At 70.6% G+C, this 51,739-nt stretch carries 81 protein-coding genes and 1 tRNA gene (1 of these 82 running past the window's edge); 73 read left to right on the plus strand and 9 right to left on the minus strand.

The window, feature by feature from the left end:
• The first annotated feature begins 766 nt into the window (after positions 1–766).
• From A6A29_RS33700 to A6A29_RS33805, 23 genes are all read left to right on the plus strand, one after another.
• On the plus strand, positions 767–1,552 hold the full coding sequence (locus A6A29_RS33700; RefSeq protein WP_073726102.1) for a hypothetical protein: 786 nt from the start codon (positions 767–769) through the stop codon (positions 1,550–1,552).
• The gene (locus tag A6A29_RS33705) at positions 1,549–1,995 is read left to right on the plus strand and encodes a hypothetical protein (RefSeq protein ID WP_073726104.1); all 447 of its coding nucleotides are present in this window, start codon (positions 1,549–1,551) and stop codon (positions 1,993–1,995) included. The genes A6A29_RS33700 and A6A29_RS33705 overlap by 4 nt, the downstream gene beginning before the upstream one ends.
• 1 nt (position 1,996) lies before the next feature.
• Positions 1,997–2,209, plus strand: coding sequence for a hypothetical protein (locus tag A6A29_RS33710; protein WP_073726106.1), 213 nt, complete (start codon positions 1,997–1,999; stop codon positions 2,207–2,209).
• Positions 2,206–2,625 (plus strand): hypothetical protein, encoded by a 420-nt coding sequence (locus A6A29_RS33715; protein ID WP_073726108.1) that lies wholly within the window; start codon positions 2,206–2,208, stop codon positions 2,623–2,625. The genes A6A29_RS33710 and A6A29_RS33715 overlap by 4 nt, the downstream gene beginning before the upstream one ends.
• 61 nt (positions 2,626–2,686) lie before the next feature.
• Positions 2,687–2,956, plus strand: coding sequence for a hypothetical protein (locus A6A29_RS46020; RefSeq protein WP_073726110.1), 270 nt, complete (start codon positions 2,687–2,689; stop codon positions 2,954–2,956).
• Positions 2,953–3,438: a hypothetical protein gene (locus tag A6A29_RS33725; protein ID WP_073726112.1), complete on the plus strand. Its 486-nt coding sequence runs from the start codon at positions 2,953–2,955 to the stop codon at positions 3,436–3,438. Before A6A29_RS46020 ends, A6A29_RS33725 begins: the two co-directional genes overlap by 4 nt.
• Positions 3,435–4,280 (plus strand): DNA adenine methylase, encoded by an 846-nt coding sequence (locus A6A29_RS33730; RefSeq protein ID WP_073726114.1) that lies wholly within the window; start codon positions 3,435–3,437, stop codon positions 4,278–4,280. The genes A6A29_RS33725 and A6A29_RS33730 overlap by 4 nt, the downstream gene beginning before the upstream one ends.
• Positions 4,281–4,395: 115 nt before the next feature.
• Positions 4,396–4,731 carry a hypothetical protein gene (locus A6A29_RS33735; protein WP_073726116.1) on the plus strand — a complete coding sequence of 112 codons (336 nt, stop codon included), beginning with the start codon at positions 4,396–4,398 and terminating at the stop codon, positions 4,729–4,731.
• Positions 4,731–5,210, plus strand: a complete 480-nt coding sequence (locus A6A29_RS33740; protein ID WP_073726118.1) for a DUF6011 domain-containing protein — start codon at positions 4,731–4,733, stop codon at positions 5,208–5,210. Before A6A29_RS33735 ends, A6A29_RS33740 begins: the two co-directional genes overlap by 1 nt.
• Positions 5,211–5,214: 4 nt before the next feature.
• Positions 5,215–5,385, plus strand: a complete 171-nt coding sequence (locus tag A6A29_RS45540; RefSeq protein WP_158074495.1) for a hypothetical protein — start codon at positions 5,215–5,217, stop codon at positions 5,383–5,385.
• On the plus strand, positions 5,382–5,759 hold the full coding sequence (locus A6A29_RS33745; RefSeq protein WP_073726120.1) for a hypothetical protein: 378 nt from the start codon (positions 5,382–5,384) through the stop codon (positions 5,757–5,759). The genes A6A29_RS45540 and A6A29_RS33745 overlap by 4 nt, the downstream gene beginning before the upstream one ends.
• Positions 5,756–5,968, plus strand: coding sequence for a hypothetical protein (locus A6A29_RS33750; RefSeq protein ID WP_073726123.1), 213 nt, complete (start codon positions 5,756–5,758; stop codon positions 5,966–5,968). The genes A6A29_RS33745 and A6A29_RS33750 overlap by 4 nt, the downstream gene beginning before the upstream one ends.
• Complete coding sequence (locus tag A6A29_RS33755; RefSeq protein WP_073726125.1) at positions 5,965–6,195, plus strand: hypothetical protein; 231 nt, start codon at positions 5,965–5,967, stop codon at positions 6,193–6,195. Before A6A29_RS33750 ends, A6A29_RS33755 begins: the two co-directional genes overlap by 4 nt.
• Positions 6,192–6,410, plus strand: coding sequence for a hypothetical protein (locus tag A6A29_RS33760; protein WP_073726127.1), 219 nt, complete (start codon positions 6,192–6,194; stop codon positions 6,408–6,410). Before A6A29_RS33755 ends, A6A29_RS33760 begins: the two co-directional genes overlap by 4 nt.
• Before the next feature lie 86 nt (positions 6,411–6,496).
• Positions 6,497–6,949 (plus strand): hypothetical protein, encoded by a 453-nt coding sequence (locus tag A6A29_RS45545; RefSeq protein WP_073726129.1) that lies wholly within the window; start codon positions 6,497–6,499, stop codon positions 6,947–6,949.
• Complete coding sequence (locus A6A29_RS45550; RefSeq protein WP_073726131.1) at positions 6,946–7,182, plus strand: hypothetical protein; 237 nt, start codon at positions 6,946–6,948, stop codon at positions 7,180–7,182. The genes A6A29_RS45545 and A6A29_RS45550 overlap by 4 nt, the downstream gene beginning before the upstream one ends.
• Positions 7,179–7,514 (plus strand): hypothetical protein, encoded by a 336-nt coding sequence (locus tag A6A29_RS33775; RefSeq protein WP_073726133.1) that lies wholly within the window; start codon positions 7,179–7,181, stop codon positions 7,512–7,514. Before A6A29_RS45550 ends, A6A29_RS33775 begins: the two co-directional genes overlap by 4 nt.
• 14 nt (positions 7,515–7,528) lie before the next feature.
• Positions 7,529–7,933 (plus strand): hypothetical protein, encoded by a 405-nt coding sequence (locus tag A6A29_RS33780; RefSeq protein WP_073726135.1) that lies wholly within the window; start codon positions 7,529–7,531, stop codon positions 7,931–7,933.
• Positions 7,934–8,014: 81 nt separating this feature from the next.
• A complete protein-coding gene (locus tag A6A29_RS33785) occupies positions 8,015–8,320 on the plus strand; it encodes a hypothetical protein (protein ID WP_073726137.1) in 306 nt (101 codons plus the stop codon).
• Positions 8,317–8,838: a hypothetical protein gene (locus A6A29_RS33790; protein WP_073726139.1), complete on the plus strand. Its 522-nt coding sequence runs from the start codon at positions 8,317–8,319 to the stop codon at positions 8,836–8,838. Before A6A29_RS33785 ends, A6A29_RS33790 begins: the two co-directional genes overlap by 4 nt.
• Positions 8,835–9,677 carry a hypothetical protein gene (locus tag A6A29_RS33795; protein ID WP_241838754.1) on the plus strand — a complete coding sequence of 281 codons (843 nt, stop codon included), beginning with the start codon at positions 8,835–8,837 and terminating at the stop codon, positions 9,675–9,677. The genes A6A29_RS33790 and A6A29_RS33795 overlap by 4 nt, the downstream gene beginning before the upstream one ends.
• Positions 9,674–10,051 (plus strand): hypothetical protein, encoded by a 378-nt coding sequence (locus A6A29_RS33800; RefSeq protein ID WP_073726141.1) that lies wholly within the window; start codon positions 9,674–9,676, stop codon positions 10,049–10,051. Before A6A29_RS33795 ends, A6A29_RS33800 begins: the two co-directional genes overlap by 4 nt.
• A complete protein-coding gene (locus A6A29_RS33805; protein WP_073726143.1) occupies positions 10,041–10,640 on the plus strand; it encodes a hypothetical protein in 600 nt (199 codons plus the stop codon). The genes A6A29_RS33800 and A6A29_RS33805 overlap by 11 nt, the downstream gene beginning before the upstream one ends.
• A gap of 87 nt (positions 10,641–10,727) precedes the next feature.
• Here the strand turns inward: A6A29_RS33805 and A6A29_RS33810 are convergent, their stop codons facing one another.
• From A6A29_RS33810 to A6A29_RS33820, 3 genes are all read right to left on the minus strand, one after another.
• A complete protein-coding gene (locus tag A6A29_RS33810) occupies positions 10,728–10,961 on the minus strand; it encodes a hypothetical protein (protein WP_073726146.1) in 234 nt (77 codons plus the stop codon).
• A gap of 142 nt (positions 10,962–11,103) precedes the next feature.
• On the minus strand, positions 11,104–11,325 hold the full coding sequence (locus tag A6A29_RS33815; protein ID WP_073726148.1) for a hypothetical protein: 222 nt from the start codon (positions 11,323–11,325) through the stop codon (positions 11,104–11,106).
• A gap of 188 nt (positions 11,326–11,513) precedes the next feature.
• Complete coding sequence (locus tag A6A29_RS33820; protein WP_073726150.1) at positions 11,514–11,861, minus strand: hypothetical protein; 348 nt, start codon at positions 11,859–11,861, stop codon at positions 11,514–11,516.
• 196 nt (positions 11,862–12,057) lie between these two features.
• Between A6A29_RS33820 and A6A29_RS33825 the strand changes: the two genes are divergently transcribed.
• From A6A29_RS33825 to A6A29_RS47705, 11 genes are all read left to right on the plus strand, one after another.
• Positions 12,058–12,594, plus strand: coding sequence for a hypothetical protein (locus A6A29_RS33825; protein ID WP_073726152.1), 537 nt, complete (start codon positions 12,058–12,060; stop codon positions 12,592–12,594).
• Entirely contained in the window at positions 12,594–12,716 is a 123-nt protein-coding gene (locus tag A6A29_RS47700) for a hypothetical protein (RefSeq protein ID WP_274535851.1), read from the plus strand. Before A6A29_RS33825 ends, A6A29_RS47700 begins: the two co-directional genes overlap by 1 nt.
• Positions 12,716–12,898 (plus strand): hypothetical protein, encoded by a 183-nt coding sequence (locus tag A6A29_RS33830; protein ID WP_073726154.1) that lies wholly within the window; start codon positions 12,716–12,718, stop codon positions 12,896–12,898. Before A6A29_RS47700 ends, A6A29_RS33830 begins: the two co-directional genes overlap by 1 nt.
• Before the next feature lie 79 nt (positions 12,899–12,977).
• Positions 12,978–14,090, plus strand: coding sequence for a hypothetical protein (locus A6A29_RS33835; protein ID WP_073726156.1), 1,113 nt, complete (start codon positions 12,978–12,980; stop codon positions 14,088–14,090).
• Positions 14,087–14,356 carry a hypothetical protein gene (locus tag A6A29_RS33840; RefSeq protein WP_073726158.1) on the plus strand — a complete coding sequence of 90 codons (270 nt, stop codon included), beginning with the start codon at positions 14,087–14,089 and terminating at the stop codon, positions 14,354–14,356. The genes A6A29_RS33835 and A6A29_RS33840 overlap by 4 nt, the downstream gene beginning before the upstream one ends.
• Entirely contained in the window at positions 14,353–15,021 is a 669-nt protein-coding gene (locus A6A29_RS33845; RefSeq protein ID WP_073726160.1) for a nuclease-related domain-containing protein, read from the plus strand. The genes A6A29_RS33840 and A6A29_RS33845 overlap by 4 nt, the downstream gene beginning before the upstream one ends.
• The gene (locus A6A29_RS33850) at positions 15,021–15,950 is read left to right on the plus strand and encodes a hypothetical protein (RefSeq protein ID WP_073726162.1); all 930 of its coding nucleotides are present in this window, start codon (positions 15,021–15,023) and stop codon (positions 15,948–15,950) included. Before A6A29_RS33845 ends, A6A29_RS33850 begins: the two co-directional genes overlap by 1 nt.
• On the plus strand, positions 15,947–16,450 hold the full coding sequence (locus A6A29_RS33855) for a hypothetical protein (protein ID WP_073726164.1): 504 nt from the start codon (positions 15,947–15,949) through the stop codon (positions 16,448–16,450). Before A6A29_RS33850 ends, A6A29_RS33855 begins: the two co-directional genes overlap by 4 nt.
• Positions 16,447–17,676 (plus strand): hypothetical protein, encoded by a 1,230-nt coding sequence (locus A6A29_RS33860; protein ID WP_073726166.1) that lies wholly within the window; start codon positions 16,447–16,449, stop codon positions 17,674–17,676. The genes A6A29_RS33855 and A6A29_RS33860 overlap by 4 nt, the downstream gene beginning before the upstream one ends.
• Positions 17,677–17,797: 121 nt before the next feature.
• Positions 17,798–18,037, plus strand: a complete 240-nt coding sequence (locus A6A29_RS33865; protein WP_073726168.1) for a hypothetical protein — start codon at positions 17,798–17,800, stop codon at positions 18,035–18,037.
• 94 nt (positions 18,038–18,131) lie between these two features.
• Positions 18,132–18,266 carry a hypothetical protein gene (locus tag A6A29_RS47705; RefSeq protein WP_274535852.1) on the plus strand — a complete coding sequence of 45 codons (135 nt, stop codon included), beginning with the start codon at positions 18,132–18,134 and terminating at the stop codon, positions 18,264–18,266.
• Between the two features lie 32 nt (positions 18,267–18,298).
• Here A6A29_RS47705 and A6A29_RS33870 read toward each other — a convergent pair whose 3' ends face one another.
• Positions 18,299–18,601, minus strand: a complete 303-nt coding sequence (locus tag A6A29_RS33870) for a hypothetical protein (protein WP_073726170.1) — start codon at positions 18,599–18,601, stop codon at positions 18,299–18,301.
• 161 nt (positions 18,602–18,762) lie between these two features.
• On the opposite strand from A6A29_RS33870, the gene A6A29_RS33875 reads away from it, so the two are divergent.
• The 7 genes from A6A29_RS33875 (at position 18,763) to A6A29_RS33905 (ending at position 23,452) form a co-directional block, all read left to right on the plus strand.
• Entirely contained in the window at positions 18,763–19,383 is a 621-nt protein-coding gene (locus A6A29_RS33875) for a hypothetical protein (RefSeq protein WP_073726172.1), read from the plus strand.
• Between the two features lie 61 nt (positions 19,384–19,444).
• Positions 19,445–20,011, plus strand: a complete 567-nt coding sequence (locus tag A6A29_RS33880; protein WP_073726174.1) for a hypothetical protein — start codon at positions 19,445–19,447, stop codon at positions 20,009–20,011.
• Positions 20,012–20,038: 27 nt separating this feature from the next.
• On the plus strand, positions 20,039–20,581 hold the full coding sequence (locus tag A6A29_RS33885; protein WP_073726176.1) for a hypothetical protein: 543 nt from the start codon (positions 20,039–20,041) through the stop codon (positions 20,579–20,581).
• Positions 20,582–20,839: 258 nt separating this feature from the next.
• Positions 20,840–21,199 (plus strand): hypothetical protein, encoded by a 360-nt coding sequence (locus A6A29_RS33890; protein WP_073726178.1) that lies wholly within the window; start codon positions 20,840–20,842, stop codon positions 21,197–21,199.
• A 21-nt stretch (positions 21,200–21,220) separates the two neighbouring features.
• A complete protein-coding gene (locus A6A29_RS33895) occupies positions 21,221–21,889 on the plus strand; it encodes a hypothetical protein (protein WP_073726180.1) in 669 nt (222 codons plus the stop codon).
• Positions 21,886–22,830 (plus strand): hypothetical protein, encoded by a 945-nt coding sequence (locus tag A6A29_RS33900; protein ID WP_079183140.1) that lies wholly within the window; start codon positions 21,886–21,888, stop codon positions 22,828–22,830. The genes A6A29_RS33895 and A6A29_RS33900 overlap by 4 nt, the downstream gene beginning before the upstream one ends.
• Before the next feature lie 121 nt (positions 22,831–22,951).
• Positions 22,952–23,452: a hypothetical protein gene (locus tag A6A29_RS33905; RefSeq protein WP_073726182.1), complete on the plus strand. Its 501-nt coding sequence runs from the start codon at positions 22,952–22,954 to the stop codon at positions 23,450–23,452.
• 103 nt (positions 23,453–23,555) lie between these two features.
• Here the strand turns inward: A6A29_RS33905 and A6A29_RS33910 are convergent, their stop codons facing one another.
• A complete protein-coding gene (locus A6A29_RS33910; RefSeq protein WP_073726184.1) occupies positions 23,556–24,092 on the minus strand; it encodes a hypothetical protein in 537 nt (178 codons plus the stop codon).
• A 179-nt stretch (positions 24,093–24,271) separates the two neighbouring features.
• Between A6A29_RS33910 and A6A29_RS33915 the strand changes: the two genes are divergently transcribed.
• From A6A29_RS33915 to A6A29_RS34000, 18 genes are all read left to right on the plus strand, one after another.
• Positions 24,272–24,901: a hypothetical protein gene (locus A6A29_RS33915; RefSeq protein WP_073726186.1), complete on the plus strand. Its 630-nt coding sequence runs from the start codon at positions 24,272–24,274 to the stop codon at positions 24,899–24,901.
• A gap of 165 nt (positions 24,902–25,066) precedes the next feature.
• On the plus strand, positions 25,067–25,738 hold the full coding sequence (locus A6A29_RS33920; protein ID WP_073726188.1) for a hypothetical protein: 672 nt from the start codon (positions 25,067–25,069) through the stop codon (positions 25,736–25,738).
• A gap of 167 nt (positions 25,739–25,905) precedes the next feature.
• Complete coding sequence (locus A6A29_RS45555; protein WP_158074496.1) at positions 25,906–26,070, plus strand: hypothetical protein; 165 nt, start codon at positions 25,906–25,908, stop codon at positions 26,068–26,070.
• 66 nt (positions 26,071–26,136) lie between these two features.
• A complete protein-coding gene (locus tag A6A29_RS47205; protein WP_079183141.1) occupies positions 26,137–29,169 on the plus strand; it encodes a ParB/RepB/Spo0J family partition protein in 3,033 nt (1,010 codons plus the stop codon).
• Positions 29,170–29,341: 172 nt separating this feature from the next.
• Complete coding sequence (locus A6A29_RS33935; RefSeq protein ID WP_073726190.1) at positions 29,342–30,166, plus strand: methyltransferase; 825 nt, start codon at positions 29,342–29,344, stop codon at positions 30,164–30,166.
• Between the two features lie 117 nt (positions 30,167–30,283).
• Positions 30,284–30,538, plus strand: coding sequence for a hypothetical protein (locus tag A6A29_RS33940; protein WP_073726192.1), 255 nt, complete (start codon positions 30,284–30,286; stop codon positions 30,536–30,538).
• A 65-nt stretch (positions 30,539–30,603) separates the two neighbouring features.
• A complete protein-coding gene (locus tag A6A29_RS33945) occupies positions 30,604–31,035 on the plus strand; it encodes a hypothetical protein (RefSeq protein ID WP_073726194.1) in 432 nt (143 codons plus the stop codon).
• A gap of 80 nt (positions 31,036–31,115) precedes the next feature.
• Positions 31,116–32,063 carry a hypothetical protein gene (locus tag A6A29_RS33950; protein WP_073726196.1) on the plus strand — a complete coding sequence of 316 codons (948 nt, stop codon included), beginning with the start codon at positions 31,116–31,118 and terminating at the stop codon, positions 32,061–32,063.
• Positions 32,064–32,144: 81 nt separating this feature from the next.
• Positions 32,145–32,606, plus strand: coding sequence for a hypothetical protein (locus A6A29_RS33955; RefSeq protein WP_073726198.1), 462 nt, complete (start codon positions 32,145–32,147; stop codon positions 32,604–32,606).
• An 86-nt stretch (positions 32,607–32,692) separates the two neighbouring features.
• A complete protein-coding gene (locus A6A29_RS45560) occupies positions 32,693–33,076 on the plus strand; it encodes a hypothetical protein (RefSeq protein WP_073726200.1) in 384 nt (127 codons plus the stop codon).
• 80 nt (positions 33,077–33,156) lie between these two features.
• Positions 33,157–33,576 (plus strand): hypothetical protein, encoded by a 420-nt coding sequence (locus A6A29_RS45565; protein ID WP_073726202.1) that lies wholly within the window; start codon positions 33,157–33,159, stop codon positions 33,574–33,576.
• Between the two features lie 160 nt (positions 33,577–33,736).
• Positions 33,737–35,506 (plus strand): DNA cytosine methyltransferase, encoded by a 1,770-nt coding sequence (locus A6A29_RS33970; protein ID WP_241838755.1) that lies wholly within the window; start codon positions 33,737–33,739, stop codon positions 35,504–35,506.
• 121 nt (positions 35,507–35,627) lie between these two features.
• Positions 35,628–36,017, plus strand: a complete 390-nt coding sequence (locus A6A29_RS33975) for a hypothetical protein (RefSeq protein WP_073726204.1) — start codon at positions 35,628–35,630, stop codon at positions 36,015–36,017.
• Positions 36,018–36,128: 111 nt separating this feature from the next.
• Positions 36,129–36,431: a hypothetical protein gene (locus A6A29_RS33980; protein WP_073726206.1), complete on the plus strand. Its 303-nt coding sequence runs from the start codon at positions 36,129–36,131 to the stop codon at positions 36,429–36,431.
• A gap of 33 nt (positions 36,432–36,464) precedes the next feature.
• A complete protein-coding gene (locus A6A29_RS33985) occupies positions 36,465–36,788 on the plus strand; it encodes a hypothetical protein (RefSeq protein ID WP_073726208.1) in 324 nt (107 codons plus the stop codon).
• Between the two features lie 135 nt (positions 36,789–36,923).
• Positions 36,924–37,874, plus strand: a complete 951-nt coding sequence (locus A6A29_RS33990; RefSeq protein ID WP_073726210.1) for a magnesium chelatase domain-containing protein — start codon at positions 36,924–36,926, stop codon at positions 37,872–37,874.
• Between the two features lie 77 nt (positions 37,875–37,951).
• A complete protein-coding gene (locus A6A29_RS33995; protein WP_073726212.1) occupies positions 37,952–39,082 on the plus strand; it encodes a hypothetical protein in 1,131 nt (376 codons plus the stop codon).
• A gap of 183 nt (positions 39,083–39,265) precedes the next feature.
• Entirely contained in the window at positions 39,266–40,204 is a 939-nt protein-coding gene (locus A6A29_RS34000) for a phosphoadenosine phosphosulfate reductase domain-containing protein (protein ID WP_073726214.1), read from the plus strand.
• 59 nt (positions 40,205–40,263) lie between these two features.
• Here A6A29_RS34000 and A6A29_RS34005 read toward each other — a convergent pair whose 3' ends face one another.
• Positions 40,264–40,473 carry a hypothetical protein gene (locus A6A29_RS34005; protein ID WP_073726216.1) on the minus strand — a complete coding sequence of 70 codons (210 nt, stop codon included), beginning with the start codon at positions 40,471–40,473 and terminating at the stop codon, positions 40,264–40,266.
• 144 nt (positions 40,474–40,617) lie between these two features.
• Here A6A29_RS34005 and A6A29_RS34010 point away from each other — a divergent pair, with 144 nt between their 5' ends.
• From A6A29_RS34010 to A6A29_RS34040, 7 genes are all read left to right on the plus strand, one after another.
• Complete coding sequence (locus tag A6A29_RS34010; RefSeq protein ID WP_198953468.1) at positions 40,618–40,947, plus strand: PadR family transcriptional regulator; 330 nt, start codon at positions 40,618–40,620, stop codon at positions 40,945–40,947.
• Positions 40,948–41,021: 74 nt separating this feature from the next.
• Positions 41,022–41,516 (plus strand): hypothetical protein, encoded by a 495-nt coding sequence (locus A6A29_RS34015; RefSeq protein WP_143197129.1) that lies wholly within the window; start codon positions 41,022–41,024, stop codon positions 41,514–41,516.
• An 82-nt stretch (positions 41,517–41,598) separates the two neighbouring features.
• A tRNA-Gly gene (locus A6A29_RS34020) sits at positions 41,599–41,672 on the plus strand.
• A 151-nt stretch (positions 41,673–41,823) separates the two neighbouring features.
• A complete protein-coding gene (locus A6A29_RS34025) occupies positions 41,824–43,233 on the plus strand; it encodes a putative antirestriction adenine methyltransferase (RefSeq protein WP_073726222.1) in 1,410 nt (469 codons plus the stop codon).
• Positions 43,230–44,129, plus strand: a complete 900-nt coding sequence (locus A6A29_RS34030) for a hypothetical protein (RefSeq protein ID WP_079183143.1) — start codon at positions 43,230–43,232, stop codon at positions 44,127–44,129. The genes A6A29_RS34025 and A6A29_RS34030 overlap by 4 nt, the downstream gene beginning before the upstream one ends.
• Positions 44,130–44,156: 27 nt before the next feature.
• Positions 44,157–44,798 carry a hypothetical protein gene (locus A6A29_RS34035; RefSeq protein WP_073726224.1) on the plus strand — a complete coding sequence of 214 codons (642 nt, stop codon included), beginning with the start codon at positions 44,157–44,159 and terminating at the stop codon, positions 44,796–44,798.
• Entirely contained in the window at positions 44,795–46,381 is a 1,587-nt protein-coding gene (locus A6A29_RS34040; protein WP_073726226.1) for a hypothetical protein, read from the plus strand. The genes A6A29_RS34035 and A6A29_RS34040 overlap by 4 nt, the downstream gene beginning before the upstream one ends.
• Position 46,382: 1 nt before the next feature.
• Here A6A29_RS34040 and A6A29_RS45570 read toward each other — a convergent pair whose 3' ends face one another.
• Entirely contained in the window at positions 46,383–46,550 is a 168-nt protein-coding gene (locus A6A29_RS45570; RefSeq protein WP_158074497.1) for a hypothetical protein, read from the minus strand.
• A 368-nt stretch (positions 46,551–46,918) separates the two neighbouring features.
• Between A6A29_RS45570 and A6A29_RS34045 the strand changes: the two genes are divergently transcribed.
• From A6A29_RS34045 to A6A29_RS34075, 6 genes are all read left to right on the plus strand, one after another.
• Positions 46,919–48,463, plus strand: coding sequence for a hypothetical protein (locus A6A29_RS34045; RefSeq protein ID WP_073726228.1), 1,545 nt, complete (start codon positions 46,919–46,921; stop codon positions 48,461–48,463).
• 94 nt (positions 48,464–48,557) lie between these two features.
• Positions 48,558–48,899: a hypothetical protein gene (locus A6A29_RS34050; RefSeq protein WP_073726230.1), complete on the plus strand. Its 342-nt coding sequence runs from the start codon at positions 48,558–48,560 to the stop codon at positions 48,897–48,899.
• Between the two features lie 132 nt (positions 48,900–49,031).
• Entirely contained in the window at positions 49,032–49,361 is a 330-nt protein-coding gene (locus A6A29_RS34055) for a hypothetical protein (RefSeq protein ID WP_073726233.1), read from the plus strand.
• 41 nt (positions 49,362–49,402) lie between these two features.
• Complete coding sequence (locus tag A6A29_RS45075; RefSeq protein ID WP_143197131.1) at positions 49,403–49,600, plus strand: hypothetical protein; 198 nt, start codon at positions 49,403–49,405, stop codon at positions 49,598–49,600.
• Positions 49,597–50,022 (plus strand): hypothetical protein, encoded by a 426-nt coding sequence (locus A6A29_RS34060; RefSeq protein WP_073726235.1) that lies wholly within the window; start codon positions 49,597–49,599, stop codon positions 50,020–50,022. The genes A6A29_RS45075 and A6A29_RS34060 overlap by 4 nt, the downstream gene beginning before the upstream one ends.
• A 752-nt stretch (positions 50,023–50,774) precedes the next feature.
• The gene (locus tag A6A29_RS34075) at positions 50,775–50,978 is read left to right on the plus strand and encodes a hypothetical protein (protein ID WP_073726241.1); all 204 of its coding nucleotides are present in this window, start codon (positions 50,775–50,777) and stop codon (positions 50,976–50,978) included.
• A gap of 23 nt (positions 50,979–51,001) precedes the next feature.
• Here the strand turns inward: A6A29_RS34075 and A6A29_RS34080 are convergent, their stop codons facing one another.
• The gene (locus A6A29_RS34080; RefSeq protein WP_143197132.1) at positions 51,002–51,196 is read right to left on the minus strand and encodes a hypothetical protein; all 195 of its coding nucleotides are present in this window, start codon (positions 51,194–51,196) and stop codon (positions 51,002–51,004) included.
• Positions 51,197–51,250: 54 nt separating this feature from the next.
• A complete protein-coding gene (locus tag A6A29_RS34085) occupies positions 51,251–51,496 on the minus strand; it encodes a hypothetical protein (RefSeq protein ID WP_143197133.1) in 246 nt (81 codons plus the stop codon).
• Between the two features lie 57 nt (positions 51,497–51,553).
• Here A6A29_RS34085 and A6A29_RS34090 point away from each other — a divergent pair, with 57 nt between their 5' ends.
• Positions 51,554–51,739, plus strand: partial view of a hypothetical protein gene (locus A6A29_RS34090; protein WP_143197134.1) — the 5' portion only. The gene runs 81 nt beyond the window's last position; the window shows 186 of its 267 coding nt (coding positions 1–186); the start codon lies at positions 51,554–51,556; the stop codon falls past the right edge of the window.

A 51,739-nucleotide genomic window follows, 5' to 3' on the forward strand; every position in this document is an offset into this window, starting at 1 on the left:
CCGCCCTGCCTGACCCCCATCGCCCGATGCACGACCGAGAAGAGACGACGTGAGGATTCGGCGCTCGCGGCTCACCCGGGATTTCCTCCAGGTGCCGAACGCGACCGTGCGGGACGGCCGCTTGAGTCACATGGCTCGCGGCATTCTCGTCGACATCCTCAGCCGCCCTGATGGCTGGGAGACCACCGCCGATGACATGTGGCGTGAGTCGATGAGACGGCTCGGCAAGGCGAGCCCTGGTCGGCGAGCGTTCCGGGCCGCCTTTGCTGAGCTGAAGGCGTTCGGCTACATGGCGTCGGAGCATGCCGCACTGGAGGACGGGCAGCACGGCACGGTTCTGACGGTCCGTGACATTCCCGCAGGTCACGCCGACGTGCCACACGCTGGTACGTCGGGCTCACCTGCACAGACGGGTATCTCCGCAGGTCGCGCCGACGTACCGCCGTGTGGCACGTCGGGCTCACCTGCGGAGTTGGATGAAACCGCAGGTGAGCCCGACGTACCACACGCTGGTACGCCTAATAGAAAACGGTCAGTTAAGAAAACGGGAGAAGAGAAGAAGGCGTGTGGGCCTGACGCCGTAGGCAAAAGTGCAGGTGGCTTCGACCCTGCGGATATCCAGGACGGCGCGGCTGTCGAACGCGGCCAGGCCGATGGCGGCTCCGCCGCGTCAGAACCGAACTCCCTCCCCACCCAGCGCAAGAGGTCCCCTCGACCGGCGACGGCGAAGACCCGGCCCCGCAAGCAGTCGCCCGGGTTCGACCTGGTGCGGGCCGCGATCCCGGCCGAGGTAGCCCGCCCCGGCACGCAGCTCTACCCCGGCCTGCGCCGGGCCATCGAGGACCTGCTGACCGGCGGCAAGGGCATCCCGGCCCGGACGCCGGAGCAGGTCGTCGCCAGGGTCAACCGGAGGTGGTTCGGAGAGAAGGCCGACGAGCGGTCGGCCGCCGACTACCGCGGCTGCGCCCGGTGTACAGCTTCCGGATGCGACGCCCCACGGCACTCGCCCGACGCCCCTGACGGCTGCGACCGGATCAAGAACCGGAACTCGTGGCTTGCCGCTGCGATCCTCGGCCAGGACTGCCTCGACGCGGGGTGCGAGGACGGCTGGATCATCGGCGGCGACCGGTGCCAGGTCTGCGAGCGGCGGGCCGCCGAGCGCCGCCGGGCAGCCAAGGCCGCCGCGGAAGCCGCCGCCCGGTGGGAAGCCGAGATCGAGGCGAACAGGACGGTCAGCGCCGCCCAGGCTGCCGTCGCCGCCTGGACCAGCGTGGAAACCGCAGAAGACCGCCGCGTCCGGCAGATCCTCGCCGAGACCGGCATGTACGGGGTGCTTCTCGATCACCGGGTGCACCAGCACATGACCGGCTGGCGGACCAAGCACCCCCGGCCTAGCCCCGAACCGGGGCCGACGACCCCGCCGAGGCCCGTCCAGGGGGCGTTCTTGATCCCCATGCCCAGCGACTCCCCCGGCACCCCCCAGGAGCCCCAGAACGACTCACGGCGCCGCACACAGGCGCACACCGAACAAAAGGCGGTGAATAGCGCATGAACCCCGACTTCTTGCCCGCGATCGGATCGTCGCTGCGGGCCCTGTGCGGATACGTCGACCGGCACGGCGTCGACGACCAGACCCTTACCGAGCTGGCGGCCGAGATCGAGCGGGCCCGCACGGCGGTCGCCGGTGCCCGCGCCGCCCGCCGGGCGAACCGGTGCACCCGGCACCCGAGCAGCCCGCACGACCCGACCGCCGCAAACGGCTGCCTGTTCTGCGGGTCCTCCCAGCGGCGGCCGGCCCGCCCGATCCCCGAAGGCGTCGAACCGGTCACCGTGCTCCAGCTCCTCGATGAGCACGGCGAGGAAGCGGCGATCCAGACCTACGGCCCGCAGGCCGTCGCCCGCGCGATGTACCTGCGAGGCCGCACCGCCACCACCGAGCAGCGGTACAGCAACCCGCCCGTACCGCACGTACCGCACACCGAAGGAGACCACTGAAATGCCCGCGCTTGCACGCGCCCGCCTCACCGAGATCCGCGACTTGGTCGCCGACCTCGTCACGCACCGGGCGGCTCCGCCTGACGACGTCGCCCCGCTGCTCGCCCGCTGCGAGAAGGCATTGGTCGACGTCCTCGGTGACCGTGACGACCTGGTCGCCGAACTCGGCACCGTCGCCGAAGAGCTGGCCACGTGGACAGGGAGCCTGCGATGACGTACCTCGTGACCCGCGACCCCGTCACCGGCCTGCGCCGGGGGCCCTTCCGCTGGCCCGACGGCATCCCGCCCGAGTCCTGGGGCTGTCGCTGGTGCGGCATCTCCTATCGGCAGCACCGTGGCCGCGTGAGCGCCGCCGTCGGCTGGCACCCCTGGGCGCAGCCGACCCCGGGCCAGGTCTTCGCCCGCATGATGGCCCGCCGGCGGGCCCGCATCCGGGCCGCCGCCGAGTCCCGCCGCCTCGACCCGGGTTACGCGTGGGTCGTCCACACCGGGACGAACACCCCGCCCGCCCGCTGCGACGCGATGAACCACAACAGCGTCGGCAGCGAGCGGTTCTGCGAGCTCGACGAGGGCCACGGCCCCGGCGAGGACCACGACGCCGGCGACATCACGTGGCCCTGCGAGGACTGACCCCCTCGGCGGCCCGGCACCACCCGCCGGGCCGCCCCAACCCCAGCCGAGAGGAACCCCGTTGACGACCCCGAGCTACCAGACACGCGACGAGCTGCGCGCCTTCCTGCGGCTCTGCCTCACCCCAGGGCACGGCCGCGAAAAGCGGTCCGTGGAGACCCTGGCCAGGCTCATGCACCCGTGGCTCCTCGACGATATCGCCGAGTACGCCCCGCACCTCATGCAGCTCCGCACCGCGGCGGACACCGCCCAGGCCAACTACCTGACGGCCCTGGAGACGTGGATCACCGCCGAGACGATCGAGCCGCCCGCCGAGGACACCCCGCGGTGAGCCGCCGCCTCGACGACAAGCAGCGGCCGGCCGTCGCCGAGCACGCCTCCCTCGCAAGCATCCGGACCCTGCTCCAGGCCGAGCGAGAGGAGCGCAGCCGATGCGACTTCCGGATCGCGTGGCTGGAGGAGCTACTGGACCACCGCCTGGACCAGGTCGCCGCCGGAACCTGGCCCGTCCCCGCCGACCCGGAGCAGCCGGCCCCGGATCTCTGCCCGCAGAACCTGCGAGGTGACCGGGCCGTCCCACAACTGCACCACTACCCGCCCGGCAGCGACCAGTGCGCGTTCTGCACCGGCCGCACGTACGTCTTCAACGCCCGCTCGGTGAACCGGATATGGAAGCACGCCCACGACGACGCCGGTCGAACCCTCTGCACGTCAGGCCTCAAGGCCACCAACCCGATGCCCGACGACGAGGCCGCCCGGCTGCCCTTGTGCTCCGGGTGCCGAGCCGCCCTCACCGAGGAGCCGACATCATGACCGCCACCGCGGCCCGCCGCAGCCCCGTCCCGTACTTCGGTGCCAAGAACAGTGCCGCCCCGTGGATCACATCGCTGCTGCCCTCTCACCGGCACTACGTAGAGCCCTACTGCGGTGGCCTGTCCGTCCTCCTCGCCAAGGCTCCGTCTGTGATGGAGACCGTGAACGACCTGGACGGCGACCTCATGACGTTCTGGAGGGTTCTGCGCGACCGCCCGTCCGACCTCATCCGGGCCTGTGCGCTCACCCCGCACAGCCGGACCGAACTCGCGGCCGCGTACGAGCCTGCCGACCCGGGGGACGAGCTGGAGCTGGCCCGCCGCGTCTGGTGCCGCCTCGCGCAGGGCCGCACCGGGACGTTGCGGACGACCGGGTGGCGGCACTACATCGACCCCGCCGGGTCCGCCACCGGGATGCCCGGCTACATGGCCGCCTACGTTGATCGGCTCGCTGCCGCAGCCGAGCGCCTTCACCACGTCTCTCTGGAGTCCCTGCCCGCCCTCGACCTGATCGCGAAGTACGGAAAGGCCCCCGACGTCCTGCTGTACGTCGACCCGCCGTACCTCGGCTCCACCCGCGCGTGGGCCAACTACCGGCACGAGATGCGCAGCGAGGGCTCGCACCGAGAGCTGGCATCCGCGCTCACCGCCTGCAAGGCATCGGTCTTGCTTTCCGGCTACGACAGCCCGCTGTACGACGAGCTGTACGCCGGGTGGCACCGCGTTGAGCAGAAGGCCGCGACAGGCAACGCCAGGGCATCCCGAGGCCGCACCGAAGTGCTCTGGTCCAACCGCTCGTTGACGAGCCGACCCGGCCTCTTCGATCCAGAGCTGACGCTGTGACCGCCCGGCAGGTCCGCGCCGACGGCCGCAAGGACGGATGGACCACCACCCCCGCGGCCTCGGGCCGCCTCCTCGACCACTGCCCCACCTGCACCCACACCCCGAAGGGAAGCCGATGACCCTCGACCACCTGATCGACGCCCTGTGCGCCCCTAACCAGGCGCTCGTCCTCCCGCGCGGCTTCACCGCCCCGCACAGCTACCGCGGCTTCTTCGACGAGCTGGCCTTCGAGCCCACGGAGGGCGTCTCCGTCGGAGCGATGCTCGGTGACGCCTGGTCGGCGCGCGGCGAGACGTTCACCGGCTACAAGGGCGGCGAGTACACGATGACCGGCGACACCCCGTGCTGGCTTGCCCTGCACGGCTCGAACGGCGGCGAGGAGATCACTCCGGAGCTGCTGGCCCGCATGATTGCCGCAGGGACGCTGCCCACCACCCCGGCGACCGCCTGATGACCGGCACCTGGCCTGACCTGGGCCCCATCGACAAGGGCTATTACGCGGTCCTCGACCCGCAGGACCCGGCCACGATGACGTACTGGCGGCGCGCGATCACCGCGAAGGTCGACGCCCTCAAGCCGTGGCCGGCGAAGGCGTGGTGGGGGCCGCCCGTGCCCCGCCGCGCGGACGTCCCCACCGACATGGTCGCCCGGGACCGGTTCGTCGCCGCCTGGTCCGAGACCCGCCGCGTCTACCTCACCGACGTCGTCGCGGCGCTCACCGCGGACCCGACCGCCGCAGGACACCGCTTCACCGAGTGGAACACCCGCTGCTGCCAGTGCGCCCGGGTCCTCCACGACGCCCTGTCGAAGGCGTACGGCATCGGCCCCGAGTGCCGCAAGCACCTGAGCGCCGACGTCCTCGCCCGCTACTACACACCCGAGGTCGCCCGCGCGCACGCCGAGCACCTGACGCCGAACACGAAGACCTGACCCCGTGACCACCCGCAGTGCACGCACCGGCACGGTCCCCTCTCGTCGCAACCGAGAGGGGACCGGCCGGTCCCACCCTCCCATCCGGGACAACCAGGCCGCGGCCCGGCTCCGCGCACTCCTCGACTACATCGACCGCGGGCTGCCGCTCGCAGAACTGGAGATCACCCCATGAGCACCACCGAGCCCCGCGCCGCCGTCATCGCAGAACTCAAAGACGCCGGCTGGTGCCGCGAGGACCGCCACCATTTCCCGCTGCTGAAGCACGAGTCGGGCATCTGCTGGGACGTTCTCACCGAGGCCGGGGGCTGTGCACTCGACCTGCTCGACGGCTCCTCGACCACGTTCAGCCGGGCCACCCCGGACCAGGTCGTCATCGCTGCGTGCCTCGCCTCGACCGGCCAGCTCGACCCCACCGTCGACCGCGCCCACCTGGAGGAGCGCGCCTCGTGGCTCGGCTGGCTGGAGCGGGCTGGCCTCGACAACTGGCCCGGCGTCGACGAGGCCCGCCGGATGCGCGCCGACGCCGAAGCGGACCGCAACGCATGACCGCCCCCACCAGGCGCGCCCACTTCCTTGAGGCGGCCGACGCGATTACCCGACTCCAGGACGAGATGGACGAGGAGATCCGCACCGAGTACGGCGAGCTGGATCGGGACACCGAGGTCGAGGGAGCCGCGACCCGGCGGATGGCCGCCATGCTCCGCGAGCAGGCCGACGCCCCCGCGGACCCGGGCCGGGCCGGTGACGCCTCGTGACCCTGTCCCTGACGATCCACTGCGACCGCTCCGGGCCCACGAGCACCTGCGCCCGGTTCCTCCCGACCGGCACCGACGACGAGGCCGCCGCGTACGTCTACGCCGCCCACCAGGGCTGGGACGTCCGCGGCGGCGTCCGCGGCGACTTCTGCCCAGCCCACGCCCACCGGTCCACCTTCGCAGCCGAGCCAGCCCGCATCCTCCACACCCGAACGGAGCCGACGTGAGCACCACGGTCACGCCCCTGCTGGACGCGGAGACCCGTACCGCGGCCACCGTGGTCCTCCTCGCCGAGACCGCGACCGCTCAAGAGCGCGCCGCCCTTGCCCGCGTCTGCCTGCGGGCCGGGTTCATGTGGCGCTGCCACCCCTGCAAGGAGAACCACTTCCTCACCACTGGTACCTGCGGCTGCGGCGCCGAGCGCCCGGCCGGACTCGACTGACAACCGTGCTCCCTGCCCCCGCTGGACCCGGGGGCGGGGAGCGCACCCCCGAATCGCACCGTACGACCGGAAGGACATCGCGACCGATGCCAACGCCCGCCCAGGACCTCGTCCTCACCGCCCTCGCCCGAGGCGTCGCCGGTGACCAGCCCGGCGGCCTCAAGCTGCTGGAGCCGGGCGTCGCCGCCGGGCCCGCCTCGACGTACGAGCTGCTCGGCCTCCTCGCGGAGACCACGTTGCAGCCAGCCACCTCCGTGAACGGCCCGGGATGCCGCTACCAGGTCGAGGTCGACGACCCGGCCGGGCTCGCCGGACTCCCCAACCTCCAGTTCGCCGCCCGGTTCATCGCCGCGTGGGTCAGCGGCGACCAGGCCGAGGCCACCGCCCTATTCCGGGCAGCCGACCGAGCGCCGCGCACCACCGGCGGGGACGACGTCCTGACGGACTCGATCATCGCGGTGTTCGCGTTCGCCGTCGCTGCTGCCGAGCACATCGTCCACCAGCAGAACCGCCCCCGGACCGAGCGGAGCGCCCCGTGACCCCTGTACGCGTCTTCATGTTCACCGTGTACGCCGTGGCGTACTGCTTCGCCGTCTACGCGGGCGCTGTCGCCGTCGAACAGGACCAAGTCCTTAACAGCGCCGTTCCGTTCGGTGCGGCGGCCGTCATGCTCGTCGCGATCCGGCGGGAAGTCGCCCACGCTGTCCTCCTCGTCCGGACCGTCACGGCGGTCCGGCACGGGCTGCCGCTCCCCGGCCGGGCCGACCGATGAGGGCCTACACCCGGGCGGACCTCCCGGCCGCACTCACCCACTCCGTCGTCGTCGCGCTTGGCGGCTACGGCTGGGCCGCCGAGACCGGCACGAACCAGATCGTGGTCCCGCTCGACGACCGCGCCCGCGGCCTCCCCGAACAGGTCGCTAAGGGAGAGGACCTGTACGTGCTGTGGACCGGCCCCCACCCCGAATGGCACTGGGGGACCGCCCACCCCTTCGCCCCGGCCGGTGGGCGCACGGCCCAGCTCCTCGCCTACCCGGCCGGCGACCCGGCGACGGTCACCGCGCAGATCCTCCGGGTCCTGCGCACCGGTCGCGCCCTCCCCTGACCGAAAGGACCACCATGGAGCTGCGCACCCCACCGCCCTACGACGAGCACTGGCAGGGCCTGGAGCTGGCCGCCGACGCCACCCACCGCTATCTCGTCATCGAACAGGGCTGGAATCTCCGCCTGATCGCCGTCCCCGCAGGGGAGGCCGCCGGGTTCTATGACTTCGGGTGGTGCTACCCGCGCGACCACCCGGCCGTCGCGGCGTCCGTTGCCGCCTGGGACCCCGAACGCCAGGACGAGCCCACCGGGTGGCACAAGCGCCCCACCGGCGCCCGCCGAGCGCCCTGCCTGGACCAGGAACCCGAGTACAACCGGCCGCGCTGCGCCCACGGCTGCTACCTCGACGAAGGGTGTCGAACCCTGAACTGCCGCGACGAGATCGAACACCTGCGCAGGGTCTCAGCGGGGCGGGCCTGAACCGCCTACCATCCCCCGGCACCGCGCGCAGGTCCCGGCCGCGCGCGGTGCCCGCACCCCCAACGCGAAGGGACCCCGCTCATGACCCAGGCGCCCGCGCCCGACCAGGCCGCCGCTCTCCCACCGTTCTCCGGCGACGACGTCGAATGCGTGAAGTGCTCGTATACGGAGGCGTTCACGAGGTACCGGCCTGCCAGCTGGTGCCTGGAGGAGCACAACGGCCGACCCCGCACCGGGCCGCTCCCCGAGCGCCTGGAACGGGCCTGCGCCCGGTGCGACTTCACATGGGACGAGGCCCTGTTTGCTCCGCTCCACGAGAAGCCGCTCATCCCCGCCGACGCCCACCCGTCGACCACAGGCCTCGCGGCAGCCGGGGGTGAGGCATGACCGACGTCATCCACCACGCCCCGCTCACGGCCCTCCACCTCGCCCCCGTCGACGGAAGCGCCCCGCAGCACTTCGACGCCGGGCACGGCCTGTCCCTCACAATCGGGCTCCGCAGCCAAGACGACCCCGACGCCCCGCCGGGCGTCGCCACGCTGAGCATCGACACGCACCCGCCCGGCTTCGACGACGCGGGGGAGAGCCCGCTCGGCCCCGCGCTCGACACCTTGCGGAAGGTCTTCGCGCTCGGCCCCTGCCGCCTCGACGGCTGGTTCACCACCACCGACGGCACCACGTGGCACAAGGTGACCGTGCCGCGAGTCGACTGGAGTCAGACCGCCGTGCTCTACGCCGAGCTGGTCAACATGGACGAGAGCCTGGTCGACGACGCGCCGCCGGTCGTCCGGCTGTCCCTCCAGCGGGGAGACACCCGCCCCCCGGTCGACGGCAGGTACTTCACGGTGGGTCCCGACACAGGCCCGCCGCCCGCCGCGGCCATGGCCCGGGAGGCGCTCACGTGACCGGCCCGGACAGTGCCCCCACGTGTCCGGACACTGTCCGGGACAACCTGAGGACAACCCGGACGCCCGCACCCCGGCAGGAGCACGCACCTGCCCCGACCAGCGCGGACACCGCCCGGACGCGTCCGGACAACCCGGGCGAGGACAGTCCGGACAGTGTCCGCGTCGAGTACCGGGCCCGCGTCCCCCGGCGCCTCCTCGGCGCGGCCATCGCCGACGCCTTCGGCACCATCGAACGGGCCAAGGCCGCCGCCCGCCCCCACGCTCCTGGGCCCATGCGCATTCCGACCTTGTTCGTCCGCGACACCACGACCCCGTACGTCGCCCCGGTCGTCACCCCCGGCTGCGAGTGGGTCATCGACGGCGAGGGCACCCCCACCCGGATGTGGAACGGCATGTGCACGCGCCTCGACGACCGAGGGCACTGGTGGGTGCGCCGCACGGTCCGCCCTGGCGGCCAGGCGCCAGCCGGCTACGTCGCCGCCGACACCGACCCGGCCACCGGCATCACCTACGGGTGGCAGCCCGCCGACCGGTCCCGCTGGCGGGATGTCCTCACCGAGGCACTCGCCAACACCCCCTGCAACCGGGCCAGCACCTACGAGCTGGTCGGCCCCCTCGTGGGGCGGAACCCGGACGACTACCAGGCGCACATCCTGTTAGCCCACGGCTGGGCCCCGTTCAACATCCGCAAAGACCTCGCCACCTCGCCCCGCGGCTGCATCAGCCTCCACCAATGGCTTCACGCCCGCCGCTACGAGGGCATCGTCTGGCATCACCCCGATGGCCGCATGGCCAAGCTCAAGGCCGCAGACTTCCCCACCGCGAGGACACCATGACCCCCGAGCAGGCCAGCGCCCAGGCCGCCCCCGTGCTGTCCTCCCGCCTCGTCCGCAACCGAGGCTTGACCCCGGACGAAGCGCTCCTCGCCGTCCTCCAGCGGCGGCGCGGCGACACCGGCCCGCACATCCATCTCGCCGCCGAGGAGGTGAACGCCCTCGTCGAAGAGGTCGCCGCCCCGATCAGAGAGTTCGCCGCCGCCATGGCACCCGCGGTCGAGGCCGCCTGCACCGCGATTCGCGAGCTGCTCAGCTCCCTGCAACTCCCGCCGGCCCACCAGCCCGTGAAGAACCGCCGCGACCGCCCGGCGTGGGCCAGCCCGTACGGCCCGCCGCCGCGCGCCCGCCGCAGGGAGCCGCAACGTGCGGGATGACGACGTGAGTCCGCCGATCTTCACACCGTGCGACGCCGTCAGGATTACCCCGTACGCCAACGAAGGGCTCCCCGACCGCGACCAGACGACCACGTACCGGTTCGAGGACCCGATCATCCTCGTCTACCAGCACCGCACGTGGCTGCCGCCCCTCGGCACTCTCGGAGCGGTCGACCGGTTCCTCCCTCCCCTGGTCGGATTCACCACCGCCCTCGACCACGACGTAACGGACACTGTGAACGCCCTCGCCCAGGCGCTCCAGAAGCGCCCCCTGAGGGTCTACGCCGTCGAGATGTGGTCCCGCTCCACCAGCTGGCGATACCTGCTCATCCCGGTCTGGCGGCACCTCGACTGCCCCGACCACAACCTCATCGACCCAGGTCCACCCGGACACGCCACGCACACCGTCGGCGAAGCCCTCGCCGCCCACGAGTCCACCCCCTGGCCGCGCCTCTCCCCCGAGGAGCACCCCCTCGACATCAACCCGGGCGTGAACATGATCCTGACGACCACCGACACCGAACCGCCCCCACAGATGCCGACCAACCTCCCCGGATACCCCCGGACACCGACCGGAACACGCCCCTGAACAGCCCGGACACCGTCCGGACACGACAACGGCCCCCTCTCCGTACGACACGGAGAGAGGGCCGCCGACGTACCGGCCCGAAGGTGGTCACCAGCCCCGGCGGCGGTTCCACCGGCTGATGTACATCGCGTACGCGATGTTCCCGAGCCCCGCCGTGAACAAGAACAGCCACAGGTGAACCCAGAAGGACTGGCGCCTGCGCCCCGCCCTTCCGAACCCGCCCGCGACGGCCGACGCCGACGCCGAGGACGCCACGTTGATGGTGATGTTCGGCTGCCCGGCCCCCTGGGCGGCGGGCTGCTGGTCGGGTGCTGTCGTCATGACGCGTCGAGTCCTCTGTGCGAGCGGCGGGTGCCCGCGCACGGTAAGCGCCAGGCCCCCCGCCGCGGCACGGAACGGGCCCCCGTCACCCAGAAGGGTCGGCTTTCGGCAAAAGCCCACCGGCCGCCCCACCACGCCTGGCTCAGGTCTCCGGCCCAGCCCACACGTCCGGGCCGCCGCCCCGCCACTCGATGATCGGCAACCGTGCGACCTCCGCCTCGTCCACGCCCTCCAGACCTGCACGGCGCAGGAACTCGACCAGGTCGCGGAGGCCGTGGGCCAGGCCGAGGATCGTCCCATCGACCCGGACCCGACGCCCGCCCGATGGGCTCGGCGGGGACACGATCACACGGAGAGCGGCCATGCCTCCACGCTGCGGGACGAGGGGATACACCGCATCCGGAGCTGTCCGGACGCGAGTCCGGCGGGCAGCGGACAAGCCCCTGAGCGGCGCGGACAGCGCCCGGACACCCTGACGACCCCCTCCGCGAGCACGGAAAGGGGGCCGTCGTGCTGCACCCGTGCGGCGGGCTCGTCACGCAGACCCGGCCATCACTTCCCGGGTTGCCCTTCGGTGGACTCCTCGATGGCAGCCTTCGCGGCAGCGTCCTGCTGCGCCTTCTTCCTTTGGCGGGCAGCACCGCTGATGCCGCTGCCGATCTGCTGGGCGCGGGTGAAGTGCACCCCCATCAAGTCCCCGAGCTCCTGCCAGGTCCTTCCCTTGCCCTTGAGCTTCTTGACGCGCTCCTGCCTGGCCTCTCGCAGCTTCGGGCTGCTATCCCCCCAGTACTTCAAGGCCGCGCTGATCGCTTCGGCGCACTCGGCGTCGTCCTCGATGGCGATCAACGCCTCAACAGCATCCACGAGCCGCCTGACCTCCTCCGGTAGCTGTTCCGTCACTCCGTAAGTCCCTCCTGGGGAGCGGACACGGAACAGATTAGACCCCGGGTCTTGCGCGAGTCTAGACCCGGGGTCTAACGTGTCTTCCGCGAGGTCCGCTCTCGCTGATCTCGTACCTACAAGCCGGCCCCGGTCGGGGCGTCTCAAACACCGGCCGGGGCCGCGACAGACACCTGCCTCTAACAGGAGCTGACGCATGCCCAAGACTACTGATCAGAACTTGGCGGGGGCCATGTCCCTCGACGAGCCCACCGCGGCGGTTCTCGTCGCGGTCGCCGAGCACTTTCGTTCCGTCCGCCCGACCGATGCCCTTGAGTGCACTGACCTGCTGGTGTGCGTGGGCGCGGAGGCGTACAACTTCGTCGGCCGTCGCCTCGACGGCAGCAGCGCCCTCCTCGCGGAGGCCGCCCTCGCAGCGATGCCGCACATGTTCGGCGGGATCACCCGGGGCGAGGCCGTGTTCCACGTCCGGGCCACCGTGGTGGCGGCCGGCCACGACTGGCCCGACGGCGACAACGACCCGGCAATCCCTCGCATCCCCGGTATCCCCGGGCAGCGCAGCCCGCAGGCTGCTGCGGTCGAGGTGGAGCCGTACGGCTCGCTGACGTGCTGCGGGCGGCCGATGGGCCGTCAGGGCACGCAGTGGGTGTGCGGCGTCTGCGGGAGTTGGGTGGACCTCGGGCTCTCCAGTCTCGGCATCACCTCCGGCTCGGCCGAGGGGGCGTCGGTCTGATGGATGGGACGACGCACCCGGAGGAGGACCACGGCGCTTCGGCCGCCGAGATCCTGCGGCGCGCCCAGGCGGACCGTCGGGCGCAGACCGAGAAGGACCGTGCGCGCGGGGGTGGCAACTGATGAGCGCCTTCGGATGGCTCAACGGCCGGAACGACCGCCAGCTGGCGGAGACGGCGTACGCGGGCCGGGAGTCCGCGAGTGCCCGCGCAGCCCGGCTGCGCCGCGCCAACCACAAGATCCGCGTCAACCGGGACGGCGACAAGGCGGGCACCGAGCCGCGCCGCCGCTTCGGCTGGACGTAACCCCAGGCAGGACCGGGCTCGCCCTCCTCCCTCCGGGGGGCGGGCTTGGTCTGCGCATGTCCACCAGACAGGAAAGTTCATGGACCAGGCCCCGGAGCAGCAGCCCCGCATCGAAGGCGTGAAGTACCGGAAGGTCACCCGGAGTCGCCCGGTGACGACCGTGATCGACGGCATCCCCTCGACCCGGAACGAGGAGTACGAGGGGTGGGAGCCGGTCCCCCCGCGAGAGTGGGACGAGCTGATCCTGCGCGGTGTCACCGGCATCGCGGTGTCCTTCACCGCCATCGCGGTGATCGGCGGCACGGCCAGCCTGGGCGGGCTCCTCGGCCCGCTCGTCCCGACCGTCATCGCGTACGGCATGGGCAGCGTGTTCGCCGTGGCGTGGATGTTCTGCCTGGCGATCGAGTGGCTGAACCGGACCGCCCCTGACCGGGCCCGTCCCGCGAAGATCGCCGGTTGGTTCTTCCTGTTCCTGAGCATGGGTGCCATCGCGACGTATGGGAACACCTTGAACCATTCGTGGGCTGGGGTGTTCGGCGGGTTCGTCGACCTGGTTGCGAAGGGCTCGTGGTGGCTGCTGCTTCGTGAGTACGCGGTCCCGCTCGACGCGGGTGTCGCGCACTGGGTCGACGAGCAGGAGCAGAAGCTTGCCGGGCGTGCCCTCCTCGCGGGCCGGGTCCGTCGTCTCAATCGGCGCGCCGCGTACCAGAGGGCCGTGGGCGGCGCGGAGTTCCAGGCCGCCGACGCGATCCTCGGCCGCGCCGAGGCTGCGCGCCAGCTTCCCCAGGCTGCGGCCGAGCCCGCTCCGGTGCCTGCCCCTGCCCCTGCACCTGCAACCGCAACCGCAGTGGTCATCCCTCCCGAGCCGCCCGTTCCCCCGGCCACGCCCGCTCCGGTCGCCCCGCGCTCTCAACCCGAAAGTTCAGTCCCTTCAGCCCCTCCGGTTCCGCCGGGCGCGCCTCGCGACGAGGTCGACGAGCAGCAGGAGGAGCCAGCCGTCGAGCCGGTCGCTCAGATCACCCGCCCGGGCATCGCCGCGATCTGCCGGAAGGGAATCGCGGCCGACGCCAAAGTCACGGACGCGGCACTCCTTGCCGCCGTGCTCGCAGCCGGCCACCCCGCCAAGCAAAACCTCTCCGACACCGTTCGCCGCAGCGCTCTGCGCATCGACCCGAACCGGAGGGCGTCATGACGGACTGCGCCCCGGACCCCAATGTCTCCGACGTCATCGCCCAGGGCGAGCAGGACCTCGCAGCTCTCCAGGCCGACGTCCCCGCCGAGGTGGACCTTGGCGACGTCATCGCCCAGGGCGAGCAGGACCTCGCAGCTCTCCAGGCCGACGTCCCCGCCGAGGTGGACCTCGGCGACGTCATCGCCCACGCCGAGCAGGACCTCGCCGACACCGCGGACGACCGGGACCGCCTCTCAGACGACCCCCCAGAACTGGAAGACCCGTGACTCTGTTCGTCGTTCTCGCCGTAGCCGCCGCTGTCGCCTGGTATTTCCAGGGCCAGCAGCGGCCCGGCGCGGGCTCTTCGGCCGCCGCTGAGGCCCGCCGCCTCCGCACTCCGCTGGTGCGCCTCGCCGACCTGGTCGGCATCGAGACCAAGGCCGGTAGCCGCGCTACCCGTCTCGACGCCGGAGCTGCAGGGGAGCAGGCGACCGCTGTCCTCCTGCGTTCCCTCACCAGCCAGGGCTGGATCGTCCTCCACGACCGGGCGCTCCCCTACGGAAAGGCCAACGTCGACCACCTGGTGATCTCGCCCTCGGGGAAGGTCTTCATCCTCGACTCGAAGCTGTGGTCGAGCCGCTTCTTCGTCTACACGAAAAGCGGCCGCCTGTGGCATGGCCAGATCGACGTCGACGACCGCCTCGACGGGCTGCGCTACGAGTCCTGCACCGTCGCGAACGTCCTGGGCATCCCTGTCTTCCCCGTCGTCGTGATGCACGGGGCGCCGATGAACCAGGTCTCGCTGTCGGTCGGCAACATCCGGATCGTCCCCGCGGACTTCGCGACCGCCCGCCTCCGGGTCACCTCCCGCCACCCGGGCCACCGCCTGTCGCAGGCCGCCGTCGCGGCCCGCGCGAAGCGGCTCCTGCCGTCGTACGGGGGTAAGGGCTGATGGCCGGGACGCGTGACGCGGATGCTCTGCTCGCGGACATCGACGCGCTGCTCTCCGAGGTCGCCGACCAGGGGGCCGCCCCGGCGCCGGACCCGACCCCCGCCCCCGCTCCGGCCCCCGCGGCGGCCAAGGGCGACACCTGGGAAGAGATCACGGCCCCCCGCCCGGAGTCCGACCGGAAACGGACCATCCGCCGCGGGGGCTGGCAGCCGCGCGACCTCCCGGAAACGCTCCAGCCAAAGCCGTCCCCCGCACCCACCCCGGCGACGGGCCCGGAGCCCGAGCCCGTCGCCGAGCGGAAGGAGGCGCTGGACGAACTCGACCGCCTCCTGAGCCTGCTCGCCCCGCTCGACGCTCCTCCCGCGGGCAGCAGCGGCGTCGAGCCCACCTCCGACGACGACAGCGACGGCGATCCCCCGGACCCTGCCGACGCCCCGCTCGCTCCCGCACCCTCCCCGGCGCGCGTGATCGCGACGGCCGTCGGGGAATGGCGACTTCCGCCCAGGCTCGGCGGGCGCCGCTGGCTCGACGTCTTGGGCTACAACGCGCTGGCCATCATCGCCGGGCTGCTGGTCGGCTTCACCCAGGGCGCGTACATCACCCTCGACACGATGTCGGTCAACCCCGACGCGCTCGCCGGAATCACCATCAGCGCCGCCATCGCTGCCCTGATGGTCCGCCCCACCTGGAAGACGTGCGCCATCCTCGGTGCCGCCCTGGTCGTCGTGTTCATCGTGCAGCTGCTCAGCCTCTCCGTGTGCGCCGGCCTCCTCGCAGTCCTCGTCACCTGGGGCCTGGACCAGCGAGCCCGCACCATCCGCCAGCCCCTGGCGCTGGTCGCCCGTGCCCTCTTCCTCGCCATGACCCTTGCCCTGTGCGCACTGACCTGGACGACTGTCGTCCCCGCCCTCACCGGAGCCACCCAGTGAACCCCGCAACCGCCATCAACGTCAGCACCCTCGCGATCGTCCTCGTCCTCTTCATCCTGCATGTCAGGACGTTCATCAAGGGCGGGAAAGACCCCAAGGTCCTTCTGTCGGGCATCGGCGGCATGATCTCCGGCTCGTCCCTCGCCATGTGCGTCGGCGGCGCCCTCGGCGTCGTCGCTACCTGGATCGCAGGCACCACCAACGCGGCCTCGGTCGTCGCCCCGTGGGCCACCGGCACCGGAGACCGCGCGCTCGCCTCCGGCGCCCCCCGGGGCCTCACGATGGACGGCGGCCTCGTGGTCCTGGCCGTCGGCGTCCTCTCCTGGGTCTGCATCCGCGAGGCCGGAAAGAAGGAGCGGATCCGCCAGATCGGCGGGGTGATCTGCGGGGTGTGTCTCACGTACACCGCCGGGTTCGGCGGGCTCGTGAATTCCACCCTGATCCCGCTCTACAACGGGATCGGCGCCGAGTCCGTCTCGTTCGTGGAGAACCTGGGATGAGCAAGACCGCACACCTCCTCGACCTGGCCCACCGCAGCCTGCACACCGGCGCGCACCGTCTCCACCGCGGTCACCAGGCACTCATGGAGACCGCCGCCGCGTACCGGCTGCCGACCAACCCGAAATCCCGTCAGCCCGAGAAGCCCGAGAAGCCCGCCGGGCCCGAGGACCCCGACAGTGAGGCCGAGGCCGGCGCCGAGCCCGAGACCAGCGGGGCCAAGACGGACAAGGAGACGAAGAAGAAGGCCGGGAAGAAGGCTTCGAAGAGGATCTCCGCGAAGGGCCGGAAGACCTCCGCGAAGGGCCAGAAGGCTTCCGCCAACGAGAAGGAGGCGGAGGCGGAGGCGGAGGACGAGAGGCATCCACTCCGCCCCGGCCCCCGCCGGGCGACCCGCGCCGTCGGCAGGTGGGTGACCGAGGGCGACGGCGGGTGGGACACCCTCCTGCGGCTCGGCGTGGTCCTCCTCGCCTTCCTCCTCGTCGCCTACTTCACCGGCCCGTTCATCGAAGAAACCCCGCTTCCAGTCGCCGTGCTGCTGCCCGTCGCGGTAGTCCTGTACGACTCCTCCCCCCGCGCTAGTTTGCTCCTGGGAACAGCTCTCGCCGCCTTCACTCTCGATCAGGTCTGGGCGGCACTCGGCGTGGTCCTCCTAGTCGGAGCGGCCTTCGCGCCCGTCTTGGTGGCCCTGCTGGTGCTCGCCCTGACCGCCTCCGCGATCCACCCGGCACTGATGTGGCCGGTCGTCCTCCTGTGGGGCATCGCCACATGGCGGGCCGGGGCCCTCCCCGAAGAGGTCGAGGAAGAGGACGTCGGCGACCACCACCAGGAGGAGGCCGAGGAGGAGGCCGAGGAGCCCGCCGAGATCCACCCGCTCGTACTGCTCTGCGCGGTCCTCACCGGCAATGAGAAAGGCGTCCACCTCAACGCCGTCGTGAAGGCCCTCCGGGCGAACGGATCCACCACCATTGAGAAGCCTGGGCAACTGCGCCCCTTCCTTCTCGCCCAGGGGGTCGCAGTGAAGGACTCCGTCCGGGCCCCCAAATGGGCCACCCCAGGGGGCCCCAAGGGGACCACCAGCGGGGTCTATCGAGAGGACCTGGAGCGCGTCATCGGGCCCCTCTCCGACCTCCTGGCCCGGACCGGCCGCGATCCTGTAGCTACAGCCGTAGCAGCAGCTCTGACCTGCGATGTAGCGAGTTCCGCTACAGCCGTAGCGACCTCGTAGCGGCCCCTGTAGCGGCACCCTTCCGGGGCGGATTCGCAAAACCAGCCCCGCCGGGCCCCCGCACCCCGTACACGTAGAGGAGCACCACGGCCGTGACGAAGATCAGGGGAGGGAGCCGGACATGGCGACCTACAGCCACCGCTGCGATCGGTGCGACTCCAGCTCGCCCCCCACCAGCCACGCCGACGCGCTTGCCGCGCAGGAGTACCACCGCGACCAGGTCCACGGCGGGCACATGCCCCATCAGGGCGATCGGATCGTCCTCCACCCGACCGGGTGGGCGGACGCCGACTCCACCGAACGCTGGATCATGGTCGGGGCGATCCTCCTGGTGATCATCGTCGTGCTCGCGAAGCTCTGACCGGTACGCAGAAGGCCCCCGCATGATGCGGGGGCCTTCGTCGCTCCGAGGGGGTACGCTCCCCGCCCAGAGTGCTCGACCGGAGGGTGGCGTCATGGCAGGAACGACCGCGTTCGTGTGGGTACTGCTCGGGGGATGCGGGGTCGCAGTCATCGCGACCATTGCCCGAGCGAAGGTGGAGATCGCCCGGATCGAGGCGAAGTCCGGCGACCGGATGCGGCGGAGCTGACCTCACCGGGCGCGGCAGCCCGGCCTCGCCGTTCAGGCGTCGCCGGGCTTCTTCTTGCGCTGCCGCACCCCGGGCACCTTGTACTCGCGGGCGATGGTGAGGACCGTCGGCTCGGTCCACGGCAGGTGTTTCGCGATGGCCGCGTGCGAGATGGGGTGCTCGACGCCGTCGCGCTCGACGGTCGCCGTGCGGAGCTCCTCGGCAACGGCCTTGCGGGCGGCGTGGCGCAGCCGCTCCTCCTCCTTGACGACGTCCTCCCACGCCTTGATGGCGGCGAGCATCTTGGGGCTCGGCTCGTAGTTGGCGTACAGGTCGCGGGGTCCGGTTCGGCTCATGCCGCGAGTGTTCCACAAGTCGGTTCAGGTAAACCCGATAAGGAAGGTGGGTCAAGGTGAGCAAACTTTCCTGAACTTTCTAAGGAAACTTGGTTTTGCTTAACGCATTCAGGAAAGGATGGAGGTGTAACCACTCACCACCCCACCCTGAAGGGCACCCCATGAGCCTCCCCACCCGCACCTACACCGAGCGCCTGGCCGACTCCACCCCCCAGAGCGCGGCTGCGCTCGGCTTCGGCAACCTCGTCGCCGACGTCGACGCCCGTCGGGCCGCCATCCAGGTCCGCACCTTCGACAGCACCGAGGCCGTCCGCCAGGCCGTCGCCCGCGACGAGCTGACCGACGGCAGCGTGTTCGTGGTCGACTCCGAGAAGGTCGTCGGCTTCGTCGTCGTCGTCTTCGAGGCCGCGCTCACCGAGGAGTGCGGGCCCTTCGATCACCTCTCCGAGCCGGGCCGCGAGTACGCGGACGGCGAATATGTGGACAGCGTGGTCGTCGCCGAGGGTGAGGCCCGCATCCGAGGCTTCCTCCTCCGCGACGAGGGCACCCAGGACCGCATCCGGTCCATGCGCAAGCTGGCCAACATCTCGGCCGAGCGTGTCCGCACCGACCCCAACGCGGACGACCCTGAGTGGCAGATGGCCCTTCACCGGCTGACGGTCGCCATGTCTTACCTCGCGGCCCATGACCCGATCGCCGCCGAGGCCGTCGACGCCTACGCCCGCCGGATCGCCGAAGACCTCAAGCGGATCGACGAGGAATACGGCGTCACCCGCCCCTGACCCCGTCCGCCCCACCGGGGCGGGCTGACCGGCCCGCCCCTCCTCCCACCAGGAGAAGCGCATGGACACTCTGAGTCCGCCCGCCACCGGCACCCGCGTCCTGCTTCCCGACGGCTCGGCGAAGACCGTCCTGGACACCACCCGCAGCGACGACGGGCACCTCTGGCTCCACCTCGACGGCGGCAGCGCCAACCGGGCCGACCGATGCGAGCCGGTCGACACCTCCCGCATCACCGAGGCCCGCCAGGCCGCCCGCCGGGCCGCCCACGCGATCCGAGTCGGCGGCGACATCGGCCAGGCCGCCGACGAACTCGGTGACGCCCTGCGCTACCTCGCCCAGGCCGACCCCGACGCCTTCGACGAACTGACCGCCGGTGCCCCCCGGGTCACCATCGAGATCCCCCGCCTCGGCGTCATCCAGGGCGACATCCTCCACCAGCACGGTGCCCGGCTGACCGTCCTGCGCACCGCCGTCTCGACCTCCGACACCCCGCAGTGGTGGGCCGAAGTCCACGGCGTCACCGCCGAGGACCGGCAGGCCACCTACCGCGCCCCGTGGCACACCGGCATCCACGTCCAGTACGCGGCATGGGACCTGGTGACCGTCGAGCGCGCCGTCCCCGCCTGACCAGCACCACGACCTAGGAGCAGCAGCATGTACGCAGTCACCCTTGCCCACCCGCACCTCGACGAACGGCGCTTCTTCTGCGGGACCCCCGGCGAGCTGCGAGACGCCGTCTGGGGCGTCGCCCGCGCCCAGGGCAGCCCGATCACATCCGAGGGCGGATACGACAGGGAGATGATCTACGAGGTCGGCGACCTCCGCTCGCGCGCCGACACCGAGGGCACCGGCACCTTGCAGGTCCTCGACTTCACCGTCACGGTCGACCCGATCGCCGGGACCGAGTACGACTGCGAGGGCCACGAAGGCGAGGACATCGCACTCCTCGGCAACCCCGCCACCTGCGACGGCTCGTGCAGGCCCCGCCCGCGCTTCGACCGTGCGGCCCTGGTCGATCTGACGACCGCGCTCGACGACGCCGAGCTGGACGAGTCCGGCGGCTGCGGCGCCTGTGGTCTGGAGGCCGGGCAGATGTGCGTGGCCTGCGGGTGCTGCAACTGCGACCGGCATGACACCTGTGTGCGCCCGCCCGAGGACACCTCGGCCACGGTTGAGGCGCCGCCCTCGACCGACTAGACCGCTCCCGGCGCACAGCCAGGCCCCGCTCTCCCCCGTGGAGAGCGGGGCTTCCTGCTGTCCAGAACCGTCCAGAAGCTTCCACGACCTTCCAGGTGGAGGCGCCTGGCGGCCGGTGCGAGGCCTGATCCGGGGGTGGGCAGACAATGCGTCACTTTGCCCATTCTTTACTTAATCAATCAAGGAAACATGGTTAACCAAAGTGAGTTAAGGAAATGATGGGGGTGTACCCACTCACCACCCCCGAAGGGCCCGGACATGAGCGCACCGGACACCACCACCCACCACCCCACCAGGTGCCTCAAGTGCCGCCGGATCCTCCGTAAGCCCTCGCCGGACGGGCTCGGCCCGAAGTGCAGGCGGATGGTCCGCCGGACCGCGCGGCTCAGCCCTCCGCCCGCATACAAGCCGGAACAGGTCGCCAAGGCCGTCGAACTCCTGGAGTTCGGCGGCCTTGTTCCTCTCCGCGAGAGCCGGATCTTCCTTGCCGTCTCCGAGGACGGCAGCGAGGTCTACCGCACCGCGGCCACCGGCCAGTGCAACTGCCCGGCCGGGCTCCGCGCGCTCCACCTCTGCTACCACGGCGCGGCCGCGCTGCTCCTCGCCTCCGCCGCCTGACCCCCCACCGACAGGACCACCATGAACCACCACGTGAAGGCCGCCGTACGCGCCCAGCGCCTTGCCACCGTCCTCTCGACCACCGCCCAGGCGTACCCCCGAGGCCACCGCGAGGGCCGCGCCCTCCGCGCGGCTGCCCGTCACCTCCTCGGCGCGGGCAACGCCCTCACCGCGAGCGCCGTCACCGGCGGACCCAGCCGGGCCGCCGACCGCACCCTCCTCCTGGCCCGACAGAGCCTCGACGTGGACACCAGGGTGGACATGGCGGTCATCGACCACATCACCGCGCCCGTCACCGGGATCACCCCCCACTTGGGGACGTTGGCCTCCCGGCAGCAGGATCACGCCCGCCGCCAGCGCTGGCAGCGCGCCCAGCTCCTCGACCTGATCCCGCGCCTCGACGACCAGGACGACGAGGTCGCCACCGCGGCGTTCGTCGCCCTGATCCGCCTGTACCGCGACCGCGACCGCCTGGTCGACGACATCCACCACGGGCGCACCGCCCAGCCCACGGCCACCTTCCGCACCGCCGACGGACGACGGACCGGGGAGCACCAGCCGGGCACCCTCGCCGTGTTCGTCGGCGGCCGGGTCATCGCCGAGCTCACCGTCCCTCTCGACATCACGGCCGGCGACATCTGGCAGCTCATCGCCGACACCAAGCCCACCACCACGGAGGTATCCGCATGACCGAGACCGAGCGCGTCGACACCTTCCCCGTCCCTGGCGCCACCCTGCGCGAGTACCCCGCCCCGGCCTCGGGCGGCGCTCCTCTCTACCAGGTCTTCGTCGGCGGCTGGCGCGTCGGCGGGGACTACAGGACGCGCGCCGGAGCCCTGCGCGCGGCCGAGCGGGCCAGCAAGAAGGCCCGCCCCCGCCGGAACTGGGCCACCGCCCAGGCCCTCGGCCACCGCACCGTCCAGTGCGACACCACCGCCGTCCACACCGCCCCCGACGGCGCCCGAGCCTTCGTCCTCCTCGACGGGATCGGCGACACCGAAACCGTGAGGGACTGGACCCGCACCGCGGCCCGCCGCCTCGCCCGCGCCGCGTCCCGCCGGGGCAACGCGGAGGCCGGTCTCCGCCACGTCTACGAGGGCTACGCCGCCACCCCCGACCGCCAGGACCGGCACCGCAGGCGCTACATGCCAGGAGCTGCGGCGGTCGTCGCCGTCACCGCCCCCGGCCGCCCGATGACGGTCGCCTGGTGCGGCGACTCCCGGGCCTACCTCCTCACCCGGGGCATCGTCCGGCGGCTCACCGACGACCACAACCTTCACCGGGTCTACCCCCCGAGCCTGATCCACCCTGGCGGAGGCAGCCGCGACGGGATCACCTCGTACCTGGGGTCCGTGGCCGACGACGAGGCACGGCAGGCATCGCATGGCCACCCGGCGATCGAGACGGTGACCGTCCCCCTCGACGGGAAGCCGTGCCGACTGCTCCTCGCCTCCGACGGCGCGTACCTGCCGCATCTGGAGGCCGCGCACGACCTGTACGCCGAGCTCGACGACGACCCGAGGGCCGCCGCGCTCCAGGAGTTCGTGGACCTCGCGGTCGAGACCTCGGCCGCAGCCACCCCGGACGACCCGTACGCGGACAACGCGACAGCGCTCCTCGCCGACCTCTGACCCCCGGTGTCCGGACACAGACCGGACAGTGTCCGGACACGCGCCCACCTGCAACAACACCCGCACGCGGACACCGGCCGGACAACGGCCCGGACGGTGTCCGGACAGAGAGGACAGCATGATGAGCACCGCCACCCAGGTTGCCCGCCCGCAGGTGCAGCCCGCCGAGGAGTTCACCCACCGCCCGCTGTACGACGTGCCCAACGACTACCAGCAGGCCGCCAGGGTCTTCACCGTGGCGGTCGCCGGACCCGGCCGGGCCGAGGGCGACCCGGTCGAGTGGTTCACGGTCGCCGAGCACAACTCGGCGCGCGCCTGGGCAAAGGTACTGGCGTGGTACATGGTCGAGACCGAGACGGTCGACGCGATCGTGATCGGCAGCCGCTCCTTCGAGGGAGCCCCCGGCAAGGGCCTCGGCTTCGTCCACGACCTGCGGGCCGAGTACGCCCGGCAGAAGGCGCTCGACGACCTCGCGGACCAGGCGGCCGAGCTAGTTGACACCTTCCACGCGGACACCACGGACCTGGCCGACCAGTCGCAGGAGCACGCGGCGGCGCTCGCCGATGCCTCATACTCCGCGTGGCCGCTCGTCCTCCAGGCCGCCGCGAACGACGGCTCGTAGCCCCTGGGACACCCGCCCGGACACTGTCCGGACACCCGCCCCCGGAGACGTCGACCGCCCGCCACCCTGGAAAGGGTGGCGGGCGGTCGCGTGTCGTCGGCTCCTAGGCCTGCGGACGTGCCTTCCGGGCCTGGCCGCGCGCCCACGGTCCCAGGTGCCCGGCCGCGATGTCGGAGACCCGCTGGTTGCTGACGTCCAAGGCGGTCCCAATGTCGCTGCGGTCGTACGGGCCGTCGAGGAGGGCACGCACCGTACGCTGCCGCCCATCCCGGAGCCATGCCAAGAGCGGGCCTACGGCGAGCGACGTGCGAGTCAGCGCTCCCGCCTGCTCAAGGGTTGGCTCGCCGGCGAGGTGCGCGAGGTCGGCGAACTGCTCAGGCAGGGTGGCCTCGCGGGGCTGCGCGCACGCGATGTCGGAGACCCGCTGCTTGCTGACGCCCATGACGGTCCCAATGTCGCTGCGGTCGTACGGGCCGTCGAGGAGAGCCCGCGCCGTACGCCGACGCTCCTCCCCGAGCCACACCCGCAGCGGGGGCACGGCGAGCGACGTGCGGGTCAGCGCCTTCGCCTGCTCAAGGGTTGGCTCGCCGCCAAGGTGCGCGAGGAAGGCGAATTCGTCAGGAAGAGCCGAGCGCGTCATGCCCTCACTGTACGGGGATGGTCACTATGCCAGGCGCGACGACCAGCCCGACCGGGACGCCTCACAGGGCCGCTGACCTGCGGAAACTTCCTCGATCTCTTCCCGTTACCCCGGAACCGCATGGGGGTGACGCGCGTTAAACATAGTGACCAACCTCTACCTCAACCTCAGGGGGCACCATGCGCGCCACCATCCGCCAGAACACCCTTCCCAACCTCCACGACGACGTGGAAGCCGCGATGGCACTCGTATACATCGACGACAGTGGCACCTACCGGCGAGTGCTGGTCACCAGCTACCCCGACCGCCCTTCCTCGCGGGTCGAGGAGGTCATGCCGGGCCGCGAGGTCCGCTTGACGCTCCGAGTTGAACTCCTCACCTGCATGCACGAGGTCCAGCAGAGCACCCCGGCCGCGATCGAGGCCCGCTGGTCCCGCCAGAGCAAGCGCAACGACTACCGCACCCGCACCTCCACGTACACGAGGGTTCCCTCCGCCTCCCTGAACTGCCCGGTGACCCCGCCTGTGCCCCCGTCCGCCCTCCTTGACGAAGAGATCCCGGCGCACGTCACCGTCACCGCCGACTACATTGAGCTGGTCGCGGAAGCCGGCGACGCCGAAGACGCCCTCGACCTCTCCCGGCAGCTGATCCGCGAGGGCTGCACCAAGGTGGCCGTCGACGTACGGCGCACCGTGACCCGCGGCACCCTCGACCGCAACGCTCTGCGCAAGATCGCCCTGGCGGCAGCCGCCCAGGCGCGCCGGGAGCGCCGCGAGGCCCGCCTCCTTCGCGTGGCCGACCCCGCTTAACCCGCCTGCAATGCGGAGACTCACGCCCGCCTCGACGGCACCCCGGCGTGCCTCTGAGCTGCGAAAACTTCCTCGATCTCTTCCCGCTACCCCGGTACCCCCAGGGGGGACGCGCGTTAGGCATAGTGACCAATCACTAACACCCTCACCACGGGAGAGCCCGAAATGGACGCCACGACCGCCACCGACCTCCTCACCCGGCAGGCCACCCGGCACTTCGAGCAGGCCGAGACCGCCCGCACGCGCCTCGTTGACCTCCTCGCCCGCCACGGCTCGCAGCTCAGCATGGCCATCGATAGCGTCCTGGTCGCCGAAGCCGCAGCCACCCCCTGGGTGCGGCTGATGCGGCGGATCGACCGCAACGGCGCCCGCGAGGCCCTGGTCGCCGAACGGGAGAAGGCCATGAACGACCTCCTCGGATACGGCATCAGCCTGAGCACCAGCCTCGTCACCAACGCGGCCCGACTCGCCGAGCAAGACGGTCTCCGCAACTTCCTGAGCACGACCAACGGCATGGTGATCGACGAGGGCCAGGTCGAGGAGTCCACCCCGGAGGCGGCCGAGGAGGCGGCCCCGACCCCGGAGGTAGTTGAGATCCCGAAGGTGACCCCGGCCCAGATGCGCACCCTGGCGGCCGTCCGGGACAACGGCGTCACGCTCGGCGAAAAGAAGGTCGGCCACCTGGTCGTGAGGGCACAGCGGGGCGACCGCCCCCGGGTGGACATGGTCCAGTGGGTCATCTCGAAGGGCTGGGCCGTGTCGGACGCCTCCCGCTCCCTGCACCAGGGGCAGCCGGTCACCCTCACCGCGGTCGGCGAGGCGATCCTCGCTGGATGACCGCCAGTCCCGGGCGGGGCGTTCCGGCCCTGCCTGACTGGCTGCCCCGCAGGGGCCTTGACCTGCGAAACTCCCTCGATCTCTGCCAGTGCACCCGGAACCACATGGTGGATACACGCGTTGGACATAGTGACCAACCACTTACACCACCATCAAGGGAGCCCACGATGGACGCCACCACCCGGAACACAGTGTTCGCAGCAGCGGCCCAGGCCACGCACTGGACCCGGCTGAACACCGGCCTCCGCACCGAGGTCCTCAACAAGGTCGCCACCTGGGGCCAGACGGCGGGAATCGTCGAGACCGCCATGGGCGCCCTGCGCGCCCTCTGAACCCCTGCACGCTCAGCGGCCCGGCAACCGCCGGGCCGTACCCATTCCAGAACGGAGGTGGTCGGCATGGCCGACATCGAGATCAACCACACCCGGACGGAGGGCACGATCCTCACTGGCTCCACCAAGGGCGACGGGGTGTACGAGATCGTGAAGCACCACAACTTCCGGTCCTCGCGCCACGTCACCGGCTTGTACATCCGCGGCTCCCGGGACAAGGAAGCCTCGTGGCGAATCAACGCGGCCGCGGCTGCGCTCCGCGAGGCGGGGCACACGGTGACGATCGAGATCGACGACGAGGACCCGCGGACCTTCGCGGAGATTGAGGCCGAGCGCCGGGAGAGCGCTGAGGAGCGCGCCGACCGCTTCGCCGACCGTGCAAGCCGGGCCACCGCCTCGGCCGACGCCCGGCGGGAGGCCGCCGACCAGATCTCGAAGCGGTTCGAGTTCGGCCAGCCGATCCTCGTCGGCCACCACTCTGAGCGTCGCGCCCGCCGGGACGCGGACCGGATCGACACGAACATGCGGCGCTCGGTCGAAGAGCGCGACCGGGCCTCGTACTGGGCGAACCGCACCGGGGCCGCCGAGAACTACGAGCAGCACCGGAACGACCCTCACCGCACCCTGCGCCGCTTGAAGAAGCTGGGCGCTGATCTGCGCGCACTGGAGCGCGACCGGGCGGAAGTCGTCGAACGGGGGTGGGAGCCCAGTGAGCAGAGGGAGCGCCGCATCCGCGAGCTCACCGAGGAGATCGCGCACTGGGAGGCGCTCGTCGAGAAGGCCGTGGCCGAGGGTGTGAAGGTGTGGGGGCCCGGCGACTTCGCCCCCGGCGACTTCGTGCGTTACCTCGATTCGTACTACCAGGTGGTCCGGGTCAACCCGGCGACGCTGTCGGTCGCCTGGAACCTGCGCTACGCCCCGAAGCCGGTGATGACCCTGGACGACGCCACGGAGGGCGGCCGGGTCGGCACGCACACCGCGGACTACACCCAGGTCCAGTGGCGATGCCCCGAAGAGGCGATGTACGCCTGGCTCGCCGACTGCAAGGTCCCCGGCAAGAAGCTCGCCGACGAAGCATCGGACAAGGCCCCGGCCGCCGCGATCCGTAACGCCCGCGCGGCAGCGAAGAAGGCGACCCCGAAGAAGCGCACCGACCCGAAGATCCCGAAGGGGGTCAGGGTAGAGGCCCAGTGGCGCGCGCCCGAGGCCACCCTGACGTGGCTGAACGGGAGGAATCAGCCGCACAGGGATCACCCGCCCGTCACGCTCACCGCGGCGGAGGGCACGACGTACACCGAGTCGGTGTGGTCGGAGCAGCTCGGCACCCAGGTCAACCAGGTCCTTGCCGAGGCTGGGTACATGCCCGCGGGCACCGGGTGGCGAGGCGGCCCTGCGAACGGGCTCAGCGGCGCCATCGTGCCCGTCCCGAAGGAGGAGCCCAAGGCGGTCGCAGAGCAGCCGGCGCCGGAGCTCGCCATCGAGGAGGAGCCCGCGGCGACCCCGGCGGAGGAGCCCGCCATCGAGAAGGAGGCCCAGGTCGAGGAGGACCCCGCGGTCCAGGGGGAGCCCGCGGTCCAGGAGCCCGAGCAGCCCAAAGTGTGGGGGCGGGGCGACTTCGAGAGGGGCGACTACGTGCAGGCCCTCGGGGGCTGGCACAAGGTCCTCAGGTCCAACCCGAGGTCGGTGTCGGTGCCCGGCCCGGAGGTCTACCTGATCCAGTGGGACATGGTCACCGGTCGCCGGAGTGCGGAAGAGATGGCCGATGTCGAAAAAGTTGCCCTGACCTGCGATTCTTCCGGAACTACCCGGAACCGCATGGTGGATACACGCGTTGGTCATAGTGACCAACCACTAACACCCTCCATCTCTCAGGAGCCCGCCATGCCCGTCACTACCACCGAGGTCGCCACCGAGGTCGCGGCACCCGCGCCCGATAAGGAGGCGGCGCCCAAGCGCGCCCCACGAGCGAAGAAGACGGCAGACGGCAAGGCCCCGGCCAAGAAGGTCGCCGAGCCCGCCAAGGTCAGCAAGCGCCGGGAGGTCGCAGCTGACCAGGTGGCCGAGGCGAAGGCCAAGGCGGCGACCCAGAAGACGATCCCGATCGACCGGATCGACCGCGACCCGACCCAGCCCCGCGAGCACTTCGACCAGGCCAAGCTGGACGAGCTGGCCAAGTCGATGAGGAAGCTCGGCCAGCTCCAGCCCATCACCGTGGTCTACATCACGGCGACCAAGCGGTACCGGCTCATCATGGGCGAGCGCCGGTGGAGGGCCGCCAAGGCGGCTGGCCTCACCGAGATGACCGCGCTCGTGCTCCACGGCGTCCACAACGATCCGCGCACAACGCTCGCCATGGCCACCGCGGAGAACGTGGGCCGCGTGGACATGACCCCGGTCGAGGAGGCCAAGGCGTTCAAGAGGCTGGAGGGCGCGAAGTTCAGCATCGACGAGATCGCCGAGATGGTCGGCAAGTCCCCGGCGTACGTCGGCTGGAGGATCGACCTCCTGCGCCTCTGTGACTCTGCCCGCGAAGCCCTCGAAAAGGGTCACCTGACGGTCGGACTCGCTTGGTACGTCAGCCTGTTGAACACGGGCAACCAGATGCGGTTCCTCGCCCGCCACGCGCGCGGCGAGTTCCGGTCGACCCGCGAGGCCGAGGCGTTCGCCCAGGCGGCCCGGGACGAGGAGAAGCGCCAGGAGGAGCAGGGATCGTTCTTCGTCCTGGCCGAAGAGTCCCCGGAGGCCCCCGGTGATGACAGGCAGGAGGCGCTGCCCGGCTCGCTGGACGTCCCCGAGGGGGAGCGCGAGCGGATCGCCGCCGAGCGCTCGAAGCTGACGAAGAAGATCGACAAGCTCGGCGACCTCGGCGCGATCCTCTCCGAGCTGGCCACCGCGAACCCGGAGGAGCTGGCCCTCCTCCTTGCCGGTACGCCCGGAGGGGTCCCCGGCCACATGCTCCGGATCGAGCACCTGCGAGAGGTTGCGCTCCGGGCGACGAAGACCTTGCGCCAGGCCCAGGCCATCGCGGCCATCCGGGCGGACGGCATCCGGCTCAACCCGGAGGCCGTCACCGAGGCCGCCGAGCCCGAGGCCGTCTGACCCCTGCACGCCCCGGACATAGTGACCTGCCACTAACAGGAGGGGTGGGGGCGAAATCAGCCCCCATCCCAACCCACCCCCAGGCCAAACGAGGCCGCCACAGCGGCCCTCACGGGTTTTCGGACCCCGGCCAGCACCCCGACCACACCCCGCAGCGATCGAAGGAGCCCCCATGCGTTTTCCCGACACCGTCCTAGCGGTCCTCGCCGACCCGCGCACTGTCATTCGAGCCGACCGCGTGCACACTCCGTTCCAGTTCGACCTCGCGGTCTGGCGGCAGATGAACGAGGCGCTCAAGGAGATGGGCGGCCGGTGGGACAGTCGGACCAGCGTCCGCGCCCACGTCTTCCCGCACCGGATCGAGGAGCACATGCGCCAGTGCATCGCGGCCGGCGAGTACCCCAGTCGGTACGAGACGGGCTGGTTCCCCACCCCGCACCCGCTGGTCATGCAAGTTTGCGACCTGGCCGGGATCTACGCCGGGATGACCGTCCTGGAGCCCTCGGCGGGGGCCGGGGCGCTCACCCAGGAGATCGCCAGGCGCGGCGGCGTGATCGACGCGGTTGAGGTCGACGAGCGGCGCGCCGACATCCTCCGCGAACAGGGCGACTGCCGCCGGGTCGTCGCCACCAACTTCCTCGCCATGGACCCGCTGGGGTACGAGGTGGGATTCGACCGGGTCGTGATGAACCCGCCCTTCAATGAGGGGCTCGACCACATCAAGCACGCGATCTCGCACATGACCGACGACGGCATCCTCGTCGCCGTCATGAGCGACGGGCTGCGGTGGTGGAGCGACAGGGCGAGCGTCGAGTTCCGCGCGATGGTGGACGGGGTCGGCGGCGAGATCGAGCCCTTGCCCGAGGACAGTTTCGCGGTCAGCGGGACGACCGTCCGGACGTGCCTCGTGTACGTCCCCGGCTACGCCGGTGGCCCGCTCCGCACCCACGACTGGCACCAGCGCCAGCCGCGCCAGCTCGACCTGTTCGCCGCCTAACTCTCTGACCTGCGCCTTTCTTCGAAATACCCGGGGTACCCCCGGAACCTCGCGGAGAGTCACGCGTTGGTCATAGTGACCAACCAATAACCACTTCTCACCAGAAAGGCCCCCATCATGACTACCCCCTCCACCCCCTCCGAGGAGGAGATCACCTTCTTCCAGCCGGCCTTCCAGTCCGACAAGCCCATGGAGATCTCCGGAGAGGACATGGGCTACCTGGTGGCCTGGATGAGGGCCCAGCTCACCAACCTCCCCAAGGAGGACGAGAACAGCCACCTGTGCCAGTCCCTCACCTCCATCCTCAACCAGGCATTCAAGACCTACGGCTCTGCCCCCATGGCCTCCCCGACCTGTATCTGCCGGGGCTAACCCCACCTACCCCGGCCGGGCCACCAAGGCCCGGCCGGGCCCTTCCGGAAAGGAACCAGTACCACATGGACGCGCTCAGACTCGCCACCTGCACCTACCAGGAGTTCACGCCCGACATGGGCACCCCCGTCCGCACCACTGCCGGGCACCCCAGGTTCGCCCTCCCGTACAAGTTGGCCGCGCACGCGAAGCTGATTACCCCCGCCTGGGACCTCGTCCAGCAGGCCAAGAAGGGCCTGGCCGAGGACGCCTACCAGTTCCAGTACCGGCGCCAGCTCAACGAAGCCGGCCTCGACCGCATCCGCGAAGTCTTCACCGCCATCGCCGGGTCCTACGACCTGGACAGCCCGGTCGTCCTGCTCTGCTTCGACAAGCTCGCGGTCCCCGGGACCTGGTGCCACCGAACCCACTTCGGCCGCTGGTACTGCGAGCAGACCGGCGAAGAGGTCCCCGAACTGGGCGCCAAGCCCAAGGGGACCCCGCCCACCCTGTTCTGACCCTCAGCCCTGGCGGGCGAGGCCGGGAATCCCCGCCCGCCAGGACCCACCCGACAGTCACACACCCCACGGAGACCAGTATGGCCCTCGGCCGCCCCGCGATTGAAACCCGCGTCTGCATCGACGACTTCGGCCCGTTCGACTGCACCCTCGACCCCGTCAGCCGCTGGAACGGGTTCGTCAGCCCCAGCTTCACCCTCGACGTCGCCCGTGACGTGTCCGCCCAGACGCTCCGCATGGCCGACGCATGCGGCTACGAGAGCGTCGACACGATCCACGTGATCGACGGCCGCGCGGACAGCCGCGACACGGTCCACATCATCGACAGCGACATGACCCGCACGCTCAACGAGTGGGGCGACAAAGAGCCCGTCAAGGTCGCCGTCCGCGTCCCCTGGCGGGCCCTGGACCGAGGAGCCAAGCCCACGGTCTCCGAGGCGACCCCAGCCGCCCGCAAGGCCGCCCGCCGGAGTAAAGCCACCGGCCGAGGCGCGGCCCGCTCGGTCGTCATTCAGATCCGTTGGATGTACCTGCACGAAGGAAGCGACACCTCCGTCACCGTCATCCAGCCGGGCCGCGACGGCCTGTACCCCATCGGCGGCTGGGAATGGGCCTGGTCCTTCTCGGTCTGGTGGTGCGCGTGCGGTGAGCACACGGACTGGCACGAGCTGTGGTGCGAGCGCTGCGGCCTCCACCGCGACAACCAGCCGACCAGCCCGATGCAGGCCGCGACCTGGAGGGCCGGGGCGATCCTCCGGACCCTCGCACCGAACGCGACCTCGGCCACGGTCGACCTCTTCGACGACCACGCCCGCATCATCGACGTCTTCGACGGCGACACCGAGATCAACACCGCCGACGACGGCGACACCTTCGACACCGAAACGCTCGGCGCGGCCGACGAAGTCCTCCGTCAGGCGGTCGACGAGCTCGGCCACGAGGCCCTGGCCCCCGCCGGATGGGAGCACATCCCGGACGCCCGGTCGGCGCTCTTCTTCCGAATCAACTTCCCGGCCGCCCGCCCGTAGCCCCACCCGGCCTCGGGGCGGGCACCACTGCCCGCCCCGGACCCCCTCCCTCATCCCAATCCGAGCAAACGAGGACGTCTCATGCGCAACCATCGCCCCCAGAACCCGGCCTACGTCCTGCCCGACAGCGACGCGGTCAGCACAGCGGTCGACGAGGCCCTAGCCGCCCTGCACCAGGCGCAGCAACGGATCGGCCGAGTGATGGCCGTGGTCACCGCGGCAGCCGTCCGCGACATCCTGACGCACAACACCCCAGGTGCCCCGTTCGACGCCGCGCACGTAGAGCTGATCGCCACGGAGGACTGCGCCCTGCACGCCACCGGCCGGTACTGGACGGCGGACGGCACGGAGACCTCGTTCACCGAGGCCGTCGGCCACGTCGATGGCGGGAACGGCGTCTTCGACATGAACGAGTGGGCGCCCTACCTCGGCCGCGAGAACTCGGACGTCTGGAAGCCGCTCGTCACCGCCCTGCCCGCCCGGCACGGCATGTCGGTGTACCGCCTCGACCTGGTCAAGGCCGCTGCCCTGCGCCTCGGCTGACCACGCCTCACCTCGATCCAGGAGCGCGCGTCACCGCCCGCCCCGGGCCACCCCCTCACCCCAATCCGAGCGAACGAGGACGTCTCATGACCAACCACGCCCCCCAGGCGCCGCCCCCCAGCACGCCCGACAGCATCGACCCGGTCGCCTGCACGGCACTCCGAGAGGGCGCCGCCCAGGCCGGCGAGATCCTCCGCCAGGTCGTCCCCAACACCCGCGCGCTCTGCGTCGCCATCAAGGACGGCCTCACCCACCTGGTCTCCGTGGTTGACGGCGAGCGGATCGTGTGGACCAACGGGCTCCCGGACGACGGGCAGTTCGGCCCCACCCGGGTCGCCCAAGTCGAGAAGGCACTCCTCCTCGCCCTGCTCATCGACCCCGACCCCGGAGAACTGCGCGCCAGCGGCTGGACGGCGCTCCCCAATGGCCAGGGCGTCGAGGCGTACACCGTGCTGATCCCGCCCGCCTGACCCCCGCTCCACCCGACCCCGGGGCGCCCGCCCCGGGGCCGACGCATGCCCGACCGCGGAACCCGACCAAGGAGAGCCCGATGATCGAAGTCCTTGTCACCTGCAACGGCCGCGACCGCTACCCGGCCTGGATCGACCCCGATGACCAGAAGGAAGGCCACGTCCGCCCCTGGTTCGACCTCGACACCGTCCGCCGCATTGCGGACGACGCCGGGGAGGAGGTTGAGAAGTACGGGCACGGCTCGGTCGACACTGTGCACGTCCTCGAAGGCGACGTGTGCGGCGAGAAGCATGCGGTCGTCCTCGTCATCGTCTGGATGGACCTCGGCGGCGAGCGCCACCAGGAAGCCGTTCGAATCGTCGAGCCCAACAGCGAAAGCCGGTACGACATCGGCGGGCACGACTGGCAGTGGTACGCGCTGGACTACTGGATGCGCCCGCTGATCCCGTACCCGAGGTTCGAGGACCGGCCGCGCATTCCCCGCCAGGGAACCGTCTGACCTGCGCTTTTCCCCCGATCTCTCCGTGTCATCCCGGAACCTCACGGGGCGTCACGCGTTGGACATAGTGACCAACCAATAATGCCCGTCAGCTGTGCGAGCCGGGCCGGGAATCCCGGCTCGCACAGCCATGCCCGACAGTCACCAGAGGAGCCCACCCTTGCCCTACATCGACTCCACCACCCGCTCCTGGGCGGAAGCCTCGGCAGCGGCCAACGCCCCCGCCCGCGTCCGCGCCTACAAGCACGACGGTGGCGAGTTGTCCGTAATGGATTGGTTCTGCGGTGCAGGTGGCTCCTCCCAGGGCGCCCATGCGGTCCCCTTCCTGCGCGTCGCGCGCGCTGCGAACCACTGGAAGCAGGCCCTGCAGTCCCATGCCATGAACTTCCCAGGCGTCGCGCACTACATGGGCGACATCCGCAAGGCCCCGGTCTGGGCCTGGCCGATTACCGATCTGTTCTGGGCCAGCCCGGAATGCACGAACTGGTCGATCGCCAAGGGCAAGAAGCGGTCCTTCGCGAAGGCCGTTCAGGGTGACCTCCTCGATCTCTACGCGGACATGGAGGAGTCGCAGTTCAAGACCGGCGAGGACGACGACAACGAGCCGACCGCCGAGGAAGAGGCATCGCGGGCGCTAATGGAGGAGGTGCCGCTCTACCTGCGAGGCGTGATCGAGCGCGGCGGCCTGGTCAAGGCCGGAGTGATCGAGAACGTGATCGACGTCCGCGCGTGGACCGAGTGGGACAGCTGGCTGCGCGAGTTCCACAAGATGGGCTACATCACGAAGGTCATCGCGCTGAACTCGATGCACGCCGATCCGAGGTCCGTGCACCGGGCCCCGCAGTCCCGCGACCGCCTGTACGTCGCCTACTGGCACCGGAGCCTGGGCCGTACGCCTGATTGGGACAAGTGGCTGCGCCCCGCGGCCTACTGCCCGGCCTGCGACGAGCAGGTGGCGGCTCTCCAGGTCTTCCGGAAGTCCGGTAAGGACATGGGCCGCTACGGGTCCAGCTACGACTACAAGTGCCCCAAGACGTCCTGCCGCACGGTGATCCACCCAGATGTCCTTCCGGCCGCCGCGGCGATCGACTGGTCGATCAAGGGCACGCCGATCGGCAGTCGACCCAAGAGCAAGGACGCCCCGGAGGGCCTGGCCCCCAACACGATGGCGAGGATCCGCGCGGGCGCCGCCCGCTACTGGCCGCAGCTCGACGGCCAGATCGGCGAGGGGCAAGGCGACCTGTTCGGCGACGCCGAGCCGAGGGGTGGCCGGATGATTCCGCTCCTCGTCCCCACTGGCGGGACCTGGCGGAACGCCGGGACCAGCGTCGACACCCCCATGCCGACCCGGACCACGGTCGAGAGCGACGGCCTGGTGATCCCGCCCATGCTGATCCCGTGCGAAGGGCGGGACGGAAAGAAGGCGATGCGCGTCGGGGACCCCCTGCGTACGCAGACCGCGCGCGCGGAGACCGCCATCGCCTACGCCCCGTTCATCGTCCCGATGCGCGGCGGCGGCGACAAGGAGAAGGCGAGGCACCTCGGCCACCCGGTCCACACGGTCTCGGCCGGCGGCAACCACCACGGCCTGGTGACCCCGTTCGACGGGCTGCTCGTCCCGTACTACGGCAACGGAACGGCCCGGCCGGTGAGCGATCCGATCGGGACGCTCCCCACCCGCGACCGGTTCGCTCTGCTCAACGGGGCTGGTGAGTACGACTTCTTGAAGGTCCTTTTCCGGATGTTGGAGCCCCACGAGATCGGGCGCGCCATGGCCTTCGCGGACCACTACCGGGTGCTCGGCTCGAAGCGGAACCGGGTCAGGCAGTACGGCAACGCGGTCACCCCGAACGTGGCTGAGGTCCTGATGTGCGCGCTGGTCGAGTGCATCACCGGCGAGAGCATCGACCGGTACGCAATGGCCGCCTGACCTGCGAAAACTCCTCGATCCCTGGGGGTGCCCCCGGTACCCCCAGGGTGGCCACGCGTTAGGCATAGTGACCAACCAATAACACGCCATGAATCACCCGGAACAGCCCACGGAGGGCCAAGTGACTGCCAAGTTGATCCCCGCCCATATCGCGGCCGCCATCACTCAGGAAGCGGCGAAGCGCCAGAGCAATCCGCTACGCGAGGCCCGAGTGCTCGGCATCCTGGTCGCTGCCGGATACAGCGCCCGGGAGATCGCCGGACTCGGCGGAACGTCCTGGGATCGGGTGGACCTCTGTCTCGCCCTCCTTGATCTGGTCGACGCAGGCAAGGGTGCGGTCCGTGAGGGGCTCCTGCCGGTCGACCTCGCCGGATGTTTCGCCAGGCTGAGTGAGGCGAACCAGCAGCTGATGCTCAATCGCTGGCTCCGCGGCGACTTCCAGAGCGCGCGCCACGCGGAGCGCTACGCACTGTCGGTCGCGGTCGATGAGCAGCCCCAGGTCAGCTTCTGACCCGCACGAGTGAACCCTTATCCCACTTTCCTCAATGGGTTTACCTAAACTCACTAAGGAAAAAATGGGAGTAGATCCACTCACCACCCAACCCACCCAGGGAGGCCCCCCATGCGCGCCACCATCCGCACCCAGAACGCGACCGAGCGAGCCGAGGACGCCAAGGCGGCGGCCGCCAGCATCACGGTCAACAAGGACGCCACCTACAAGGTCCGCATGTCCCACTCCGAGCCCGGCCGCCCCACCCGCGAGGACACCAGCACCCTCCCCGGGACGTCCGTCCCCGGCCTGATCGCCGCCCTCCTCAAGAGCATCGACGACGAAATCGAGCAGGACGACACCGGCCGGATCACCTGCTGGGCGATCGACCCGGACACCGGCGCGGAGGACCGCCAGGTCTTCACCGCTGCCTGAACCACCCCGGCCCCACCACCACTAAGGATCACCATGCGACGCAAGATCCGGCACACCATCCCAGGCCACACCATCGACGACGTGAGCGACGCGCTCCGCGAGCTGGTCGTCGACGACCGCGCGACCTACAGCGAGGTGCTGATCGTCAAGGAGATCGGGCAGCCGGACGCGGTCCGAGAATCAGTCCTCTCCGGCGTCCACGTCCGCGCGTTCATCCGGATCCAGCTCCAGGAGTCCATGCGCCTGGTCCAGCAGCACGAGCCCTCGGCGGACTCCGTCATCACCCTCAGCTGCGACCGGCCGACCAAGGCGAACCGCTACCGCACCCAGACCTGCACGTACACGAAGGTCTGCTAGCTGGCGGCGGCCGGTGGGCCGCGTAAGCGATGGGAATCCCACCGGCCGCCAGTGCACTCCGACAGTCATGGGCCTTGCGACCCGCCAGGAGAGCAGGGCCCACCGTACCCCCATTTCTGATCACCGGAGGAACGCGTGAGCACCACCGAACCGACCACCAGCACCCGCGAGTTCATCATCGTCGGCCAGGAATGCGGCGGCAGCTACCGCCTGTGGGACGTGGCCCCCGCCCCGACCGACCCCGGGATGCGGGCCATTGCGCTCGAAGAGATCGGGGTCGACGCCATGGACGCCTTCGGCTCCGTCCACACCGAGTACGCCAGCACCGCACGTGAGGCCGTCGACCAGCTCCTCGCGACCCTCCGCGACCGGTACGGGGACGAGGACTTCGCCCTGGCCGTCAACAGCAATCTCGACGCCTACAACGCGGACGAGCCCTCGGTCGAGCAGACCAATCCGTACGGGAAGGCCACCACCACCGCCGCGACCCGCGACTCCCGGTACGAGATCACCGCGTCCGTCGTCCGCGGCACCCACCGCTTCAACCTGGAGGGCCTGCCCGTGGGGAGCATGGGCTCCAACTGTGCCCGCGACCGCGTACGTGCCGGGATCGTAAACAGCGGCCTGGACTGGCCCCTGGCCAACGTCCTCGTCCAGGCGACCGCCGACATCTGCGAGGACAACGTCACCAGCATCGGCGCCAGCGGCCTCGACCTCGCCATCGCGGTCACCGTCCTCGCCGCAGCCGGCGAGATCCCCGCCGAGTGCCTGGACGGGGCGGCCCTGGTCGCCGAGCTCCGGCTCGACGGGCGGCTCCGCACCCCGTACGGCCTGCCCTCCACGGTTCGCAGGCTCGCGGAAGGCGGCACCACGACCGTCATTGTCCCGGACGCCGCGGTGGCCGACCTCAAGCACACCGGGGCTCGGATCATCGGCGCGAGCAGCCTCAACGAGGTGGTGGCCATGCTTTCCGGCCACTGGCACCACCAGGGCTGCGCCCACTGCGACCGGGGCGTCACCGCCCCGCACCGGCCCCCGACCGCGCGCACCCTGCGCGACAAGGACCAGGTCGACGCCCAGACCTGACCGGCATACCGGGCGGCCCCTGCGCGGGCCGCCCGGCCCCTTCACTTCTTTCTCGCACCGCCACGAAAGGCACCACCATGAGCGTCACCGCCGAGATCACGAAGTTCACCGCGTACGGCCCGGACCGCTTCGCCGAGCACGTGCCGTTCGCCCGGCGCGGCTACCTGTTCACCGTCCCCGGCAGCGTCCCGGAGGACACCCCCGCGCACACCAACCTCCCCGACTGGGAGATGGCGGTCTACCGGACCCGCGGCGAATGGGAGGTCCGGGACGTCAACGGCGACCGCCGGGTCTGGGGCACCGGCCCCAGCAGGAGGGTCGCGGTCGGCCTCGCGCTCCTGGAGATCGCCAGGCAGCGCAAGATCCAGGCCGCAGAGATCGGACGACGCCGCGTCAACGTCCTCGGACTCGAGGAAGTCCCCCCGTACGAGATCGAGGTGACCAGCGAAGTCACGCTCGTCGTCACCCGGGAACGCGTCGGGCACTACGTCCGCCTGGCTGCCAGCGAAGACGGCAGGCCCGCCCGGTACGTCACGCGCGACCCGCACACCCGCGCCCTGTACGAGGTCGAGGCCGGTAACCACGTCAACCTCCAGACCCTCCGGGCCGGGCTGCTCCACATCCGCTGCACCTGCAACCCGGTCGTCGACGGCCGGTACGAGACCGAGAGCGATGCCCTGGCCGCCGTGCGGGAGTTGCTGAACACCTGGACGGTCTGCGGCGGCTCCCTCGACGCCCCCAGCCCCGACGACCAGCAGCCCGACGACGAGGACCAGGCCGACGCCGAGCCCGCCCCGGCCGCGCCCGAGCCCGCCGAGGCTGCGTCCGAGCACGAGCCCGCCCGGGACCGCAGCCGGGATCGGGTCTACGACGTCTTCGAGAACGCCTCCTACCAGGCCCAGCGCGCGCGGGACATGGTCCAGACCGCCGGGCTCGCCGTCATCGCGCAGCTCGTACGGGACGACCTGCCCACCGCGGTCGGCATCACGATCCGCCCGAGCGACCTCGCCCTCATCGCGGTCACCTCGAAGGACAGCACCCTGTGGACCGAAGGCGGCCCGGAACTCCAGTACACGACACGGCTGAACGCCAACGCCTTCCTCGCTGACACGCTGGCCTTCGGCCGGGACATGGACGTGCTCACCGACACCGGATGGCTGGAGCTCGGCTCCGACCTGTTCAGCGTGAAGTTCCCGCCCGCCCTGTAGCCCCCGGCTCCCTGTGAGGCCGCGATCGAACCCCTCGGTCGCGGCCTCACAGGCGTTCTCAGCCGGTCACCACCGCCTGAACATCACCCCTCAAGCACGGCAAACGCGCCGGTCACAGGCCCTCCCAGCGGCACCCCGGACGTAGATTCCCCGCCCCTCTCCCTCCCCCCGGAAGGCATCCCCATGGTCAGCATCGGGCAGATCGAGTTTCCCGGCTTCGCCCCGGAGGTCCCCGACCTCACCCGATACCGGTGGATCCTCGCCAACCTGTCCGGCGGCAAGGACAGTCAGGCGATGCTCGTCGAGCTGATGCGGCACGCCCGCGCGGCCGGCGTCGTGGACCGGATCGTCGTCGTCCACGCCGACCTCGGAGACGCCGAGTGGGAGGGCACCGCCGAGCTGGCCGCCGAGCACGCCGCGGTCTACGGCCTGCGGTTCGAGGTCGTCGCCCGCACCGGGGCTGGGCTCATCGACCGGATCGAGGAGCGCGGCATGTTCCCGAGCGCCGACAACCGATGGTGCACGTCCGACTTCAAACGGGGCCCGGTCCGGCGCCTGATGACCCGCCTGGTCCGGGAAGCCGAAGCCGAAGGGCACCCGGGCCGGGTGCACATCCTGAACGTCATGGGCCTGCGCGCGGACGAGTCCCCGGCCCGCAGGCGGCTCCTCTCCTTCTCCCACGACAGCGCGTACACATGCCCCTGCTCGTACTGCGCCCCGCGCCGGGCCATCGCCGACGACCACGAAGCGCGCGGCCTGCCCGTCCCGAAGCACGCGAAGACCGGGTGGGGCGCGTCGAACACCCTGCGCCACGTCGACACCTGGTTGCCGGTTCACACCTGGTCGACCAGCGACGTATGGGCGGCCGTTCGCCCCTCCGGGTTGCGCATCCACCCCGCCTACCAGGACGGGATGCCCCGGCTCTCCTGCGTGTTCTGCGTCCTCGCGTCCCGGTCGGCGCTCGTCCGCGCCGCCCAGCTCCGGCCCGAACTGGCCGCCCGATACGCCGCCCTGGAGGAGAGGATCGGGCACCGCTTCAAGGCCGACCTGTCCATGGCGGAGATCATCGCGGAGGCCGAGGCGTCGCCCGCTATCGCCGCGGTCGCCTGCTGGCAGGGGTAGGTCATCTCCCTCACCGCGCGTAGTCCCCGTCGGCGTGACCCGACGGGGACTACGCGCGGTCAGGCGAGCCCGGCGCGGACCGCCAGCACCATCAGCACGAACGCGATGTAGAGCGTCATCGAGGCGAGGAATGCCTTGAACCCGCGGCGGCACCGGTCCGACCAGTGGTTCGCGGAGGCGTCGGGGAGCGCGGCGGCGACCCCGCCGGCGACGACCGAGAGCAGCACGCCGACGGCGCAAACCAGAACCACGAGGGACCAAACGGCCATGACCTACCCAATCCCGGCAGAGGCCGTCACCACCCTGGCGACGCGCCGACCCACCGTGGCGCATAGTCTTACTACTCATAGGGGACTGTGTCTATCTCGACATAGGGGTAGGGCCTTCTTCGTATAGCTATGTAGAGTTGCGGTATGGGTGAACCGAGGATGACGATGCCCACTCGGGCCGTTCTCGCGGCGTTTATGGCGAGACCGGCGGACGAGCACTACGGGCTGGAAGTGAGCGAGGCCGCAGGGCTGGCCCCGGGGTCCATCTATCCGATCCTGATCCGGCTGGAGCGATGCGGGTGGTTGGAGAGCCGCTGGGAAGACATCGACAAGCACGCCGAGGGGCGGCCGGCGCGCCGCTACTACCGGCTGAGCGAAAAGGGTGCGCAGGCTGTGCCGCTGGCGCTCGACAAGGCGAAGGGTCGCAGGCGTTCGGGCGGCGCAACCCTCCGGCCCGAGGGCGGGCTCACGTGAACGCAACTCACGCCGGGTACAAGCTCCTCGGTTATCGAATGCGCTGTAGCCCGCGCCGCCGCCATCGTCGACCCATGACTGTCGTGGGCATCGTTGAGCACGCGGCGAGACAGAAGAAGGACATTGCGAAAGGCCCGTCCGCGCAGTTGATCTTCGCTTACTTTGATGAGGCATTAAATGGTGCGGCGAAGCGCCACGGTCGGCGGCCCACGGCCGCCGAGGCCTGCGCTGAGCTCCGCCGGAACTCCCGTATGCGCGGACTCAGCTCTGCGGGCTTCGAGTGGCTCGTGAAATGCAGGTTGCTCGACAGCGCCGAAGAGATGCGCGCGGCGGATCAGCGGCGTTCCGTGGAGCTTCGGGCCCATCGAGTCGCGCGGCGATATGTCAACCTTTCGCTCTGCTTCCTGCCTAGGGGGGAGCGGGAGCGCTACCGCCAGGAATGGGGGGCGGAGATGGCGACTCTGGCGCCGGTGGAGGCTGACCGGTTTGCTCGTGAGGTGCTGCGCATGGCCGTCAAATCCGGAACGTCTCTCCGCCTTCGCGAGCTTTTCGGCAAGCTGGTGACCTAGCTCTTCAATTCCATTACGGAGTGTTGCTGTAGAGTGCGTTGCGTGACCGGCTGCTCCAGCACAGCGGCGTAGCCGGACGCAGGCGTCAGTAGCGCAAACGCAGCGCGCCCACCTTCCGGGTGGGAGGTCCTGGTTCAAATCCGGGCTGACGCTCCACCATGAAGCCCCCGCACGGCCCGACGGCCGGCGGGGGCTTCGCCGTTCCCGGGCCCTGGCCTGCGACAACGCCCCGCGACGGACAGGTCACCTTGGGCTACTATCCCCGCCCGTCCGACCCCGGCCCACAAACCCCCTGGGAGCCGCCGCGATGTTCCATGGCTCGATCCCCTCCGATATGTGCCGCATCGTCAGAGAACACGTCTCGCTGTGGACGGACGTGACCGACGTCTACAACGTGTGCTGCGGCAACTTCACCGTAGAGAAGACCCTCGCGTCGGTGGGGAAGAAGCTCCACTCCTGCGACGTGCTGATGTACTCGACCGCGATCGGTCGGTACCTCGCCGGCGACCCCATGCCTCTCGTCCTCACGGAACCGGCCCTGGCCGAGTTCCCGTGGATCACCGAGGAGCACACCACCCCGGAGAAGCAGCTCGCGACGATGCTGCTGTGCACACGGCTTGCCCCGCTGATGGGGAAGAAGTCGAACCCGTACTGGGACAAAATGCGCCGGGCGTACGAGCAGCAGTGGCCCGACCTCCACGCGAAGACCATGACGAAGATCCTCGCCGCCGCAGAAGTCCTCAAGCTGGAGTCGTACGCCTGCGAGGACGCCCTGACGTGGGTCGACACGATCCCCGACGGTGCCGGCGTCGTCTCATACCCGCCGTTCCACGGTGCCGGTGCCGCGTTCGTCCGCGACTTCGCGAAGCTGGAGGAGATGTTCGAGTGGACTCCCCCCGAGTTCACGATCATGGAGGACGCGGAGCTTGAGTACCTGATCAACCGAATCACGGACCGGGAGCACTGGCTCCTCGGCACCAACGAAGAGGTCCCGGAACTGTCCGAGTTCCTCCGGGGGCGGACGCGGACGACGAACCGCGGCATCCCGATCTACGTGTACGCGAACTCCGGGCCGATGCGCCTGGTCGAACCGCGGCAGCGCACCGAGCCGTGGCCCGGTCCGCACCTCGCGGACGAGGAGATCGGCAGCGACATCACCCTGGCCGTCCTCACCGGAGGGCAGTTCGCGGCGCTCCGCTCGGCGTACATGAACGCCAACATCCGCCCCGGCAGTGAGAGCTTGGGCGTCGCTGTCCTCGTCGACCAGAAGCTCGTCGGCGTCTTCGCGTACTCGTGGGCGCCGACCCTGGGGAACTGGGGGGCGCACCTGCCGCAGCAGCCCACCGTCTACATGCTGTCCGACTTCCCGGTCAGCACCAGCCGGTACGCGAAGCTGTCGAAGCTCATCGTCATGGCCGCGATCAGTCGCGAGGCGCAGCTCCTCACCTGGCGGTACGGGCACCGCCGCTACCAGTCCCTCGCCACCACGGCGTTCACGAAGCGCCCCGTGTCGATGAAGTACCGCGGCGTGCTCCGCCTCCTCAAGCGTGATCAGAAGGACGTTCTCAAGGAGGACTGGGCGAAGGGCATCGACCCCACGGATTCGTACTACGCCCAGCAGTACCAGCTCCAGTACGGGGCCCCGTTTTCCGGCAGGCCGCTCGCTGACGTGCTCCGCGAGTGGAAGAAGCGCTACGGCAAGGACGTGAAAAAGTGAAGATCGACATCCAGACCGGCGACCCCCGTACCCTCAAGCTCCTCGACCTCAACGCGCGGTTCATGCGCCACGAGCAGTACCAGCAGCTCGTCTCGAACCTCCGCCGCGACGAAGCCCTCACGTCGACCCCGTTCGTCTGGCACGACGTGGAGACCGGCGACCGCATCGTCCTGTCCGGGAACCACCGCACCAAGGCCGCGATGGAGGCCGGGATCGAGGAGATCACCTGGCTGGAGACCAGCGACCCGCTCACCGGGTCCCAGCGCCTCGCGATCCAGCTGTCCCACAACAGCATCGCAGGGGAGGACGACCCGGCGATCCTCAAGACCCTGTACGAGCAGATCGACGACCTCGACCTCCGCCAGTACGCCGGCCTTGACGACGCCACCCTGGAACTCCTCGCCGAACTCGACAGCCCCAGCCTCGGCGAAGCCAACCTCACCTTCCAGACGCTGGCGATCGTGTTCCTCCCCGACGACCTCAAGGACGCCCAGGAGGTCATCAAGGACGCCCTCGCCCTCTCCGCCTCCGCCGACGCTGCATGGGTCGCCCAGCTCCGCCAGTACGACCAGACCATGGCCGCACTCGACCTCGCGTCCAAGAGCTACGACGTCACGAACGTCGCCACCGCCCTCGGCGTCATCCTCAAGGCGTTCACCGACAACGCCGCCCAGCTCACCGACGGCTGGCTCGACAAGGACACGGGCGAACCGCGCCACCACGGCATGGCCCCCCTCCTCACCCTCTTCCACACCGAGGCCATCCCCACCAAGGCCGCCGCCGTCGTAGAACGCGCCCTCCAACAGGCCGTCGCCAGGGGAGACGTCCCCTCCGAGCACCGCCACCGAATGCTGGAGCACTGGGCCCGCACCTACCTCGACACCCCCGCCGCGTAGCAACCCGGCACGTAGGGACCCCAACCCATGACGAACATCAAACCGATCAACCTCGCCCACGCCCTCGACCCCTGGGAACGCCAGCCCAAGGAGTCCCCCAAGCGCTACACACAGTTCTGCGACTACCGCGACCAGGGCCGCAAACGCACCCTGGCACGGTCTGCCGAGAGTCTGGCACTGGCCCCTGGCTACGTGCGCGAAGTTGCGGCGGCCTTCAAGTGGCGGGACAGGGTCGAGGCGTACGACCGGCAACAGGACCGGGAGTACGACGCGCTGTGGGTCGAGGAGCGGCGGAAAGCGGCCGAGCACGACGCGAAAATCCTCGGTGCGGCGGTGGGGAAGCTGGCCCAGCGGCTCGGCTCGCTGGACGCGAACAGTCTGACCAACGGTGACTTCATCAAGCTGATGGACGTGGCGATGCGGCATCGGCGTGCCCTGTTCGGGGACCCGGCGGCGACGATCGCGATCACCGGCCAGGGCGGAGGCCCGTTGGCGGTGCACCTGACGGAGTTCGCCGAGATGCCGCCGGAGCAGCGGCGGGTGAGGCTCGCTCACCTGACTGCGTCGGTCGACCGACGCCTGAGGGCGGTCAACGGGGAGGATGACGAAGACGAATACCTCGACGACTCGGGCCACGACGACGGTGAGGAAGGAGGCGACGGCTCATGACGGCCAGCCCGTTCGTCGACGAGCTGGAGCACCTGGACGACGTCGCGGTGTACGCGCGGCTCCAGGCTGCGCAGCGGGCGGTCGGGCAGGACCTCGTCCGGGACCCGGTCACTCTGGCCCGGGGGCTGGATGCGACGTACCGGACGCGCCCGCACCTGACCGTCATCAGCGAGGCACTGGTGGGGCTGGAGCGGGGTGACTACAACCGGCTGATGATCTTCACCCCGTCGCAGGTGGGGAAGTCGACGACGGTTGCGGAGTGGTTCCCGTTCTGGTGGCTGTGCCTCCACGGTGAGGACAGGGTGGCTGTCACCTCGTACTCGGATGACCTGGCGCTCAGGCGGGGAAAGATGATCCGCCGGTACATCGCCGAGCACGGCAGCGAGTACGGGTTGGACATCCTTGCGGGGTCGGGGGCGGCTCACGACTACGAACTGACGGCCGGTGGCGGTGTCCGCTCGGTGTCGATCGGGTCCGGCCTGACCGGGTTCGACGTGAACGTCCTGGTCGTCGACGACCCGCACAAGGACCGGGCTGATGCGGAGTCGCCGGCGTCACGGCAGCAGGTCCACGACTGGTGGTCGTCGGCGGCGACAAAGCGCCTCCAGCCGGACCGGAACGCCGTGGTGGGCATCCAGACGCGTTGGCATCCCGACGACTGGGCCGGACGCCGCCTCCAGGACGAGGGGCGGCTGGAGGAGGGCGGGCGGTGGAAGGTGGTCCATCTCCCCGCCATCGCGAACCCGTCGAAGTTCGGGCCGGACCCGCTCGGCCGAGAGGACGGTGACCCGCTGCCACACCCCAAGATCCCGACGAGGAACCGGCGGAAGCTGCTGGCGTGGTGGGCGGAGGTCAAGGCGACGTCGGACGTGAGGGACTGGCACGCCATGGCGCAGGGCGACCCGCAGCCGTCCGAAGGGGCGCTGGTGTCGAGGGATCTGCTGCGGATGATCCGCGACCCCGGCCTGTCCGTCGTACCGCAGAAGGTCGCCGTCGCGGTCGACCCGTCCGGTGGCGGCCGCGATACCGCAGGTGTGGTCGGGGGGTTCCTCGGTGACGACAAGCGGGTGTGGATCACCCACGACAGGTCTGCGGCGATGTCGTCGGCGGAGTGGTCCACCGCGGCCTGTCTCCTCGCGCACGAGACGAACGCCTCGGTGATCTACGTCGAGTGGAACTTTGGCCGGGACATGGCCGTCCTCGCCCTCCAGACGTCCTGGGACACCCTCCAGCGGGACGGGGTGATCCCGAACAACGTGCTGATGCCGCTGATCGATCCGGTGAGGGCAAAGCAGGGGAAGTTGTTGCGCGCGGCGCCGGTGGCCCAGCAGATGGTCCAGGACCGGGTCCGGTTGCGCGGCGCGTTCACGGATCTCGAAAACGAGTGGGCGACGTGGCAGGACACCGACCCGGACAGTCCGGGCCGGATCGACGCCTCGGTGATCCTCGTGTACGGACTGATCCCCGAAGCGAACAAGGGCGCGATCGTCCATGCGCCGAAGCCGACGGCACCGACCACAGGTAGCCTCGGCCGCCCGTCGTCGCAGGCGGCCGGCCTGTACGGGCGGCGGATCGGGAAATAGGTCAGCTGCCGAGGACGGCGCACGGCACGAACAACTTGCCGCCGCCCGCGCACCGGTCGTCTTCGGGGTGGCGGAACAGGATGTGCATGCCGTCGTCGTCCTCGTGCACGGTGGCCACGAGGCCGGTGTCCGAGGTACGGAGGGCGGCGAGTAGCTCGTCACGGTTCACGGGCCGATCCTAAGCGGGGGATAACCGAGGTACGCGTCAAAGGGTTGAAGCCCTGATCCGCTCGGATCTACGTGGGCGACGTGCATATCGCCCCAGGAAGCGGGCCAGCATCGGCCTCTGGCTGCCTCAAGTGACCCGAGGGCGTATATGGCGTGAACCTGCCCCGTGCAGCCCTTGAGTGGCTACCGTGGACAGATACGGCTAGACGCGTACTGCCGATCACCGCCGCCCCGGCGCCCACGCCGCACGGGACACAGTCGGTCAAGGTCTCTCGGGGCCCGCGAGTTCAGCAACTGCTCTGTCCTGGATCGGCCCCGACGTACATACGGCCGGCGGGAGCGTGGGAGACCGCTGAGTCTGGAGTACGCATGTCGCCGAAGAAGCAGTCGACCGCCTCGAAGCGCGCCCGCCTCGCCGCGCGCCAGGGCGAGAAGTTCACCGAAGCTCTGCGCAACACCGAACCCGCCAGCCCCGCCCCGGCCTCGCCGGAGTGGGACGACCTGGTCGTGGCCGCCCTGTCCGGCGTCGTCGCCGAGCACGGCATCGTGCCCGTGTCGGTGGTCTGGGATGAGGCCGTCCGGCACTCGATGGTCCAGCGCGACGACGGCGTCCGGTGGGGCGTGACCGAGCCCGCCGCCGACGGCGTCGTCATCCGCGAGGTACGCGACTGCACCGGGGTGATGGCCAAGGGCACGCGGGTGCCCGTGCCGCACCGCCTGGACGACGGGCGGGTGGAGGTCGCGGCCCTGTGGCCCGTGGTCTGGCACTCGAACCGGGAGCCCTACTGGCGCTACGTCCACAACGGCTGGTCGGTGGAACAGCCGGGCGACTTTCCCGGCGGACTCGGCCCGGTGTGCCCCAGCCCTGACCTGCCGTACGAGGTGCGGGTCTACACCGTGCCGGACGGCATCCTGGGTGAGGACCACTTCGGCGGCTCCCCGAGCTGGTGGACGCGGGCCTGGTGCGACCGTCTCGACAAGGCGGTCCTCCTGGCGGACACAGCGGTCGCCCACCGGCTGAGGACGCCGGAGCGTCCCGCCGGCGGCGACTGCGGCGATCTGCGGGCCGAGGTCTGGAAGCACTCCACCACCGACCGGTGGGGCACCCTGCCCGAACGGCTCCACGGGGCCGACGCCGATCCGGACCGGCCGGTGGTGCCCCGCCTGCCGTACGACACCTGGCCCCCGGGCCGCCCCGCCTCGACCGAGCCGACCCCAGAGCCGGACTGGTTCCCGGACGAGCAGCACCCGCCGACCTACGACCTGCGAGTCTGGTCCGAGACCGACGGCCGCTGGACGACGCTCGGCTGGTTCGACGGCGGCCGCAACTCGACGGGCCTCGCCGCCACCCTGCTGCGCGTAGGCACCGGCGGCCCGTACACCTTCGCCGAGACCTGGGGCCCGCACCACCCGGACACCTGGCGGCACGACTGGACGCAGGAAGGCCGGGCCCTGGCGGGCTGCCACCCCGAGGAGCCGTACGCAGAGCGGTCCGCCCGCCACGTCGAGCGGCGCCGCCAGAAGGAGCAGGTCCTGGCGGCCGCGCTCGCCGCCCGCAGCCGCGGCACGCTCACCGCCGAGCAGGCCGCCGCCCGGCTGGCGAAAGGCGGGCAGAAGTACCGCGACTTCCTGCACATCGGGATGGTCTGCATCATGGACGCCCTCAACGAGATGCGCCTGGCCGCCGCCGAGGGCAGCGAGGAGCGGATGCAGGCGCGTACGGCACTGGACGCCCTGGAGGAACTTCACCGGGTCGACGACTGGGTCATCGAGCTGACCACCGCGCACATGACGTCCGCCCAGCGGCGCGACACGGACTCCCCGGACACGTCACAGCGGTGGCGGATGCGGGCGTTGCAGGAGTACCTGACCCCCGGCCCGTCGGTTGACGGGGTGCCCGGCCTGTCCGCCTGACGGCCGGTCCGCCGGGGCTGCGCCGCACGGTTGGCCCCGGCGGACCAGCCGCCCCTGCCCTACGACTCCCTGACGACCAGACAGGACGATCCACGTGCCCCACCCCGAAGAAGACTTGGCCCTCGTGAAGTTCACGGGCGGCCCGACGATCACCGTGTACGGCCCCGAGCTCCACCGTCCCGCACTCCCGGCGAGCGGCGGTCCGGGCTACGCGGAGTTCAGCGGCTACATCTGGGCCGGGCTGCCCGAACTGCCCGACATCCCCTGGCCCACCGCCTCCGCCCGGATCGAGCAGCCGGGCACCGCACCATACGAAGTGACGGGCGCCGACGTCGACGTCAGCTGCTCCGGGCGCCGTATGGACTACCTCAAACTGATCTGGCGGACGCCGGCGGGCGAACTCGATCTCCCGGTCGATGATGTAGTCGCGGGATAGGCCCCGCCTCTTCCAGGTGGCGGGGCAGCCGTCCGGCTGGCTGTGCCCGTTCGACCACCGAAGCACGGCGCCGCGACCGGCAGCCGATCCGAGAGGCCGCGAGACAGGGGCTGTACGTGAGAAGCTGCGACCATGCCCCTTCTCGACGGCGAGCAGTTCCTCCGAGCCCACCTGGACGCCAACCCGGACGCCCACCATGCTGCGCTCCACGACCCCGAGTACGCGGCCAGCGTGCACCACCTCCAGACGACCCTCGACCGCCTCGGCCACGCCTTGGCCGCCGAGGGCATCACGGACGAGGACCAGGCCCGCCGGATCGGGGCCCGGCTCGCCACCGACCTCCTCGGCACCGACGAGTCGAACGCACGGATGGAGTCCCGCGCCCGGCTCGTCAGGGACCTCTACGACAAGGGCGTGGTCCATATGCCGGTGCCCGTCGACCTGCTGGGCCGCCCGTCGTGAGCGGACTCCTCCCACCGCACCGGCAGTAGGGCTTCCCGGCCGTGCCGCGCGCCGACATCGAATGGCAGATGGCCCGCGCCAACGTGCGCAGCGTCGTCGGGGACGACCTGGACGCGGTCGCGCACCGGGCCGGCCTGACCACCGCGGAGGCCCTTGACCTCCTCGCGGCGGCCCCCCGGCGGCTCCTGGCGAAGACCCCTTCGGAAGCATTCACCCAGACCGAACGGACTCTGCCGTGATCGTCACCGGCGTCGCCGCCGTCCTCGACCAGCCCATGCGCAACCGTCCTGTCACCTTCACCCGGCCCCGCCCGTACCTCACCGCCCCGGGCGCGCCCGTCATCCGCGATGGCAAGCAGGTCGGCGAGGTACTCCGAGCCTGGGTCGACGGGCACCTGGTCCACTGGGAAGGGCTGCTGATGCGGCCCGTCCTCGGTTGGACGGATACCCCGGGCGACGACGCCCTGATCCCGGAGTGCGAGCCCCCGCTGCCCGACCTCGTCGCCGGAGGCCGGCTCGTCGGGCTCACCGACCTCGTCCGCGCGCAGATGACGTACCAGTCCACCGGCACCATCGTGTCGAACTGGTCGATCGCCGGGGTGACGCTCCTGCCGTACGGCACTCGCCCGTGGCTAGACCTGTACCTCGCCCCCGCCCCGTAGACCCCGGGCGCCGTGGCGCGATCCGGTCGCAGGCTGTGAACTGTCCGGGAGGATCCCCGGATGGACATTGAACTGGCCGTCGCGCTCGTCGGTACAGGCGGCGCACTCCTCGGCGCGATCATCGGCGGAGCCGCCGCCCTGGCCGCCGCGAAGCAGGGTTACAAGGGTGCACTGGAGGCCGCAGCCCGCAGCGCCCAGCACGAGGCTCACAAAGCGTTCCTCGACGCCGCAGAGAGCTACTATGCACCGGCCGAGAAGGCGGTGCGCCCCGCCCGCCAACTGATTCAGGCGCACATCGACTCGCTGGGCTACGACCCCTCAGACCTGTCGAATGAAGACCGGGCACGGCTCCGGTTGCTGGTCGCCGCAGTCGGCCGTCCGGACCCGATCAGGGCCGCAGTCCGGACCGTCCGGCAAGCTGGCCCGCCCCCCGTCCACCAAGCCGCCCGGGGGGGTCCTCGAAAAGGCCGCCAACGTCACGAACGTCCTCAACGAGCTCGAAGCCGACGACCCCGAAGACCACCAGTCAGCCCTACTGCACCCATCGGCGCCCTACGATGCGGTCCGCGATCTGAGAGCTGCCATGGACGCATTCGCCGACGCAGCAGGCAAACACGGCGGGCACAAGAGAGCCCTCACCGCGTAGTGCCTCGCGCCCCCGGGAATCAGCCGACGCTCCGTACGGGCCACCGTGCCGCGTCCCGTCCGCAGCGCCTCGAAGACGGCTGGCAGGCGTCTGGCAGGCTGACCTCATGGCAGAGATCGAAATTCCGGACACCCTCATTGACCTGGAGCGCGCCGCCTGGGCCGAACTGCAGGAGGGGCGGCTCACCGTAGAGACGGCCGCAGCCGTGCAGCAGGCCATCAGCGAGCACGCCGCTGCCACTCCCGGCCTGTCCCGGTACGAGCTGGAGAAGGAGCTCAAGCGCCGGGTGAGACACCCGGAGGACTCATGACCTGTAGCAGATCGGACCAGCGGTTACGGGGCTTCCTCCTGGCCCTCGTCGAGGGCCAGGAGGTCCATAGCGAGGGCCAGGTAGTCGCCGTCCGTACGCGGGTGTGAGGTCGTTGTGTCCCAGAGCTGGAGGACGGCGGCCATGCGGTCGGCCACGGGCGGGGTGTCGCGCGGACCGGTGCTCCCGGTCGGATGCTCGTGCTCGTCGTCGGGGATCATGCTGGCACCGTAGCCGCGCATATGTCGCAGTTACGTCGCACACCGGGGGCATGGCTACAGCTTGGCGACCCAGCCGGTTACCGGGGGCCGCTCCCCGGCCTCCCGCACGTAGCCGATGACGTCGTCGAGACGGTCAGACTCCTCGTCCTGCGCGTCCAGGTGGAGCCGGTCGGCCAGCATCCCGAGCGCCGGGATCGTGGCGTAGGTGATCTCCCCAGTGGCGTACAGGCGGCTGATGTGGCCGCCGTCGCGGTGTGGGCGCAGGATCTCGCGTACGGCGGTGTCGTTGATGTCGGTCACGCTGCCACGATAGAGAACCGGGCCATGCTTGCTGGGCAGTTCGGTCACACTGGCAACGTGAAACTGCCCCGCGTGGAGTGCCCGAAGTGCCGACGGCCCACGGCCGTCGCCCCCATGGCCGGATCTCTCACGAAGGGCCGCCTGTGGCGGCACGACGACGCGAACGCCCGCCACGAACCCGGCGGGTCCCTCGTGTCCTGCTCGGATTCCCTCAGCACCGTCGACCTGCCGGAGATCGGCCGC

This window comes from Streptomyces sp. TSRI0281 (assembly GCF_001905125.1).
Classification (GTDB): Bacteria; Actinomycetota; Actinomycetes; order Streptomycetales; family Streptomycetaceae; genus Streptomyces.

Excerpts from the sequence above, each read along its gene's own strand:
- A6A29_RS33935 (WP_073726190.1), top strand. The coding sequence starts at position 29,342 with ATGCGTTTTCCCGACACCGTCCTAGCGGTCCTCGCCGACCCGCGCACT.
- A6A29_RS47700 (WP_274535851.1), top strand. The coding sequence starts at position 12,594 with ATGGATGGGACGACGCACCCGGAGGAGGACCACGGCGCTTCGGCCGCC.
- A6A29_RS33735 (WP_073726116.1), top strand. The coding sequence starts at position 4,396 with ATGACCCTCGACCACCTGATCGACGCCCTGTGCGCCCCTAACCAGGCG.
- A6A29_RS34035 (WP_073726224.1), top strand. The coding sequence starts at position 44,157 with ATGACGAACATCAAACCGATCAACCTCGCCCACGCCCTCGACCCCTGG.
- A6A29_RS34005 (WP_073726216.1), bottom strand. The coding sequence starts at position 40,473 with ATGGCCGTTTGGTCCCTCGTGGTTCTGGTTTGCGCCGTCGGCGTGCTG.
- A6A29_RS34055 (WP_073726233.1), top strand. The coding sequence starts at position 49,032 with ATGCCCCTTCTCGACGGCGAGCAGTTCCTCCGAGCCCACCTGGACGCC.
- A6A29_RS33910 (WP_073726184.1), bottom strand. The coding sequence starts at position 24,092 with ATGACGCGCTCGGCTCTTCCTGACGAATTCGCCTTCCTCGCGCACCTT.
- A6A29_RS33815 (WP_073726148.1), bottom strand. The coding sequence starts at position 11,325 with ATGGCCGCTCTCCGTGTGATCGTGTCCCCGCCGAGCCCATCGGGCGGG.
- A6A29_RS33790 (WP_073726139.1), top strand. The coding sequence starts at position 8,317 with ATGACCGACGTCATCCACCACGCCCCGCTCACGGCCCTCCACCTCGCC.
- A6A29_RS33800 (WP_073726141.1), top strand. The coding sequence starts at position 9,674 with ATGACCCCCGAGCAGGCCAGCGCCCAGGCCGCCCCCGTGCTGTCCTCC.
- A6A29_RS33920 (WP_073726188.1), top strand. The coding sequence starts at position 25,067 with ATGGACGCCACGACCGCCACCGACCTCCTCACCCGGCAGGCCACCCGG.
- A6A29_RS33785 (WP_073726137.1), top strand. The coding sequence starts at position 8,015 with ATGACCCAGGCGCCCGCGCCCGACCAGGCCGCCGCTCTCCCACCGTTC.
- A6A29_RS33905 (WP_073726182.1), top strand. The coding sequence starts at position 22,952 with ATGAGCACCGCCACCCAGGTTGCCCGCCCGCAGGTGCAGCCCGCCGAG.
- A6A29_RS33860 (WP_073726166.1), top strand. The coding sequence starts at position 16,447 with ATGAGCAAGACCGCACACCTCCTCGACCTGGCCCACCGCAGCCTGCAC.
- A6A29_RS33810 (WP_073726146.1), bottom strand. The coding sequence starts at position 10,961 with ATGACGACAGCACCCGACCAGCAGCCCGCCGCCCAGGGGGCCGGGCAG.
- A6A29_RS45560 (WP_073726200.1), top strand. The coding sequence starts at position 32,693 with ATGACCAACCACGCCCCCCAGGCGCCGCCCCCCAGCACGCCCGACAGC.
- A6A29_RS33710 (WP_073726106.1), top strand. The coding sequence starts at position 1,997 with ATGCCCGCGCTTGCACGCGCCCGCCTCACCGAGATCCGCGACTTGGTC.
- A6A29_RS33825 (WP_073726152.1), top strand. The coding sequence starts at position 12,058 with ATGCCCAAGACTACTGATCAGAACTTGGCGGGGGCCATGTCCCTCGAC.
- A6A29_RS33940 (WP_073726192.1), top strand. The coding sequence starts at position 30,284 with ATGACTACCCCCTCCACCCCCTCCGAGGAGGAGATCACCTTCTTCCAG.
- A6A29_RS34010 (WP_198953468.1), top strand. The coding sequence starts at position 40,618 with ATGGGTGAACCGAGGATGACGATGCCCACTCGGGCCGTTCTCGCGGCG.
- A6A29_RS33880 (WP_073726174.1), top strand. The coding sequence starts at position 19,445 with ATGGACACTCTGAGTCCGCCCGCCACCGGCACCCGCGTCCTGCTTCCC.
- A6A29_RS34015 (WP_143197129.1), top strand. The coding sequence starts at position 41,022 with ATGACTGTCGTGGGCATCGTTGAGCACGCGGCGAGACAGAAGAAGGAC.
- A6A29_RS33780 (WP_073726135.1), top strand. The coding sequence starts at position 7,529 with ATGGAGCTGCGCACCCCACCGCCCTACGACGAGCACTGGCAGGGCCTG.
- A6A29_RS33980 (WP_073726206.1), top strand. The coding sequence starts at position 36,129 with ATGCGCGCCACCATCCGCACCCAGAACGCGACCGAGCGAGCCGAGGAC.
- A6A29_RS45565 (WP_073726202.1), top strand. The coding sequence starts at position 33,157 with ATGATCGAAGTCCTTGTCACCTGCAACGGCCGCGACCGCTACCCGGCC.
- A6A29_RS34040 (WP_073726226.1), top strand. The coding sequence starts at position 44,795 with ATGACGGCCAGCCCGTTCGTCGACGAGCTGGAGCACCTGGACGACGTC.
- A6A29_RS34000 (WP_073726214.1), top strand. The coding sequence starts at position 39,266 with ATGGTCAGCATCGGGCAGATCGAGTTTCCCGGCTTCGCCCCGGAGGTC.
- A6A29_RS33750 (WP_073726123.1), top strand. The coding sequence starts at position 5,756 with ATGACCGCCCCCACCAGGCGCGCCCACTTCCTTGAGGCGGCCGACGCG.
- A6A29_RS33985 (WP_073726208.1), top strand. The coding sequence starts at position 36,465 with ATGCGACGCAAGATCCGGCACACCATCCCAGGCCACACCATCGACGAC.
- A6A29_RS47705 (WP_274535852.1), top strand. The coding sequence starts at position 18,132 with ATGGCAGGAACGACCGCGTTCGTGTGGGTACTGCTCGGGGGATGCGGG.
- A6A29_RS33915 (WP_073726186.1), top strand. The coding sequence starts at position 24,272 with ATGCGCGCCACCATCCGCCAGAACACCCTTCCCAACCTCCACGACGAC.
- A6A29_RS33900 (WP_079183140.1), top strand. The coding sequence starts at position 21,886 with ATGACCGAGACCGAGCGCGTCGACACCTTCCCCGTCCCTGGCGCCACC.
- A6A29_RS33895 (WP_073726180.1), top strand. The coding sequence starts at position 21,221 with ATGAACCACCACGTGAAGGCCGCCGTACGCGCCCAGCGCCTTGCCACC.
- A6A29_RS33955 (WP_073726198.1), top strand. The coding sequence starts at position 32,145 with ATGCGCAACCATCGCCCCCAGAACCCGGCCTACGTCCTGCCCGACAGC.
- A6A29_RS33885 (WP_073726176.1), top strand. The coding sequence starts at position 20,039 with ATGTACGCAGTCACCCTTGCCCACCCGCACCTCGACGAACGGCGCTTC.
- A6A29_RS45545 (WP_073726129.1), top strand. The coding sequence starts at position 6,497 with ATGCCAACGCCCGCCCAGGACCTCGTCCTCACCGCCCTCGCCCGAGGC.
- A6A29_RS34080 (WP_143197132.1), bottom strand. The coding sequence starts at position 51,196 with ATGATCCCCGACGACGAGCACGAGCATCCGACCGGGAGCACCGGTCCG.
- A6A29_RS33950 (WP_073726196.1), top strand. The coding sequence starts at position 31,116 with ATGGCCCTCGGCCGCCCCGCGATTGAAACCCGCGTCTGCATCGACGAC.
- A6A29_RS33870 (WP_073726170.1), bottom strand. The coding sequence starts at position 18,601 with ATGAGCCGAACCGGACCCCGCGACCTGTACGCCAACTACGAGCCGAGC.
- A6A29_RS33865 (WP_073726168.1), top strand. The coding sequence starts at position 17,798 with ATGGCGACCTACAGCCACCGCTGCGATCGGTGCGACTCCAGCTCGCCC.
- A6A29_RS47205 (WP_079183141.1), top strand. The coding sequence starts at position 26,137 with ATGGCCGACATCGAGATCAACCACACCCGGACGGAGGGCACGATCCTC.
- A6A29_RS33875 (WP_073726172.1), top strand. The coding sequence starts at position 18,763 with ATGAGCCTCCCCACCCGCACCTACACCGAGCGCCTGGCCGACTCCACC.
- A6A29_RS34075 (WP_073726241.1), top strand. The coding sequence starts at position 50,775 with ATGGCAGAGATCGAAATTCCGGACACCCTCATTGACCTGGAGCGCGCC.
- A6A29_RS34025 (WP_073726222.1), top strand. The coding sequence starts at position 41,824 with ATGTTCCATGGCTCGATCCCCTCCGATATGTGCCGCATCGTCAGAGAA.
- A6A29_RS33850 (WP_073726162.1), top strand. The coding sequence starts at position 15,021 with ATGGCCGGGACGCGTGACGCGGATGCTCTGCTCGCGGACATCGACGCG.
- A6A29_RS33775 (WP_073726133.1), top strand. The coding sequence starts at position 7,179 with ATGAGGGCCTACACCCGGGCGGACCTCCCGGCCGCACTCACCCACTCC.
- A6A29_RS33945 (WP_073726194.1), top strand. The coding sequence starts at position 30,604 with ATGGACGCGCTCAGACTCGCCACCTGCACCTACCAGGAGTTCACGCCC.
- A6A29_RS33740 (WP_073726118.1), top strand. The coding sequence starts at position 4,731 with ATGACCGGCACCTGGCCTGACCTGGGCCCCATCGACAAGGGCTATTAC.
- A6A29_RS34045 (WP_073726228.1), top strand. The coding sequence starts at position 46,919 with ATGTCGCCGAAGAAGCAGTCGACCGCCTCGAAGCGCGCCCGCCTCGCC.
- A6A29_RS33830 (WP_073726154.1), top strand. The coding sequence starts at position 12,716 with ATGAGCGCCTTCGGATGGCTCAACGGCCGGAACGACCGCCAGCTGGCG.
- A6A29_RS33840 (WP_073726158.1), top strand. The coding sequence starts at position 14,087 with ATGACGGACTGCGCCCCGGACCCCAATGTCTCCGACGTCATCGCCCAG.
- A6A29_RS33995 (WP_073726212.1), top strand. The coding sequence starts at position 37,952 with ATGAGCGTCACCGCCGAGATCACGAAGTTCACCGCGTACGGCCCGGAC.
- A6A29_RS33730 (WP_073726114.1), top strand. The coding sequence starts at position 3,435 with ATGACCGCCACCGCGGCCCGCCGCAGCCCCGTCCCGTACTTCGGTGCC.
- A6A29_RS33715 (WP_073726108.1), top strand. The coding sequence starts at position 2,206 with ATGACGTACCTCGTGACCCGCGACCCCGTCACCGGCCTGCGCCGGGGG.
- A6A29_RS33890 (WP_073726178.1), top strand. The coding sequence starts at position 20,840 with ATGAGCGCACCGGACACCACCACCCACCACCCCACCAGGTGCCTCAAG.
- A6A29_RS33835 (WP_073726156.1), top strand. The coding sequence starts at position 12,978 with ATGGACCAGGCCCCGGAGCAGCAGCCCCGCATCGAAGGCGTGAAGTAC.
- A6A29_RS33745 (WP_073726120.1), top strand. The coding sequence starts at position 5,382 with ATGAGCACCACCGAGCCCCGCGCCGCCGTCATCGCAGAACTCAAAGAC.
- A6A29_RS33705 (WP_073726104.1), top strand. The coding sequence starts at position 1,549 with ATGAACCCCGACTTCTTGCCCGCGATCGGATCGTCGCTGCGGGCCCTG.
- A6A29_RS45555 (WP_158074496.1), top strand. The coding sequence starts at position 25,906 with ATGGACGCCACCACCCGGAACACAGTGTTCGCAGCAGCGGCCCAGGCC.